Origin of the sequence: Legionella cardiaca, assembly GCF_029026145.1 — a bacterium.
Taxonomy (GTDB): Bacteria; Pseudomonadota; Gammaproteobacteria; order Legionellales; family Legionellaceae; genus Tatlockia; species Tatlockia cardiaca.
This window is the reverse complement of record NZ_CP119078.1, coordinates 2,523,771-2,581,441: the sequence shown is the minus strand read 5'-3', so window position 1 is coordinate 2,581,441 and position 57,671 is coordinate 2,523,771. Positions and strand designations below refer to the sequence as shown.

Genomic DNA, 57,671 nt, shown 5'->3' with positions numbered 1-57,671 from the left:
GTGCTGGCGCGTCTCGCCCACGAAGAAGGTTACTCCGTCGTTATCCATCAATATAAAACAGCAGAGAATTTACCTCCTGCAGCACGTCATGCAGCGTTAACTGCTATTGCTGCAGGTGTGGTTTGTCAATGTCTGGATGAGTCAATTGATAGTGAGGTAGAACTAATTGTTGATGCATTATTAGGGATAGGCTTACATGGTGATGTCAAGGGCCCTATTGCAACAGCAATTAATCAGATTAATGATAGTCAGCTTCCTGTGTTAGCTATTGATATTCCCTCTGGTTTAAATGCTGATACGGGATGCGTGTTGGGAGTAGCCGTACGTGCAACGACAACCACGACGTTTATAGGGCGAAAATTAGGTTTAATGACTGCCGATGGACCTGATCATTGTGGTAAGTTAATTTGTCATAGTTTAGGGCTAGAAAGCTGTCTATCATCAATCTCGCCTGCAGCTTATGTATTGGACGAACATTTGCGCAATATGCTGTTGCCCGCTCGACTAAAAAATTCTCACAAGGGTAATTTTGGTCATGTTTTGGTCATAGGTGGCGGTCATGGGATGCCAGGTTCTGTTTATTTAACAGCTAATGCTGCTTTACGCGTGGGAGCGGGGCTAGTGACAATTGCCACAAGGCCAGAACATGCTGGGCATGTATTGCCATTATTACCAGAAGCGATGATTTATGGCATTGAGGAAGTTGATGAGCTTTCACCGTTAATTAGTAGAGCGACAGTATGTGTGATTGGTCCTGGATTAGGCGAAGATGAATGGGCTAATGCATTATTTCTCAAAGCGATGACCTCCCAGCTACCAATGATTATTGATGCTTCTGCTTTACGTATTTTGGCTAATCACTCACAACAGGATGATAATTGGGTTTTAACTCCTCATCCTGGTGAAGCAGCGAGTTTATTAAATTGCTCGACTGTAGAAATCCAAAAAGATCGTTATCAAGCTGTGCGTAACCTCCAAAAGCAATATGGAGGCAATGTAATTCTCAAAGGTGTAGGTACTTTGATTGCGACAGACGAGTCCGACATGTATTTATGTGCAGCTGGAAATCCTGGCATGGCCAGTGCTGGGATGGGGGATGCCTTAAACGGTGTTATTGCTGGGCTTGTTGCACAGGGATTATCTCTTGCAGATGCAGCCAAATTAGGTGTCTGGATTCATGCTACAGCAGCTGATATCGCCGCTAATGCTTTGGGAGAGCGAGGTCTTTTGGCCAGTGACCTAATGCCTTATTTACGTTATCAAGTGAATAACGTGTCGGTTGGTAAATAAATGATAAAAGTCGATTTAATTCTCCCTGATGAATCAAGTAGTGAAAGGCAGGCTGCAAAGACAGCTACTTGTCTGTTTTCACCACTGGTGTTGAGCTTCAGTGGCGAAATTGGCGCCGGAAAAACAATGTTCATTAGAGCGATGTTACGAGCGTTAGGAATTAAAACTGCAGTGAAAAGTCCAACTTTTTCTCTGGTTGAAAGTTATCAATGTAGTGATTTTCAGGTGCATCACTTTGATCTTTATCGTATTCATGATGAAGTGGAGCTAGAATATATCGGCTTTAGAGATTATTTTCGAGAGGACTCAGTCTGTTGTATTGAATGGCCAGAGCGGGGTGGCCATTTTTTGGAAAAAGTTGATATCAACTTTGCATTTATTATCAATGGGAGCGGACGTTTGCTAACTATAAAGGCTGCAAGCACCGCAGGAGAAAAACTGTTGTCTTGCCTTGTGGGTAAACATGAATAGACGCACCTTTGTATTTTGTTTGTTGATGGCAAGCTGTTCGTTGGCAATGGCTGCAAAATTGCTCTCCATCGAAGTGAAACAACAAGCAGGTAACCCTTCGGTACTTTTTTCATTAGATAGGGCTGTTGCTCATAAAGTTTTTACATTAACCAATCCGAATCGAGTGGTAATTGATTTTCAGGATACCGATTTAGCAGTAAATTTAAACCAAGTAAATTTGGGTCGACAATTGATTCGCGATATTCGTAGTGGACGCCCTAATCCTCATACCCTGCGTTTGGTCTTTGAAGTTAATCAAGTTGTGATGACCCAGACAAAACCTCTACAGCAATCAGCAAAATCAAAACACAGTTTTTCGTTAAATTTATCGACAAATGGGGCATACAGATTAACAAGAAATGAGGCCACAAATTTAACGGTCAATGATCCTACGATTCCTCATTATTATGATGGTCCTTCTTCCGTTTCGAAAAGACAAGCTGTTACGCACGTTGCTAAGACACCTGTCTCTGTACGTCATGCCCCACAAAAAGCATTGCGTGATGTTATAGTTGTGTTAGATCCTGGTCATGGTGGGAAGGATCCAGGTGCCAGTGGACCAAGAAGAACACAAGAAAAAAATGTGACCTTGGCTATTGCCCAGAAATTAAAACAAATTATTGATAGACAACCAGGTATGAGAGCTGTATTGACACGCAATGGCGATTACTACATTGAATTACGTGAACGTCTAAGAATTGCCAGAAAATACAATGCTGATGTATTTATTTCTATCCATGCCGATGCGTTTATTAATCAGCATTCGAGTGGGGCTTCGGTTTTTGCATTATCACAATCTGGGGCAACAAGCGAAGCGGCACGTTGGCTTGCTGAAAAGGAAAACTATTCAGAGCTGGGTGGAGTGAATTTATCGGAATTGGATGATCAAAGTGGTTTGGTCCGGACAGTGTTAATTGATTTATCCCAGACTGCTACCATTGGTGCCAGTTTGCATATGGGTGAACGCGTGCTGCGGAATTTGGATAGAATTACTAATTTACATAATCATAAGGTGGAGCAAGCCCGATTCATGGTTCTTAAGTCTCCTGATATCCCCTCTATCTTAATTGAAACGGGGTTCATTTCTAATCCTCGTGAAGAAAGCAATCTGACCAGTCCTCGTTATCAGCAACATTTAACACAAGCAATTTTTGAAGGTTTAAAGCGTTATTTTTGGGATTATCCGCCACACGGAACGCGTATTGAAGCATTGGCGGGAGATGGAAATATTCATCTGGTTCGCCGTGGTGAATCGCTACCACAAATTGCATCCAGGTATCGTGTTTCAATTGCAGCAATTCAAACGGCTAATCATTTGCCAGGAAACCAAATTAAAGCGGGTCAACGACTTATTATTCCTGTCGCATGAGAATTCAACAGTTGCCTTTGGCTTTAGCCAATCAAATTGCAGCCGGTGAAGTTATTGAGCGTCCGGCTTCTATTGTTAAAGAGTTATTGGAAAACGCTCTGGATGCTAAAGCTAATCTCATTAACATCGATATTAGTTATGGTGGTTTAAACCAGGTTAAAATCAGTGACAATGGTACAGGTATTGTTGCTGAGGATCTGCCTTTAGCCATTGCCCCTCATGCTACCAGTAAGATTAACCAACTAAGTGATTTATACTCTATCGCCAGTATGGGTTTTCGTGGAGAAGCTCTGGCAAGTATTGCCTCTGTTTCTCGTTTAACGATTAGTTCTAAACCTAAAGAACAAGCTCATGCAATGAAATTAATCAGCGATGGACAAACTTTTCACCTAGAACCTTGTGCCCGAAGTGAAGGTACCACGGTTGAGGTGCGCGATGTCTTTTTTAATGCTCCAGTTAGGAAAAAATTCTTAAAATCGGAACGTAGCGAATTTCAAGCTATTGAGATGGTTGTCAAGCGTTTTGCTTTAAGTGCCCCGGAAATAACAATCAATCTAAATCATAATGAAAAAAAAATATTAAGTTTACCTGCGGCACAATGTGATAAAACGAGGTTAGCTCGTATTCGCAAAATATTAGGTAAGACTTTTGTCGAGCACGCCTGCTACCTTGATGTTGAGCATGCCAACATGCGACTTTGCGGCTGGTTAGCAAAAGGGGATTATCAGCGTAGTCAAAATGATAAGCAATGGATTTATATTAATAAGCGCATGGTCAAAGATAAATTATTACATCATGCGATTAAACAAGCCTATGAAAATTTTTTGCATCCAGGTCGTTACCCTTCTTGTCTGTTGTATTTGACTATTGCGCCCGAAGAAGTTGACGTGAATGTGCATCCCACAAAACATGAAGTTCGTTTTCAACAACCTCGTTTAGTTCACGATTTTATTAGTTCCCAACTTCATCAGATGTTACATGCCGCCCAACAATCCGAACCCTATAAATTGATAGGGGAAGAAAAGAGGACCAGATTACAAATTAATGAGCCTTTTATACCACCGCCTCTATTGATTACGGAAAACCAGATTTTAGTTGCTGAAAATTCTAAGCAATGGATTGTCTTGAATGATCATTTTGTGTTGGTCTTTTTGCATGAGCAACCGTATTTAGTCGATGCCAATTATCTGCAACAACATTGGTTAAGATCAGTCTTGCTTCAGCAAAGTTTGCCTCTTGCGAGTCGCCCACTTTTAGTGCCTGTAAGTCATACTCTTCATGAGATAAATTTAAAGCATTTTCAGCAAGTTAAGCAGGGTTTAGAACAAGTAGGGATTAATATTAATTTAATGGGTGAAAATGTCATATTTGTTCGTACTTTACCCACTGCGATTCCTCATTTGGACCTTAAGCAATTCTTAAATGCTATATTTAAAGAATCCATATCAAAAAATATGGAATTGATGGAGTTATTGATTAAACATCAAATTTTTAACCCGAGACATGCTTCGCAAGGAGAAAAAGAAGCGTTAATTACTTACATGCAAAGCTTGGAAATGAGTAAGAGCGATGAACGATACGAATGGCGAAAGCAGTTGTCTAAAGAGCTTTGCAGGGATTTATTAAATGGCTAAAACTATTTTTTGCTTGATGGGGCCCACGGCTTCAGGAAAAACAGCCTTAGCCTGTGAACTGTTAAGAGTCTTCCCTTTTGAAATCATTAGTGTTGATTCAGCAATGGTTTACAGGGAGATGAATATTGGTACCGCAAAACCTGAGCCTGAAGAACTTAAGAATGCTCCTCATCATTTAATTGATATTTTAGACCCCATCGAGAGTTATTCTGCTGCCCAATTTTGTGAAGATGCAGTGGAGTTGATTGAAGCCATCTATGAGCGAGGAAAAATTCCTTTGCTTGTAGGGGGAACAATGATGTATTTCAATGCATTACAGCAAGGCTTGTCTGCTTTGCCTCAAGCTGATGAAGCAATTCGCGCAGAGTTGTTGAAACAGGCAGAGCATCATGGCTGGTCCTTTTTGCATCGACAGTTAGAGGAAATTGATCCCCTATCAGCAGGGCGAATCCATCCTAATGATACGCAGCGTATTCAAAGAGCATTGGAAGTTTTTCAACTGACAGGTAAGCCGTTATCTTTCTTTTGGTCAGAGCAAAAGGGCGCTGCTAAATATGATTTTATAAATATTATCTTATTTCCTGAGCAACGAAATTGGTTGCATGAGCGTATTGCTTTGCGATTTGAACAAATGTTGCTTAAGGATTTTGTCGCAGAAGTTGCTGAACTTTTGCAAAAATGGCAATTACCGCCCACTTGTCCATCAATGCGTAGTGTTGGTTATCGTCAAGTGATTAATTATCTCGCTGGTGACTATGATTATGAAACTCTACGTCATAAAGGAATTGTTGCCACACGGCAGTTAGCCAAAAGGCAATTAACCTGGTTACGTAATTGGCCCGAAGGTATATTTTTTGATTGTGAAGATAGCGCAACGGCAAAAAGGGAAATCGTGGCACTTATCAAGGAAATAATGGATAATAGAATGCAAAATTTATGACTTCTGCGTTGTTGTCTATTGTTGCGTTTGTTAAAAACGAATTTTTCACCTAAAATCGGCAGCTTATTTGACTTAAACTACGTATGGAAGTTCACAATTTCTTGAGATTTCTAGAGGAATAGTAATGTCTGAAACAAAGAAGATACCGGCGAGCACGCAAAAAAATTACATTGTTCACTCCAGTGATTTACCTTTGAGCTGTCCAACAGACGAGATGGAATTATGGAATGCTCATCCGAAAGTTTACTTGCCAATTGAAAAAACTGGCTCAGAAGTTTGTCCCTATTGTGGTTCTCGCTTTGTTTTAAAAGATGAGTAACTATTCAGCACGTTCATCGAAAAGTCATATTTTGGCGCTTCTTGAACCAAAAGAGCGCTAAAATCTGATTTTTCCCCTAAAGCATTCAAAATTTGGTGAATAGATACAAAGATGATTAACTCAATCTGTATTGTACGTCTGTCGGCATTAGGTGATGTATTAATGTTAGTTCCATTAATTCGCACTTTACAAGCTAATATCCCGGATGCTTCTATTACTTGGGTAATTTCACGTCCTGCCTATGATTTGGTTGAAGGGATGGATGGCGTCGAGTTTATAGTAATCAATAAACCTAATAGCATTGCTGACTATTGGCGTTTTAAAAAGCAACTGAAGGGTCGCTTTTTTGATGTCCTGTTGGCCACTCAAGCAAGTTTTCGCGCTAATTTACTTTACCCTTTGATTCGTGCTTCGCGCAAAATTGGTTTTGATGCACATCGGGCCAAAGATGGGCATAAATGGGTTATCAATGAAACGATTCGCGCTGCAAAAGAGCACAACCTGGAGGGGTTTTTACAATTTGCCAAGGTCTTGGGTTTATTGAAAGAAGATTTGCGTTGGGATTTGCCCATTATGCAAGCAGATTATGAGTGGGCGCGAATGCATTTGCCTGCTGAAGGTCCGGTATTATTGGTGAATCCTGCGGCGAGTAAACCAGAAAGGAGTTGGCCGGTCGAACGCTATGTCGCTGTTATCAGAGAAGCGCAACAACGTTGGCATGCTCAGGTTGTTTTAACTGGTGGCCCCGGTGCTTTTGATAGAAAATTGGCAGATGCAATAATAAGTCAGGTGGATTGTATTGATTTAGTTGGTAAAACCAAACCAAAACAATTACTCGCGGTAATTAGCCAGGCAAAGGCAATGTTATGTCCTGATACAGGGCCTTCGCACATGGCCGCTGCAGTGGGTACTCCGGTGGTTGCTTTGCACGCCGTAACCAATTCACAAATTACAGGTCCCTACACTTTCAGGCATTTGGTTATTGATTGTTATCCACAGGCAGTCGAAACCATTTTGCAAAAAAAGGCTAAAAAAAATGCTTGGGGTACTAAGGTGCATGGCGAAGAAGCGATGAAACTGATTCAAGTCGATGCAGTATTGGCTAAACTAGACACTGTCATGCAATAGATGAGATTAAGGCGGTAAGATCCAATAATGTCCGCTTGGATGAAGTTTACTGCGATATAGTTGTCTTTTGTGGCTCGGTGAGTTATGAAGCAACCAATATATATCGGAGATAATCGCCCGGGATCGATAATAACGGTGTTTTAAGAACTCAGGTTTAACAATATAAGTCGCATCAATGATATCAAAACGCGGATTTTCATGAGGCATAATTGCTAATAATGCTTGTGTTTCATCGAGGTGGCTGTCGGATTTAAATTCCTTTGGTAATCCCAGCGGGTTATCACCATATTCTAAATGTGAGATTAACAGTGCTTGATCATCGGATGCAACATAGACAGTTAGTCGATTTACCATCGCTAAAATTTGTTTCTTGAATTCGTTATCAAAGTCTCCTTCATCGACATCGGGAGCTATCATAATCACATCTTGTATTTCACTCTCGGAATCAGCCCACCCACCGAAGTGATATAAAATATCAAAACTATCGCAAATCAAGCGTGTGCCTAAGCTATGACCAATGATAATTAATTTTGCTTCGGGAATTTCGTGGCGTAATTCTTTTAAAAATTGAGCAAAGTAGGGAGCAGTTTTCTTTTCTGTTTCCTCATCGATTGAATAGGAAAAAAGTTTATACTGGCTGGGCCAGGAAAAAAATAAATAAGTTGCCTCAGTATTAAGATCATAAGCACCTCTTGCTAAAACGGAGGCAGAGCCGGTAAAGCTATTGGCATAACCATGAACCCAGATTACCAAAAGTTTGGTTTTACTATCATCAACGGATTTCTTTAATACCTTATAAAATTTTTCTCTGTCAAATTGTTGTAGATCAAGGATACGTGTCGTGTCAAAAACACCACCAAGTCGATAGGCTTTAGGAATGGGAACATAAGTAACACCATAGGTTAATTGTTCTGACATTTTATTAGTGTAAAAAGGATTGGCCTTTAAATCAAAAATCCGATTGGTAGCAAAATAAGCTTTCATTGCAGGCTCTTTATTGACCAAATGGACTCCAGAGCGATTTTCAAGATTAGCAATGTCATAAGTAAATTGAGATTGGTATCGGTAATATAAATACCCAAGAATTCCTATTAGAAGAATGACGAGCAGGAGAAAAATTTTTAAGCTAATAGAAATTATTCGCTTCATTTTAGACTCAATGGATTTGATTTAATTTTAATTCTAATGCATCGTCAGAGTTTGATTTTTGTAAATTATTCTCTTTTTATAGTTTAGCTGGTAGTTGGGTTTTAACAACGCCAATATAAAATTTTTTCCTAATAATCAGAGTAAATATAAATTTGCAAATAATTAACAATTATGAAGTTGCCTTTAAGACGTTGTTAGCTTATTTTTAAACATAGGTAGTATTTCTTGTCCGGCTAACAGGATTTGTATAGGAGGCCAGACTGTAGGTGTGGTGAGCAAGCTTAATTTAATTAAGAAGCCTAAAGCATCTCAAGAGGTGTCCATCTTTGTAATATCGAACTGTGACAAGAATACTATCTATCCTAAACCCCTCCTTGATGTGTCTGATTGTTTGGCTTAATTTTTAGTTAATTATTTGCTGTTAATATTAAGTAAGCAATGTCCTGACCAAAGAATTCAATGATTTTAATTTTGACTCACAATCATCATAAAAAAATTTACATCAACAAAGAATTTGAATCTAACTTATCTATCCCAAATGAGTTGTTAGATACATTATCAGGGCTAAAACGAGACAATGAAGAACGATTTAATATGCTTGCAACTAGCCAGCGAGTTGTTGTTTTTAAGGATGTTGCAGAACTTCACGAGGAAATGAAGCGCTTTAAAATCTTAAAGCAATATGAAAAAGATTTCAGTACAAGTTTCTTAATGCAAATGTATACAATGAAATTGGCTAATTTATGGGGAAGTGATGAAGCCTTTGTTGCACAGCTAGAAATCCGAGATATGGTTTTAAAAATGAAAGAAGCTGACCCTCTTAAACAAGAAATAATTATCAAGCTTTGTCAGAGTTCTCGTCAATTCAAATCAATTGAACGACTTAAAGAAGAAATAGCATTTAGATTCAATGCTGTGAAATTAATGGATAATGATAAATTGCATTTGGCTGAGGGCGGCTATCAATATCCGACGCAAGAAAAAAATTATTTGCAATTAGACAGTGATTATTGGGTGATGCCAAATAAAAGCAGAGGATTTTTTAGATTAAAGACAGGAGTCAAACCCTCTGAGGCGATTCGATCTATTTTTGATGATACCAGGCTTGTTGTTCTCGAATGCCATAGTTTTATGCTTTGTATTCAATATAAAGCATTATTAGACACTATCGGTTCTAGAAGGTTTAATCTTCTTTTTACAAAAAAACCATTGATTATTGCCGATGGATTTAATCTGGCTGAACAGGATAAGGATAATTTGCAGGAAATTATTCCTTATATAGATCATGCAAGAAAAGAGGCGTTAATTCCTGGAGATTGGTTGTATCTTGCAAACTTTCCTGAATATCATACGGCCACTTTGTATGATTCCTCTAAGAATGGTAGCGGATTGCATTCTATGTTCATGGGAAATAATACATACCGTGGTTTTGGTACACCAAGTGCTATGACAGAAATCGAAATAAAGCGCCATTTTTTAGAAATTTATAATGAAGATTTTTGCGCCTATCCTCTAAAAATTAGCGCAGAAAATATTGATGATAAAACGATGGGACTTGATAAAGAAGAGCAGAATCTGACGTTGGGTGAAAAAGTAATCATACATGGTCATATCGACTGTCCTGAGTTGGAATGGAAGAGTGTTGAATGCACTTATCTGGGTAATGGCAAATTTAATTGTAATAAGCTAATGCTGCAGAATGCTTCAGAAGCAGACATTGTTCTTGCATTACTAGAAAAATTTAATTCATTATTGCCCACAAAAAAAACAGAGGATGATTTAATAAGTCTCAATATATTTAGAAGTTTATTGACGAATGTCAGAGGGATGGATTTTTCAGGTCAACGATTTGATGAGATATTCCCCAAACCCCCTTCAGGTTATGAAACTACGGGAGGGGCTACTTTATTTACCCAAAGAAATAAAGAGTTAGCTACCACCCTAAACTCTATGGAATATTCAGTCTAAAAGTTCTTTGTATAAATATTAATAGTCTAATAGTTGCCGTATTCTATGAGTATACTGTGTCAGCAGGGTCTTATTGATAATAAAATCCTTTAGTGGCGTTTGAATATCGAAATAAATAATATTCGCTAAAAATCCATAGCAGCAAGCATCAATAACATGCACTTCATTCCCAAAGAAAAATTTCTTGTCTGCAAGCAGAGAATTAATGATTGCTAAATCTTGAGTACCTGATTGATAGATTTCGTCTTCTGAGTAACGACTGATACCTTGATAGTAATAGCGTTGCAGATTGTATTTCCTACCCTTTTCCAGTGAGCTTTCAGTGAGTTCGGGAAGTTGTTGCAAAAACTCTGCTTTAAATAAAGGCCAAAAGCGTTCATCTTGCCAACGAGAATAAGACATTACCCAATACAAATGATTATCAAGCATTCTGGTAACAAGGAAATGAAGATTTTTTTGTATTTCGGTTAAGTCATCATCTAGACCAATATGATATTTATCCGAAAGAAAGTGAATAATATTATTGCTGTCGGTAACGATTTGACCATCATCTTCAATATAAGGCAGTTGACCTCGTGGAGCGTTTTTAGTATCTACGATAGGTTCAAGACGATAATTAATTTTAGCGAGTCTTAAAAAAGTATCGACTTTTAAGCCATAGGGATTATTGTCTGGAACACCAAAAAGTTGAGGGTAAGAGTATAGAATGAGCATCTGAAAATCCTTTTATATAAGCATAAATATTAACTCTTCGTAAACCTTTTTAAAACTAATTCCAGCCATGAGTGTTAAGCGCATCATATTCTTCGCTAAATTGCAATTCATACTTGGACTGAATGATTAAATAATATACAATATGGCGAATATTGTCATATTGGAATGATATGCGTGTCTTCTAGTGCATTAGCCAAACCACTACAGTGGGTATGCAGCCTCTATTTTTTTCAAAGTATACCTTTTGTTGTTGTCAATTTAATTGCCACCATTATTTATCAACAAGCAGGTTTACAGAATGCAACGGTAACTTTATTGTCAAGTCTATTGATGCTTCCTTGGGCTATTAAACCATTATTCGCGCCATTTTTAGAAACTCTGGCAACCAAAAAAAGGTTGACGCTATTAATGCAATGCTTCTTGTCACTTCTGTTTTTAGGATTGGCATTTAGTGCAGGTAACGCTAATTTTTTAATTGTTAGCGCCTGTATTTTTATAGGGGTGGCGTTTGTTTCTTCTGTTCACGATATTGTTTCTGACGGCGTTTATTTGCTTAATTTAAAAGAAGAAGAGCAAAGACGTTACATAGCAATTCGCAGTTTTTTTTATCAAATGGGCCGCCTGGTTGTGAAAGGAATTTTATTAGCAATAATAGGACAATTTGCCTGGCATTATATGCTTAATGTCTGGCAAGCTTTTTTTTATAGCTTGTTTATTCTGGGATTCATACTCACTGGTTATCATTTTTTTAAACTTCCAGAAAAAGAGGTTTACAGCCCGACAGAAAAGAAAAAAAAGTATCACCTGATCTTTAATGAGCTAATTTCCAATAAGGCATTATACATCCCATTGTTGTATATTTTTTTGTATAACTTTGCCGATGCCCAGTTGCAAAAAATAATTCCTTTATTTTTGCTTGATAAAGGCGGATTAAATTTAAATTTATCTGAGGTTGGTGAAATTTATGGTATTTTTGGCAGCTTGGCATTTATGTTTGGGGTTTTTGTTTCAGGTTTTTTAATTACGCGTTTCCCACTGTCATTCTGCATAAAAAATTTTAGTAGCCTATTGTTTCTGAGTCCTCTATTGTTTTTGTTAATCATGGCAAATGGCGTCCATCCATTCTTAATTTATATGGTTATTGCTATCTATCAATTTGCATTAGGCTTAGCTAATGGTGCCTATATGGGATATTTGCTATTTATTGCTAATAAGAGCATTTACTCTATGACGATGTATACTCTTTGTACCTCAGCAATGGCGTTAAGTTATGTTTTTTGGGGAGCTTTGAGTGGGATTTTAGAACAGCAACTTGGTTACTCCTCTTTTTTTATCTATCTACTAACTATTAATGTTCTCTTATTAATCATGACGTACAGGATGATGAATAATGATGTTTGAATTACTGGAGCAACTTGAGAGTCAACTTGCACGAGCGGGTATGCTACGTGATTGTGATACGGCACTAAGTGATTATTTAATAAAACGGGGGATTTCCACGTTTTCTTTTACCTATTATGCTTACCATCCAAATTCTGCCAATAAATTAAAATATGATATGTGTTCTACTAATTTTAAAGCTTGGCATCAACATTATCTCGAGGAACAATATAATAATATCGATAGCACTTTAAGCTTTGTCTATAACAACCATTTACCTATTTATTGGAATTTGCAACAGCAATTAATTCAAGCTGAGAATGAGGCTGAACGCAAAATGAGACAAGATTCGATTGCATTTGGAGCTGAAGCGGGTCTCTCAATTCCTATTCACGGACCTAAGAATAATTTTGCAATTTTATTATTGGTACAGATGCAACACGAGCGATGTCAGTTGCAAGAATCTAAATCCCAGTATGAGTTTTTTGTTGCAGCGCATCATTATTATCATTACATTCAAACTCATCTTTTAAATGAGATACCGGAGAAGGATTCTTTTTGTTTAACGCAACGAGAAATCCAATGTTTATTATTAATAGCCAAAGATTATTCTGTTAAACAAATGTCGCAGACACTTGAGGTGAGTGAAAGAACAATTAATTTTCATATACAAAAAATAAATAAAAAATTGGGAACCAAAAATAAATATCAATCTTTAGCCAAAGCGCTACAGTGTCAATTGCTTACTCTATGATCCCCTGTCAGAAATGACAGTGGTTAAATTGCTTTCTAAGAAATTAAAATTTACACACATTTTCTTTAACAGAGAGCATAATGAAAATTGTTAAAATCTCCTTATCTGTCATTTTCGCGGCCATGTTGCCATTTTCGGGGCATGCTTCACTGACTCTTTATACTACAAGCTGGTCAATGTATGGGGAAAACCCCTACGAATATGACGGTGCGTATAAAAACGGTCGGCCTTATGGTCAATTAACCTACGTATCTAATCCGGCGATGGTTGCTCAATTTAACAAGGCTGATATCGTTGCCTGGTCCTTTTTGCAGGTGTGGAATAGTCATGATCCGAATCAGGCACAATATCAAATACCTGGCGTCTGGGATGGTCTAATGCATTTTGATGATTTATGGGGCGAGTTGCCATTAGAGGGCTCCTGGATATCGACGTTACCGCCGGAGACTAAAGATTTTTTAACCTTTTGCCAGGGAAATACAGGCGCTTGTGCGGCTATACAAACGAATGGCAATACAGGTCAGAAAGAGTTATTTGTTTACACTGATCAAAAAGGAGTGGGGCAGCTAAATAGCTTTGGTGCTTTTATTCACTCTGACAAATATACAGCCAAGCGAATTATTGCTATTGGTGGTGCAAATACAGTCGATAATAAAGGGATAAGCACTTCGACATTTGAAGCTATTTTTGCTAATCAAGATAAATTTTTAAATCAATTCAAATCATGGATGAATCATTTTAAAAATTTAAAAGGAGTGGATTATGATTTTGAACCCCCCATTGATTTACAAACGGGTGCACAATTACCTCCCGACGAACGAACAATAGCAGACTATAAGCATCTTTTTGAATTAGTTAAAGCAAGTCGTAGCACCCTAGGTAAGGATGCTTACATCTCAGTAACCATCACGGTTAACAAAGATTATTTAGAAAAAATTAATCAATCAGTTGACGGAGGATGGTTTCAACAAATCGCCAATTTTGCTGATAGCGTGAATCTAATGACTTATGATTTGCATGGTCCTTGGAGTCAGAGTAGTGATCCTTACACGGCTGTTCATGCTTATTTAAAGCAGCCAGAGACCAATCGAAAAGACGAATTTGCTATTAATTACGGTACGGATGCCATTACTGCTCAAGTCTTGAGTTATGGCATGCCCAAAAACAAATTACAGGTAGGATTGGCAGCTTATGGACGAGGTTTTTCCGGGGTAGAGGCTGGAGGTGATAATAACTATCCAGGCTTTGAACAACCTTGGACAGGAGTTAGTCATTTCCCCAGTTCTTATTCGAAACAAGACGGTATGCTGCCTTATAGCGCGATTGATAAAGTGGTCAGAGAGTTAAACTATAAGATTTACCACGTTCAGGCGGTGGATGAAAATAATCAGCCCTTTATTACAGGCTCTTATCTCTATAATGCGGCAACAAAACAGTTTATTGGCTATCAATCTCCAGAGACTGTTAAGGCTGTTTGCGCTTTTATCAAAACACAACAGCTAAAAGGAGCCATTATGTGGAGTGCTGATACAGACCTGCCAGTCTCTAATCCCAATAGTTTAGTCGCTACTTACAAAACTTCATGTAATTAAAACATATACGTGGGGGTGAAATTCACGTCTTTCACTCCCCAAGCCATTTGGATGATCGGATGAAAAAGATTCTTCATTTTTTTATTATGACGGCTTTGTTTAGCGCCGCTGGTTTAGCTAAGGCTAATTGGAAACCTTACTGCGCGGCAGAAAGAAAAAATCAACAAATGATTATTGCTTATTTGGGAGCAGATTCTAACTGGGATCTTAGAAATACTGATTTGGTCAAACTTGAAGAGCAATTGTCGAAAATTACCGTAGTTAATTATGCTTTTGCTCGTTTTGGTAAAGATGCACAAGGAAATACTTTTTTTAATTTAAGCCAGCAAGATGTCGAAAATATTCGCTTACTACGCCAACTGAAACCTGATTTGCCAGTCATTATTGCTATAGGGGGGTGGGGAGATCGTGAAAGTTTTAAATCTTTTTTAGAAAATGAAGACCAGATGAAGATTTTTGTTGCCTCTGTCAAAAAAAATCTTAAGCAGTATCAGCTTGATGGGATCGATATTGATTGGGAAAATGAATTACTGGCCAGTCAAGAAGAAATAAAAGGCGTAGCAACATTGCTCAAGCGTTTGCACGATAGTATCCATACTGATGGCTACTGCATAAGCAATGCAGTGCCTGCAACGAAAGCTTATTGGTATCATTATCCTGATGCAAGGTTATGGCAGGCTTATATAAATTGGACTACTGTTATGGCCTATGATCATTACGGTACCTTTGGGCCACGCACAGAACATGCATCGGCATTATATGAAACCAATCGTAGGAAAGATGCTAGTTATCCTTATCCGAAAACATCAGGTAACAAAGCGATCAAACATTACTATAATCAAGGGCTGCCTGCGCAAAAACTTATCTTGGGTATTCCTTTTTATTGTCATTCTTATTTCATCAACAATGACGTAGTAAATGACAATCCCGAAGCACCCGGGCTTCATGTTCCTGTTCTTGATCCTAATATTAGTAGTCAAATGAGCTATAACGAGGCTTATACTCGCTATGGCGATAAGCTTTTTGCTTATCAATCTTCCTTTTTAGGTAAAGATGGACAGGCAGTAACCTTCTATGGTCTGATTCCCATAGAGAATACCACGATAAGTCGTTTTTTAAGTTGCGAAGGACCGCGAACTATTGTGGATAAAATTAACTACGTAGAAGGTAATAACCCAATGACTGTAAACTCACAAGAAATTGTTAAGTTAGGTGGCGTGTCATTTTGGAGCTTACAACAAGATTTATCTTTTTCAGATACAAACTCACTTCTGCGAGCGATTTATTATGGTTTTGCAGCGACTAAAAATAAATAGCGCTGCGGGTCAAGAGTAGTGTTAAAACAAGTAGACTGCTATTAGGGAGAGGCAAGGTGACAGGGAAGATTGAGTTAATCAAAGATTTCTTTAATCATTGGCGTCAAGACAATGCAAAAAAAGAAGAGGATATACTGCTTACGGCAATTGATTTTGTTATTTATCTCGAGGATGGGGTTGATTTAAAAAAAATTAACGAAGAGTTTATAGATACAAAATCGCCTAAATATAATGCCTTGGATCGATACAGGAAGCGAGGTTTTGGAGCATTAGTATATTGTAAATTTATTTTGCAGGAATACCTGAAAAATCTTACTACAGCGAACATGGATGAAATAGCCGTATTGGAGAAAATTGCCCAAAATCTTGAGGATTTATATCTTAGTAGTCGAACAGAAACGCAAAAAAAAATAAATAATCTTACTGATAGTTACCACTTGTGGTTAAGCAATTATGCAAGAGCAAAGCTTAATGATAGGCAAATACAACCATTATGCTATTCGTTATATATTCTTTTAAAAATACTCAATATTTCACTTAAAGGGCTCGACTCCTGGAGTAAAGGTTTAGCAAGACCCTTTATCGATTTAGGATGGTTAGACGCTGAAGTTGAGGGTTTGCTTACAGAGACGAGAGACACACTTAGTTTGTTAGAAATGGAAATGGAGAGAAATAAAAGGGCTGGTGATTCCCCTCCCGAAAATCTGACAGAATATTTTAATCAACGTTATTTACAGCTAATTAATCAGCATCCTATATACAGTTATGATTGCCTTGAGGAGAGTATTTCTTTGCTTGAGCATGCTTTAAGACAGGTTGAAAAATTAGGGCAATTACTTAAAAAAAGAGAGCTTATCAAAGCAAAGATTAAATCGACAGAATCATTGCTTGCTGTTTTAGAAGAAAATGAACGCCGAATTATTGGAAGAAAATATTTTTTAGAATTAATCGCGGAGAATAATGCTCTTTTTCAAGAGTTATTAAACAATACGATTGAAGGTACCAGCCTGCCCTTATTAAAAAAAATAGAGCAATTAAAAAATCCGGATAATTATCAAAAGTTATCTTCCTCGGTCCAATATGTAACAAGCTGGGCTACTATCCTCCCGACATCAGCATTACGTTTAGCTGTTCCTCAAACCTGGCAGGAATCAGTTGTAAACTCTGTTCCTGCCACCTTAGATAGTGAATGCAAGCAGGAGCTAAAAGTCGTGGCTGAAAGATGTTTAAAGGAGTTAAAGCATGAGTTACTTACAACAAAAGATAATCCTAAATTGACAGCTGAGGTGTCTGTTTCAGAGCAAGAACAATATGAAAAATTTATCCATACTGCTTCTTCTGAAACAGTTTCAGATCTTCTTACGACCAGTGAGTCGATGCTTAAAAGCCTCTCTGAATATAAAAAATTGCTGAAACTAACACGTATAACTCAACAAAAATTTACAGAAATTAAAGCCTTGGATGAGAGTACCCAAGAATTTCTGCAACAACATGATAGTTTGTGGACTAGATTGTTAAGTTTTTTAGCGAAACTATTTTCGTTTTTCAACACTGAAACGGTGAAATTGGTTGATAGAGTACGAAAAATTCAGTCTGAATTACCTGAATTAAAAGAAGAACATCACACTTCTTTTCAGAGCGAATGCGAAACAGCTAAAAAAAATATGATAATATTTCCTCCACTCAAGGAGTGCTTGATAGAGCGGGCAAAAGTTGTCGTTAAACTAACTGGAAACGAAAAAAGGGTAAAAAATAAAACCCAAGATATTCACCACTCATTTAATCTTATTGAGCAAGGTTTTTTCCGCTTAAAGCAAGATCTTTCGGAATTAACACCACAAAGTAAAAATGATGAGAAAAATAGCCTGGTGCCTCTATTGAGTAGCCAAAAAATATTATAGAAGGAAAGGAAGCAGTTGGAATCATTATTTTTTTCTGCAGGTTTGGTCGCATTAGCTGAATTTGGAGATAAAACGCAGCTATTGGCATTTATTTTGGCAGCTCGATTTAAAGAGCCATTCCCTATTATTTTGGGAATTTTAGTTGCGACATTAATTAATCATGGATTAGCCGGGATTATTGGCGTTTGGCTAATTTCAACTTTAAGTCCTCAAAGTTTGCGTTGGTTGTTAGGTCTCTCGTTTATTGCGATGGCAATTTGGATCTTAATTCCCGATAAATTAGAACAAGAAGAAACAAAAATAGCCCAGAATCTTGGTGTTTTTACTGCTACTCTCATTAGTTTTTTCTTAGCTGAAATGGGAGATAAGACTCAATTGGCGACAGTGGCCTTAACGGCACACTATAAAGCCCCCATCATGGTCATTATTGGAACAACATTAGGAATGTTAATTGCTGATATCCCTGCCGTATTTCTTGGAGAAAAATTAGGGGAAAAAATCCCCATAAAAATCATTCGATTCAGTGCTGCAGCTTTATTCGTGCTAATCGCTATTGTTTCAATTCTAGAGTTGGATAAATTTATTTTTGGTTAACTTTAATTTCTCGGGCATGGTATGCCTCCAGAATAGTAATCACTTCATTCATTTGCTCATCCGAAGTTACAGTAACCCAAAGCACAAACCCACCTTTTCTTTCCTGACGTCTATTTTGTTCTGTTTGACGATTACTGACAAATTTGGCAAGAAGAGTTCCTGCAATCGCACCAATAATTGCACCTAGAATGCCATAAAATAGATTGTCAGAAGGGGAACGCACGTCACCAATCAAAAAAACACCAATCACCACACAAATAAACACCGGGATAGAAAAAGAAAAAGCCACAATCCAACCTAGATCATCTTGTAAAAAGGATTCCTTTTTAGGCGGGTGTTTACTTTCTTGAATTTTGTCAGGTTTTACATAAGGGCTACCATATTTTTCTTGTATTTCCCCGGGTGAGCCCTGGACACTAATTGCATGACGAGCAACAGTTTTTTCAGTCAATTTAGTAATGATGACCTCCAAAACTGATTCGCTACTAACAATGGCGCTTATGTATTTTTGTGGTAAATCTGCCATGGTTAACTCCCTATACACCTTAAAAGTCCGTCTATATTAAGCATAGCTTCTTTACGCATAGAGAGGAAAATAGGAATGGGTTACTTTCCTCTGTTTTTGTAAATCCCCAACCCGTCATCCTCTACGCTGTTCAGGATGACAGGGTAAGAAGGTTACCTGATGACAGGTCGTTACCTGTTTTTTATGAATGGTTTTATAATAAAGATAATGTGTCTCAGAAGTTCAGGGAGAATATAATGGGTCACTATGAAGTAGCACGTATGACTAAGGATGAAGTTTACTATGCAATAGAATGGGCAGCGAGAGAGGGCTGGAATCCCGGATTGCATGATGCAGATTGCTTTTATCAAACTGATCCTCATGGATTTTTTGTAGGAAAACTAGACGGTAAAATTATTGCTGTTGGTTCTGCAGTAATTTACGACGATCAATTCGCTTTTTGTGGCTTTTATATTGTGGAGCAAGCGTATCGAGGCCAGGGATATGGCCTGGCTCTAACAAAAGCACGTTTAGACTATGTTGATGGGCGCAATGCGGGCATTGATGGTGTAATTCAAATGGTGGATAAGTATGCTCGCTTAGGCTATAAGATTGCACACAATAACGGTCGTTATGCCGGTAAATTGTTGTCTACTCGCGAAAAAAAAAATCAGCATATTATTTCCCTGGCTGACGTGGATTTTGACCAGTTGCTTAAATACGATCGAAAGCATTTCCCGGCATCGCGTGAAATTTTTTTAAAATGCTGGATTGAGCAACCAGAAGGGGCGAGTCTTGGTTATGTTAGTCAGGGTGAGCTTAAGGGTTTTGGCGTAATAAGGGCTTGTCAAACAGGGTTCAAAATTGGTCCTTTGTTTGCTGATACGCCAACGATTGCGGAAAACTTATTCTTAAACTTAGTAAATTATACTCAAGGTAAAGAATTTTATTTGGATATTCCCGAAAATAATCCTCATGCAAAAGCCTTAGTCCAGCATTATCAACTGGGGAAAGTATTTGAAACAGCACGAATGTATTTAAAAGAAGAGCCTCCACTGCCTATTGACCAAATCTATGGTATTACTTCTTTTGAATTAGGATAAATCATGACTCGGCAAATGGTAGGTTATGGACAAAATGTTCCCGTCGTTTGCTGGCCAAACCAGGCGAAGCTTGCTGTTAATTTTGTTATTAATTATGAAGAGGGAGCTGAGCTTACGCCTGTTAATCATGACAAATTTTCTGAAATCTACGGCGGGGAGTTTCCTCTGGTCTCTAAACCAGAGGGCATGCGCAATTTAAGCATGGAGTCTTTATTTGAATATGGCAGTCGGGTCGGTTTGTGGCGTGTGATTAGACTATTTAATATAGAAAATGTTCCTTTAACGTTTTTTATAACAGGGCTTGCTTTAACGTTAAATCCGGAGTTAAGTCATTATTTAAAAACGTCTGATCATGATGTTGCTGGGCATGGATGGCGATGGATAGATTATGCAAAGATTTCCAAAAATGAAGAAAAAAGGCATATTTTGCGATGTTGTAAAACAATAAGAGAATTAACAGGAAAAACAATTCAGGGCTGGTACACTGGTCGACGAAGTGAAAATACGCGTGAGTTATTGCGGGAAATAGGTGGATTTCTTTATGATTCTGATAGTTATGCAGATGATTTACCCTATTTTGAAGCGAATCATTTGATCATTCCTTATAATCTGGATTGCAATGATTTTCGCTTTAGCACCTCACCAGGTTTTGCCAAGGGCGAAGATTTTTTTATACACCTTAAAAATACCTTTGATTATTTATATGCGGAAAAGCAAGCTGCAATCATGACTATTGGTTTGCATCCTCGAATCAGTGGGCGGCCCGGTCGTTGTATGGCTATTAAGCAGTTTATTACTTATTTGAAACAATTTCCCGACGTATGGATAGCTCGACGTCTCGATATTGCCAATTATTGGTTGCAATTGCGGCAAGAAGGTAAAGTTTAAACGGATTTAAAATTACTGCATGGCAGAATACTCTTATCAGCGAATCATTCTTTTATAATCTATTGAATTCGCAAGCTACCTTGAATAAAGAAATCAGCTAATAGTATTAACAACGTTAATTTTCTCTTAAGTATAAAAAGATATATTAGTAACTTATCCAGCTAATTAAGTGAGCGATCATGACTAACCCTGTAGCTTTACTAGATGTTGATCATACCCTACTGTTTGATACTACTCTCAATGAAACTCTCTTGAATTCCCTTAAGAAAAAAGGGATTAAAGATGTTTATCTCTTTACTGATATGAAATACGGTAGAGGAAATGTTGAAGATCGAATGAAGCTGGTGCAGCAACTTGAAGCAAGAGGATTTACGGTTCATGGTGTCATTACACCGGTTGATCTAGTCTGGCAACAGTTTACTGAAGAAGACAGTATAAAAATGGATGAGTGGACTACTGATGGTTACAGAGGCAAATTATATGGACCTACATTTGAAGCGGAACTTAAAAAGCAAGAAACTGAGAGTGCGCTACCTTTTCTTAAGAAAGTAATTGAGTATATTCCAGAAAAAAATAAACCTGGAGCAAGCTATGCAGATGCTGTCAAAGCTTATCAATCAATGCCTACAACTGCTAAGGAAGATGAGCCCCTACCAGGTCATATGCTAGCAAGAAGTTCTTACGCTAAAGTATTTGCTGATCGTTTGGCCCAAGACTATGACAATACCAAAGGATTATTACTGGATTTCTTCATTCGCCATAAGCCTGATTGGGTTAGTAGTATTGTAGTTATGGATGATAGAGAGAAGGTAATTTCTGCTGTTAAGCAATACGTGGAAAGATCCAAGACGGATGTACCGATCACAACAATTCATGTGACCAGTGATAAATTGGAAGCCAGTTTCTATGATTCTCAACTCGATGAACATCTGAAAAAAGATCCCGCGGTGGTCTTGGCATCACTAAATGATAAAATTGATGTATTCATCGCTACTTTAAATAAATCACGATTTAATCCTTTTTTAAGCAGCCCAGAGGCAAAAATTGCAGCTTTGAAAATCTTAAAAAAGGAACTGGAAAATACTTTAAATAGTGGGGATGAGACGAGGATCGGGGATATTATTGATGCATGGAAAAGTTCACAGAAATTTACCAATACTCGCACTAACGAGACAGTATCTGTTGCCAAAGTGCTCGCTCAGCACCGCAATATATTTCGCCCAGAAACCCGTGAGGTAGAAACCAGCACGCAACTTTTTATTGAAAGCTTAAAAAGAGACTTTGCTGATATTACTTTTAATAAAGCTCAAGAAAGTGAACTTCAGCTTGAACTGCAGTAATACAACGTGAAAGAAAAAAAGAAGTCTGATGATCACCAGACTTCTTTTTTTACCCAAGATATTTAAAGTCCTGCGGAACTTTATCTTAATCAGTTTCAGCCGCCAACTCCATATTTGCAGTTATTTCCTCATGCTCTTTATTATTAATAAGAACGTGTTGTGAAAAATGAAGAATAATAATACTAAGTGGTAGAATGAGAGCAATATCTAATGGAAACTGTAAACGTCCGATGCCACCAAACGAGCCAAAATAGGAAACCAGCAGCATAGATGTCATATAAAAGGCAAACCAATAAAGACTCGGACTGCAATCAATTAAGCGTCGTTTTTGATAAAAAAGATTAATAATAAAACCTAGTAAAAGAGCAACATCCAATTTCCATAAAATATCAAAACCACACCAATACAGCATGAGATTACAAACATAAAAGGCGGTATGACAGAAAAACTGACTTGCCCAAAGTCTGAAGGGACGATCGCGATTAGGTTGAAGTCTGCGCATTGCCAGTAAACAAAGGGGACCAATTCCATAGGACAAAATGCTGCAAGAGGAAAGAAAGGCCACCATTTTTTGCCATCCTGGGAACGGAAGGAAGGATAAAATACCTACGAGAAAGTTTGCGTATAAAGTAATATAAGGAATCTTATGTCTATTTAACTTTAAGAAAATTTTAGGTAAATGCTTATTTAACGTCATTCCATATAAAATACGGGAAGTCGCTGCAGTATAAACCAGTGTTGTACCGAAGGGCGAAAAAGCTGCGTCAAACATAAGTAATAATGAAACAAAACCTAAACCAACGAGTAGCGTTAATCCTACTAATGGTCCGCTGTCTCCGGGGAAGCTTAGATGTTGCCAACCATTCGCTAAATAAGTGTGGGGAATAGCAACCAGAAAACTCAGTTGCAGCATAAAGTAAAGTACAAAGCCAACGAGCACTGCTCCTAGAATTGCAATGGGAATATTGCGTTGTGGGTTTTGTACCTCACCTGCAAGCATTAAACCATTTTGGAAACCTGTAAAAGCAAAAGCAATACCCCCTGCAGAAAGTGCCGTAAAAATTTGCACCCAGGCATTTTTACTCGCTAAATCAATGTTAATATTGCTTGTTGATGACGCGGTTGAGAGCAGCGCAATGATGGCAATACTTGGGACCAAGAATTTGATAATACTGGCAATTTTATTACATTCAGCCAACATTTTAATGCCATAAGAATTGAGTAGTACCACAAAAAGCATGATGCACATGGCTACTACGTAGCCTATTCCTGATAATGTAAAAGCTGTCGCTTCTTTAACTATCAATGAGGGAAAGAAATGACTGGAATATTGTAAAATAGCTTGTATCTCGATTGGTGTCATTACTACATAAGATAGCCAGGATGTCCAGGCAAATAGAAAACCAACGTCATTTCCATGCGTAAAACTTGGATAATTAGTCATGCCGCCAGAAATAGGAAACATTGCCCCAAGCTCACACAAAGGTAGAGCGATGAATAACATAAACAAGGCAGCAATTATCCAGCTAATTAAGGCATTACTCCCAGCCATTTGGGCACTAATGAAGGGGCTAAATAACCAACCGGAGCCAATCATTCCCCCAGCAGCAGCAATGAGGACGTTTGTTCGAGAAATGTCACGTTTCAGCATAGCTTTTCCTTATAGCTGATGCACCATAAAAATTCATTATATACTTTTTGAAAATAATTTTGCGACTCTATTTTAAGCGTGTGGAGGATTAAAAACGTCCAAACTAAGAACAGAATAACTCTGTTCTTAGTTTGGTTGTACAGATTATTGATTTGATGGATTATTTGCAGCTGCTGTATCACTTGTGGCACGTAATAATCCATTGAGTTGCATCATTCGCGCGTTTTGTAATAACAACATTGTATTAGTCAGCAAAATACGCTCATCCTGTTGACGGCTAAGGTAGAGTTGATAATTGATTTCTGCTAGTAGCAAAGCTATCTCTTTTTGTGTGGTCGCAGCAGAAGCTGAGTTTAACTTATTTATCCAATCGGTATTTTGTTGTTTGTTTTGTGGATTAATAAGCCGCCAGGTTGCCATCTGATACTCACTTAAAGCTTGGCTGGTAGTAATACTATTGGACTGCCCGGCACCTTGAGCGGCTGTACTAATGGGTTGTTGCATTCTACGTGATAAAATGTAATACAAGTTGCCAATTCCTACGGAAGTTTGTGCCGCATAAACACGGATATTAGTTAGAAAGTTGGCCAATGTGGCTGCTGCTTGGAATCGTTGCATTGCTGTAGCTGGAGTTGGAGTGAGCAATTGTTTATATAGGTTGTCATAAGATTGACGATCAGGGAGAGAAATTGGAGCAACCCCCGCAGTCGCATAGCGAATAAAATTGCTAGCTAATTGCTCTGGATTTTGTGCCTGTAAAGGACCTGATTGTTGGCCACTGAAAATTGGAGGTGTATTACTTTGATATTGAGTTTGAAGATTAAGCGCTTCATTAGAGTACATTAAAGGCGCGATTAAGTTATTGCTATTGAGTTGCGGTATGATGAGTTGATTGGCCTTGGGGGTAAAGTATTCCCACGTACTGGGTAAAGAACCGATAACATTTTGCATGACTTGGTCATCGGTCATAAGATTGTTACCTTCAAATACCAGGTTTCCTGCGGGACATATAGTGGTATTCCAGATGGGGGCATTGTTAGAATCTTTTGTTATACAGTAGGAGGAGTCAGGCGTTGTAAGCATATTTGCAACAGCTTGACTTACAGGATCCTGGAATTGAGAACCACTACTGCCTTGACCAGTAATATTGGCTGCTTGATCAATTAAATCAGAAGTAGTAATCCCACCGGAAGATTGAAAAGTGCTGTTTGCAAAATCATTCAAGCCTGCATAAAGGGTGACACTGCTTGGAACAAAATAAGGAGATGAACTTTGAGTATTTTGTCCTTCTGCCTGAGTTTGAGCGACAGACGGGAACATGGACGTATTAACAGGGAAAGCACCAAACACAGTTTGAAGTGCTGGCGATATTGTTAGGCCTACAGCATTCACTGTAACTTGAAGTAAGGCTTGACTCACATCATTGTTGTTAACGCCATTTTGCAGATTATAACCTAAATATTCACCTAAATTTCCTAGATATTCCTGAATTTGCTGCAACGAATCTCCCATTGTGTTCCAGGGAAAATCAGTACTCCCTCCTGAAGCGAAAGTAGTTGATGAGGCAAACAGCAAAACACCGGATAAGGCAGAGCGACTACAAAGTGATTTCATTTATTCTTCCCCTTCGAGAGCACGAGCAACAAGTTTTAAACGATACTCAGAAAAAACACGAGCAAGTAGGCGTAAACGTTCAAAAACAATATTTCTTTTTAGGAAGAACCCGGCAGGATCATGACTGCCTGTACTGGTTTCTTCGGCGTGAATTAAAATTCGGGAGGCACTTCCTGGATGCACTGTATCAATGGCCTGCAAAAGACGTAGACCTCGTCCTGATTTAATATTTCCTACTAAACGAATAAAAATATCTTCTTGAGAGAGTGTGCTCATATCAAGCTTTTCGATATCATCTAATTCTTGGCCAAGACGATTAATTGCTGCTTCTAAATCGGGACTGCCATCTAAAGTCCAATCCTCCACGCTTTCCATGAAAGTAATAACCCGATAAATCATCGGATCAACATATTCAAACCAATATTGCGATGAGGCTTCATGACTAAGATCGGGCATTTTTTACTCTTTTTTTACGGTATTAATTCATTGATGGACTGCGCATAATCTAACTACTATAGTATAGTATGAAGAGTAAAAGTCCATTATCTAAAAGTAAAATTTATGAAAATCAAAAAAGGCACCAGATTAAAAGGCATTATCAAGCGAATTTTGAATGTCCGCGCATGGGTTGATTTTGATAGAGTTAAAGCTTTTACCATTTATATCGCTACCGGTTTTCAAAAAATGTTTGTTCCTCAAAGTAAAACGAAGCAGGGAGAATCATTTGATGAGGCAGTAGCAAGAATGAATTTAAGTGAAGAAGATCTTCGCGCCAAACAATCTTCTTTGTATCGTTTAAGTATCCTCATGTGTGTTGCCGCTGTTTGTATTTTTATTTATGCCCTTTACCATTTATTTTATGGTACTTATAGGGCTTCTATAGTTAGTATCGTTTTGCTATTAATTGCTTTAGTCTTAGCCTTCCGCTATCACTTTTGGTATTTTCAAATTAAAGAACGAAAGTTAGGGTGCTCATTTAATGAGTGGTATAGACAAGGCTTGAAGGGTGATAAGCGATGAATAAGATTATCTTTATATTGCTAGGCTTAATATTCCCGGCATTGGCTTTGGCTTCTGATAATGGTTCCGCTTTGAGTTTTGCCCCACCTCCTCAAGACTATTCAGTGGTATTCTTGGGAAATATCTTTGGTATTGTCGATGGTGTTTTACATGGTACGGGCAGTCAGATCATGGGCGCCATGTTTGGAGTATTTAACTCTGCTGTCTTAGCGTTAGGTGGCATTGTAATTATGTACACGCTTATAGTGTCCACTATGAATACCGCACACGAAGGGCAAATGCTTGGCCAAAAATGGTCCTCTATATGGGTTCCCATGCGCTCAACGCTGGGTCTTGCTCTATTAATTCCCAAAGGTTCTGGCTACTGTCTAATGCAAATATTTGTGATGTGGATTGTTGTTCAGGGGGTAGGGGCTGCTGACAAAATTTGGTCTGCTGCGTTAAGCTATTTAAATCGCGGCGGGGTCATTATTCAAACCCAGATGAACCCTGTAACATCGCTAACTGCTGGAACGGGAAATGAAATAGCTTCCGGTGCTGGTGTTATTCTTTCAGGTCAGGTTTGTATGTTAGGTATCCAAACTGCACTGCAAACTCAGCGCCAGAATCTTCTTAATCAGGCACAAAGTAAGTCAGGGGATTGTTATAATGCCGTGGGTGATATGAAAAAATTCTGCGATACGCCGGTACCTGACTTTTTGGCTAGTGTGAATACGGTCACTACTGAAAATGATCTTACCAAAGGAAACCCAAACCAAACCGGCTTCAGTGTAATGATGCCTAACTTAAACGTTGATCCCTATTCGAAACTTAATGGAATTTGCGGTCTGCTTGTGTGGAATAGTTTTACTGCTGCTAATAACCTTACTTCGACTGATACAAATGTAAATAAAAGCGGTTTTACAATTACCCAAAATGAATTGCAAACTACTCAGATGTCAAGAGCGATTGGTATACAACAAATGTATCTTGACTTATCGAGTGTTGCCCAAATTATGGTTAATAATGACCCATTATTAAATCCAGAAAACAATAGCAGTGATAGTACGACCAATAATTTTTCGGCGAATGCTGTACAGCAATTTGGCGTCCCTCTTCAAGCAAATAATCAACAACAAGCCTGTACTGGAAGTACAGTAGCTATTTGTAAAATGTGGGGATCTGATCCAACCAGCTCTAGTAATTCTTCTCCACTTTTCAGTGGTACAGAGTTCCAGGGAGCCATTGCGGATTACAATGGTATTATGTTGCCAGCATTGAATTTGAAAGAACAAGCGAAAAAAGGGGAAGATGCTGCTTCGTCACGGGCTTTCATTCAAGATGCTAATAATTATGGCTGGATAATGGCTGGTAGTTATTTCTTTGATTTGGCCAAATTAAACTCTGCTTCCATTGAAGATGCGAATAGGACCGATTCTGGAACAGGTTTGAGTGATAGCCAATTCAGTTTAAAAAGCCTTCAAAGTGCTTTTGGTGACTCAGGAAAATGTTCAGCAGGGAATTTTGGATATTTATGTACCTGGATGGGGGGAGATCCAACACTTATTAACCAGGTTATTGGATTAATAAATGGTTCAAACATTGCTACAAGCAATCTGCCAACATTACCAAGTGGTCCTGAAATTACTAATATTCAGACAGGTGGGCCTAGTGGAAAGAGTGGCGTTGACGCTTATACAGGAGCATTCTCATCGACGGTTTATGGTTTCATTACTAACTCTCTGATGGTGCAAATAGCGGGACAGCCTGGCTTAAATCCGCCTAAGTTCACTATGAAGTTTAATATTAATATTGACCTGTCTAAATTCTCGTTACCAAGTCAGGATTTTCCCTGTGGTTCAATTTTGGGCTTATGCATTGGCAGATTAATGGGTAATATTTTTTACAATTTAATTATTAAACTTATATTTAACTTCTTCTTAAATCTTGTCGCTCAGGTTATCAATGCTGTCGTTATGTCGTTTCTTTCGGTGCCATTGATGGGAATGGGGGCTATTTTCCAGGCGGGGGTGGCAATTATCCAGCAACCCACGGTTAACCCGGTCATTGCCTTGGCTAATATGGGCGTCAACTATATTAACTTTGCCAATGAGTTATGGATCATTTTACTTACTATAGCAATCACTACCTCCTTAATTCCTATATTCGGTTTGTTTATCATGCCGTTGATAGCTATGGTGACGCCACTTTTGTTTGCCTGGTTAGGGGTGATGGTTTCCATCGGATTTATTACGGCTTATTATATTCCATTTTTACCGTATATGATTTTCACCTTTGGATCTATTGCCTGGCTAATGGTCGTGATTGAAGCAATGGTTGCAGCTCCTATTGTAGCGCTTGGAGTTACTCATCCTGAAGGTCATGATGCTTTTGGTAAAGGTGAACAGGCCATCATGATCTTGCTCAATGTTTTCCTGCGCCCGGCCATGATGATTATTGGTTACATTGCAGCAATTGCATTAAGTTATGTTTCGGTCTGGATTATTAATGCTGGTTTTTCCAATGCTATGGCCTTTATTCAAGGGAGCGCGAGTGGTTCAACATGGAATTTCTCAGGCTCAAACCAAAGCCTTATTGAACAAGCCAGCAATATAGACACCACCCAAGGTTATACGGGTTGGGCTGGTATTTATGGCTTCTTTTTCTCAATTCTTGTCTATACGACCTTGTATCTCACGGTGGTTCAGAAGGCATTTACCTTAATCGTTGTTTTACCTGATAAGGTGTTGCGTTGGATTGGTGGCCAACCAGAGAGCGCTGGACAAGAGGCTGCCCAATGGGGTGAGGAAGCAAAAGGACAAGTAAGTAAAGGCGAAGCTGGCACAACGAAAGCGCAGCAGCAGATAGATTCGCAATTGACTGGTTATGGAATGAAAGCCTTTAATAAAGCGAAAGATGCAATTACTAAGAAAGGACCATCTGTCAGCCTTGGCCCTAATTCTACCCCTCCAAATTCGTAATACCCAAACACAGATAGTAACGCATTACTATCTGTGTTTAGTTTAATGCTATTGTTTTTATAGTGTTTTTCCTCCAAGTCCGTAATAAATATTGGGTGTCTCCAGTTTTTTATCTTTAACCTCATTAAATAAATTAGCAACATCCTTTTTTGCCCAGTTAAAATTAAGAGTAGTGATAAATTCTTTGCTTTCGAGCCATATGTGACGGGCAATAGAGAAATTGGAGTTAGCTATAAACTCGCCTTCAAATGTAAATGCGCGGTCATAAGATTTTTTCCCTTGTTCTGAAATATAATCACAACTAATTACGCATTCATTTTTCAGCGGGCTTCTTATACATTTTATTCCGCCAACAATGGCTGCGGAGGGAACTTGATATGCTATTGCCTCATAGGCGTACAGAGGCCAGGCAGCATAGGCTGATAGCGTATCAGTTTCAATTTCTGCCTCAGCAAAAAAACTGTAAATGTTTCTTGCTTGTTTCGCTTGAAAATTATGTAAATCAAGCACCAGGTCTTTACAATAAAAAGGTGAATTTTCATCTTTTACCAAAACTGGTTTATCCCCTAAATAATCAATCTGAGTGGCATCTGGTAAAACAATTGCATAAATATAAGTATCTTTGTCATTTAGTGGAAAAATGGGGGCGCTTTCAAGTTTGGTAGTTAAACAGATACAGGCTTCGGCATTCGCATCAATGGCTTCATTTCCAATGCCACGATTATTTTTATATCCGCGAGCTTTAATTGCCTCTTGCCACCATAGGTCACCGTAATCAATTCTTGGGGTAAACCCTTTTTTGAATATTTCTTCAGGCGAACGGCTGTCGGAACGAAAATAAATTCTACCCATCTTGCTCCCCTATTTAACGATGTAGTAAACATATACTGCACAATTAGGGCGACTTGATCAACTAATGATCTTTCTTATAGTGTCCTATGTTAGCTAGTTGATAACTAAAAATAAATAACTGATTTTAATATTGACTTAAGCAAAGTCGCTTAAAATGGTTCGAATTTTGTTCACTGTGGTATTTATATGCCAAAATATGCTAAAAAAAAGCACACAGAGCGTGCAGTTTATGAAAGTCATTACTATCGCGAAACAAAATCAAAGCTTACAGAAATTCTAGATGTGAGAGAAAAACGCAGAATAGATAGTTACATGGCTTCTCACAACAATTTTCCTCCTACGGGAACAGCGCGTGAATCAGGCTACTCCAGCCTGGTTTTTGAGGGTACGCAACTGGAAGCTAATACAAGTATGGTCGATATAGAAAGAACAGATGACGATACAACATTTATTCTGTCTAGATTAGCGGAGGCTCCAAAATTACCTGTCTCTTGTATAGCATCAACTGAGCATGTAGTTGCCCAGGAAATGGTTGAGGATTTTGTATCGGAATATATTCCTGAAAGTAAAATGAAAGTCATGTATCAAATTTTGGTAAGGATAGATGGCGTATCACTCATTTCTCTGGAAAAGAGAAAATTGGCAAAAGAAATTTGTAAGGATGATGACATACTAACCCTAGAAGATGTCATTGTTAGTTATGATAACGCCAGAGGTTTGTTTGTGGTGGAGCTTGGAACACAAGTCACTGATATTCAAGAAGTTATTCGCACATTACAGAAACAGTCGCGTTATCATATTGAAAGTTGCAACTTTGAGGAAATTAATATAAATGATGGGGTATGTTTATTGAAAGCTGATGCTTCAAATCCAATTCATGCCTTAGCAAATATCGCTCAAGGGATAGATCAAGGTGGAATGCAGACAAAATTTTTCCTGGAGCGAGATGCTGGTAGCACCACAGGGAAGAAAACGGCAGAATTTCAAGATAGCCGCTGGACATTTAATGGCTTCCAATCTCTCGACGATTTAAGAAAAAGTACAGGCTATCCCGCAGATGCTTATGCATTTAAAATTTCAAAAAGACCTTAGTGCAAAAACAATGTCCGGCCTATTAAAAAATTATCGTTGATACTCTTTGGTACCAGCAATAATTAGTTTGTAAGTGCGCTCGCTAATCAGGCCTTGCTCAAATTTGCTTCGTGCATCGACTGTCATTAATTGGCCTCGCTGACGTACAAGTTTACGAGTCATTGAAGTCACTTCGTTGGGATCGCCTTCTAATAAAATATCTCGAACCTCTTCATCAAACACAAGATATTCACGTAAGGCAACACGCTTGCCATCAACCGTAGGAACTAATTTTTGCCATATACAAAGACGAATAGTTTCCAAGATATCAATGGTGCGGCCTAAGCGCTCTTCCCCAGCGAAGGAAGTAACCAAGCGTCTCATTGTTTCTGCAACACCTGAAGTATGTAATGTCGTATATACAGGATGTCCTGTTAATGCTGCTTCTAGTGCAGCACTAATGGTTTCTGCATCGCGACATTCTCCAACCATAATTAAGCGTGGTTTACGTCGAAGTGCATTACGTACCCCGTCGGCAAAATCTGGCAAATGACGAGGAATTTCAGATTGACTTACAACAGCTGAAATGGTTTCAATCTCATCATAAACAAATTCAATGGGTGATTCGTAAGTTAATACTTTGCGATGTGATTCTTCTTTTTCAATGAGTTCCCGGATAATAGAGGCAAGGAGCGTTGATTTACCTGAGCCGGTTGCTCCCGTGATAAATACAATACCCTCTTGAGGAGCAATAGCTTCAAGAATATTGTCTGGTAATTCCATGGTTTCCAATTTGGGAGGGGTCGTTGGAATCGTTCTTAACGTAATCTGTATTGCGTCGTGTCCTTCTACCAAACAAGACGTTGCATTAACCCGGTATCGATAACGAACGCCACGGTTGGGGCGAAATTCATAGTGGGTATCAATGTCTTTCCCAGATAATAGTTGTGTGGTGGCGTTAGGACCGTAAATCGAGTTGATTAAATCACCGAGCTCTGTATTAGACAGGCGGCGATTGGTAATTTTATATAGTCGACCGTAAACTTCGGCATAAATTGCTTCGCCCGTTTGAATTGTAATATCAGAAGCATTAAGTCTTTCAGCATGCTCTAACATTTTATCCATGAACACCGGCGTAAAACGAGTGGGCTCATCGGGCATTAAATGAATGTTATTACTACTACTCATATTTTTTAAACTTATTTGTCGTTAATGGGAGCGATGACAGGTTGCCACGCCTTGCTAGTAATAGTAATTTTAGTGTTTTGTGCCAATTTTTCCATATTTCTAAATTGCTCTAAGGCATCCTCATCTTTAGCAACTGCAGCAATCCATTCTTTGCTATTGACATTAAGGCCTGGTAACGCCGTTATACGTAAGACGCGATCATCTATATGAATTTCAGAAGCATCCCCTGTAACACCCAGATCAGTGTGGGAAACAAAAGGAGGTGAGACCATATTCATAGCAAGCAATTTACGATATAAAATCATACCAGCAAAATCTTCTTTGATGCGCGCTACACTTTCCTCAAGAATAATACTGGCCTGTTCAATACCATTTTTCCAGCCTTTCTCAACATAGAAACACCAAAGAAGTCTTTCTTGTTTAGTTTTCGGTAAAAGTGTGACATTAGGACAATCAGGCTTTTTATAATCCATCCACAAATACTGGCGCCAGTTAGGTGGTGTCGTGATGAATCGAGCCTGTTTTGCAACTTTATAAGTGCGGTCAGAAATGCGAATGGTTTGAGTATCCGCTAAATTCAAGGTATTGCGTCCCTCAAGCAATACTGGCGGTAAAACATTATGCTCGAGTACCAGGGAATTAAAGTCAAAAATAGCATCTAGATTACGAGCTTGTTTAGTCAGCTGATCATCAATGATTTTAGCACGCCATGCGAGTCCTGCTTGTGCACCCAGGCTTAGAGCTGTCTCTCTAAGAGCCATTTCTCTAATTTTTCCCATAGACGATTTACTACGGGTTTTGGCACTTTTGGTATTTGCCAGTGCCTTTAAACCAGCAAGAGAACTGGTGTCAGCTATCACCACATGGTGGCGACACCCGCTTAATAACATCATGCTTATAATACAAATACTAGGAATAAATTTTCGCATAGCGCAATTCAACAACTTGACTGTTAGGGTAGACATAGATAGTCGCTTTCTTTCCAGCTTGATAATCAATATCACGAAGGATTTCAGCTAAGCTCATATCTTTAGAGTTAAGACTAATTAAAACAGGAACAGCGGGTTCCTTCCCTAGTACACGTAAACGGAAATGTGCTGCTCTGGCAACACGTAAGGTTACTTCTTCAATAGGTCCAGACCAATCAACGGTGGCTCGACTCTGTAAATTGTAAGCATTGGGTATAGTCAACGTATTGTCTTTATTTTTCGGGAGAATTACTTTTTCTATACGTTGCATCTCCAACATCGAGTCACTGACAGAAGAGGCCGCTTGCGCAAGTTTAATTGTTGCATCATCACTCGGAGCGTTAACAGGAGGCTTCATGAAAACAACACCTCCTCGACATCCTACTAGCAAAATGGAAGTAATAATAAACACAACAAACTTGTTGATCATCTTTTTGACTTTATAAACGATAGGTACTGCAATGATTGAAACAGGAGCATGACCCCTTGTCAAGGAAAAGAAAGGTCGTTTCAGGATGTTAGTTCTTTTCATAAAGACCATAAGTTACTTGTCCTGCCTGTTTAGATTTTTTTTCGTTCCAGAATGCTGGGTCTAGTGGGAGTTTATCAGGTGATTCAAGATAAACCAAGCCACCAGGCACCAAGAGATTGGAGTGAGACAAAAGATGTAAACATTCTGGTAGATAATTCTTGGCAAAAGGAGGATCTAAAAAAATAATGTCAAAGCATTCGGAACTTTTTAGAAGATACTCTTGAGCATCGCTATGAATTACGGTAAGTGCAGCAGGTGAATTAAAGGAAGATGCTATTTGCTTGAGATTGAGAAACACTTTAAGTGAAGATTCCACCAGTACAACGCGTTCAGCACCACGAGAATACGCTTCAAAACCTAGCGCGCCGCTGCCTGCAAAAGCATCAAGGCAATGTGCGCCTCGGATATCGTGCATTAGCCAATTAAACAGTGTCTCTTTCACTCTATCAGGAGTAGGGCGTAATCCTTCGATATCGGGAAAAGAGAGTTTCTTTCCGCGATACCGCCCACCAATAATACGAACAGTCTGCTTCACATTTTCCCCACAGAAACGAGAAGCATTTTGTTAACGTTAACTTGTTTTTGAAATGCTTGTTTGATTTGCTCTGTGCTGACAGCATTAATTTTTGCTATATAAGTGTCCAGATAATTATCTGGCAAATGAAAGAAAGCGATGCGAAGTAGCATGCTGGCGATACTACTGTTACTACCTAAAGAGAGAGGGAAGCTACCTGTTAGATATTGTTTAGCTGCTTTCAATTCCTCTTCATTAGGACCCTCGGTAATAAATTTGGTTACCGTATCTTCTGTAACTTTGAGTGCTGTGGCTGCTTGTTTATTTTGCGTTGACAAGCTAATTAAAAAAGGGCCATCTCCTGGCATCGGCATGAATTGACTGAGAACACCATAAGTTAAACCGCGCTTTTCACGAACTTCATTGGCCAGGCGTGAAACCAGAGCGCCTCCTCCCAAAATATAATTACCTACAGTCAGAGGAAAATAATCAGGCGAGTGATGATCAATTCCGATTTGTCCCCAGCGAATTACTGTTTGTGAAGAGGGAAAGTTGACTGTTACTTTTTCACTGGCAGCTAGTTGTGGAGCAATGGGTATTCTTGGAGCAGCCTGCCCTTTCGGCAATTGTTGGACTAATTGTTCGGCTAACTGGTGTGCTTTTTCGGTATCAATTGCGCCAACCATGACAATGATTGCGTTAGCACCTACAAAGTATCGATTATAAAACTCTTTAACATGTTTTGGTTCAATCGCATTAACGCTTTCCTCCGTACCGATGACGGGGTGAGCATAGGGATGATTTTGGTATAACTTTTTAAAAAAAATGAGGTTGGCAACATCATCAGGTGATTCTTGTGTCTGTGCTATAGACATAAGTTGCTGACCTTTTTCGCGTTGGAATGCCTCTTGGGGAAAATCAGGCTTCGAAATAATTAAGGTAAATGCTTCTATAGCTTGTTTCATGGCCTCTTGAGTCGTCAAGGTTTTTAAACTTAACACCACCATATCACGACTGCTTTCGCCATTATATTGAGCACCTATGTTAGCTAATTTTTCGGCGATAGCAGTGGCATCCAGACCCGCATTTCCTTGGTTTAGAAGATCAGTGGTTAAAGCACTTAAACCATATTGCTGACCATCAAACGCTGAACCCGCGGCAAACGCGATATTAATATCCAGCATAGGCACTTCAAGGGCCTGGTAAAAAATAACTTGAGCTCCATTGGCTGTTTGCCATTTTTGTGTTCTAAAAGAATCTGCATGAATGGTCTGTGTTAATAAACAAATGCAGCTAAAGACTAAGGCAGCTAATATTTTCATGCTTGTTCCTCTTGAGGTACAGGAATTAAAAGAGTTTCCGTTTCAGCAATATCTTTAAAATAATGTCGAGCGACTTCTTGTATTTGTTCTGGAGTAATTTGGTTGATTCTATCAGTATAAGCATCAGCAAGTTGCCAACCTAATCCCACTGTTTCGAGCAAACCCAATTCCATTGCTTGGCCAAAAATTGAATCTTTTTCGAAGGTTTTCTGAGCAATAATTTGCGTTTTAATTCTTTGTAATTCAGCAGGGGGAACCAGTTCATTTTTTAAACGATCGATTTCCTTTACCATAGCTGTTTTCAATTCACTGACGGTATGAGTTTGAGAAGGGGTACCGAAAACAATAAATTGTGTCTGATAGCGAGCATAGAGATTATAATAAGTATCAAGACCACTGGCGACATGTTGCCCGCGAATAAGATTCTTGGAAAATCTTGCGCTCTCTCCTGCATCTAAAATTCCACCAATTAGTTCAAGTGCATAAGGTTCCCAGGTATTTTTTGCTGTTTTGACACTGGGGACTGTATAGCCAAACATGAGTAAAGGCAGTTTTGCCGGGGCAAAAACTTCAACTGATTTTTGGCCGTAGGAGGGTGGCTCGATTTGCGGACGACGCATATAATCACTATGCTTTGTTATTTGGCCAAAATATTGGATGGCTAATTGATGCACTTTTTCTGCATCCACGTCCCCGACAACAACTAAAGTAGCATTATCGGGGGCATAAAAATGCTGATACCAACTTTTAAGGTCATCGATACTCATCTGATGCAAATCACTCATCCAACCAATGACCGGATGATGATAAGGATCAGTTAAATGAGCTGCTGCCATATATCGTTCAAAAGCCAGTGCTTGAGGATTATCGTCAGTCCGTAACCGTCGCTCTTCCCGAATGACTTTAATCTCTTTAGCGAACTCTTCTTTATCAAGCAGCAAATTTTGCATACGGTCAGCTTCTAATTCAAAAGCGATAGGTAATTGTGATGTGGCGACTTTGACGAAATAAGCCGTATAGTCAAAATTAGTAAAGGCATTTTCTTGACCACCAACACTGGCGATGGTTTTTGAAAAAATTCCCAAAGGAAATTTAGGGGTGCCTTTAAACATGACATGTTCTAAAGCATGAGAAACGCCAGTTAACCCTCCAGGCTCATCAGCAGAACCTACATTGTACCAGATCATTGAGACTGCGATCGGTGCACGGTGATCTTCTTTCACCAATACTTTCAAACCATTGTTTAGAGTGAATTCTCGTACTTGACTAACAGCTTGGTAGGAAAGCGCAGTTAGAAAAATCATTAAAGCGATGCGCATGGATTAACTCCGCAGCAAAAAAAGTGATAGAATTTCACATTTCCTTTGTTTTGTACACTTATGATTAAATGGTTTAAGCGAAATCAAAATGAAACGGAGTCAGTTTCTTCCACGACTGATGCCCCACTAATACCGCAGCAAGAGACGCAAAAATCTCAAGTCACTGCGAATGACTCTTTTAAAGAAGGCTTTTTTGCTCGTTTCAAAAAAGGCTTAAGTAAGACACGACAGCAGCTGGGGGATGGCATCGGTCGGTTGCTGTTGGGTAAAAAACAAATTGACACTGCCATGCTTGAAGAGCTGGAAACACTCTTGCTAAGTGCGGATTTAGGTATCGAAACTTCACAAACCATCTTAAAACAACTGATAGACGGATTAGCTAGAAACCAGTTAGCTGATGGCGATGCGGTTTTCCAGGCTCTTAAAACACGTTTGGAAAGTATGCTCGTAGTTTGTGAAAAACCTCTTAATGTAGAAACAGCGGATAAGTCCCCCTTTGTCATTCTAACGGTAGGGGTAAATGGTGCAGGGAAAACCACATCCATTGGCAAAATGGCTAAACAATTTCAACAACAAGGTAAGAAAGTCATGCTCGCTGCAGGGGATACTTTCCGAGCAGCAGCCGTTGAGCAATTGCAGGTTTGGGGTGAACGCAACCAAATTCCTGTGATTGCGCAACACACCGGTGCAGATAGTGCTTCTGTTATTTACGATGCCTTACAGGCAGCGAAGGCGCGAGGAATCGACATCTTAATAGCAGACACAGCAGGACGGTTACACACTCAAGGCAACTTAATGGAGGAGCTAAAAAAGGTCAAACGAGTTATGCAAAAACTCGATCCACAAGCTCCCCACGAAGTGATGTTAGTTTTAGATGCAAGCATAGGACAAAATGCCTTGAATCAGGCACGTCAATTCCATGAAGCCGTTGGTTTAACAGGTATTATGATGACGAAGCTTGATGGGACGGCAAAAGGAGGGATATTGTTTGCAATTGCCAATGAATTAAGAATACCATTCCGTTATTTGGGGATAGGAGAAAGTATTGATGATCTTCGTCCCTTCAACGCATCACAATTTGTTAGAGCAATTTTTAATGATGATCAAGTTTGACCAAGTTACTAAACGTTACCCAGGTGGCTTTGAGGCATTAAGCCAGGTAAATTTTTCTTTGCAAAAGGGTGAAATGGCTTTTCTTACGGGCCATTCTGGTGCCGGGAAAAGCACTTTGTTAAAATTAATTGCGATGCTTGAGATACCTTCTTCAGGGCAGATTGTCGTTAATGACGTTCGCTTAAATCAACTTAAGAAAAACGATATCGCAGCTTTTCGCAGTAGTTTAGGAATTACCTTTCAATCACCAAATTTATTAAGCGATAGAACAGTTTTTGATAATGTTGCTTTACCGCTCCAAATTCAAGGATTAGCTCCCCCTATGATTACAAAAAGAGTGCATGCTGCTTTGGATATGGTCGGATTATTGAATAAAGAGCGAATGTTACCCATTCACTTGTCAGGCGGTGAACAGCAACGTGTAGGAATTGCTCGCGCTGTGGTTCATAAACCTGCGTTATTGCTTGCTGATGAGCCTACCGGAAACTTAGATCCCAGTCTTTCGTCTGAAATTATGAAGTTATTTGCTCAGTTTAATCAGGTAGGTGTCAGTATTCTTATTGCGACCCATGATCTTGCTTTAATAGCTGGAATGAAGCATCGCATCGTCATGCTGAAAGGAGGTAGGGTGTGTTAAAAAATATTCGCTCACTCGCTTCATATCATTTGCAGGCTGCCAGCAGCAGTCTAAATTTGCTTTGTCGTAAACCACTACCCACGATGATGACGGTCATTGTGATTGCCATCACGCTAACACTACCAGCATTATTTTGGGTTTTTAGTGATAATCTGGAAAAAATAAGTAAAAACTGGCAAAAAGGAGGGCATATCTCGCTGTATTTAAAACCTTCTTTATCTTCTGCGGAGGAAAGGGTAGTTCTTGAGCATGTACAGACGACGGAAGGAGTTGGCAAAGCCACACTGAAGTCTCCTGCAGAAGGATTGGCCGAGCTGCAACAACAAGAGGGTATGCACGATATTATGCGTTATCTTCCAGAAAACCCTTTGCCGGCCGTGATTGAAGTTGTCCCCGCACTTGCTGTTAGCCAACCTTTTCAAGTTGAACAATTGTTTACTCGTCTGCAAACCATGCCTCAAGTGGAGCAGGCAAAATTAGACATGGAGTGGATAACGCGCCTGCATGCAATTCTTGGATTTGCTAATAAAGCGGCACATGCAGTAATGGCTCTCCTGGCTTCGGCAGTTGTTTTGATTATTGGTAATACGCTGCGTTTAGCAATTCATAATCGTCATGAAGAAATCCAGGTTCTGAAATTAATTGGTGCCACAGATCCTTTTATTGCACGACCTTTTCTGTACTCTGGTATATGGTATAGTTTAGCCGGAGCAATACTGGCAGTGCTATTTGTAAATATATTTATGCTAAGCTTTGCTGTAGCCATCAAACAATTGGCTTCCGCTTATCAAATGAACTACCCTATTATGGGCTTATCCGTAAAACAGGCCTATTTGCTTGTTTTAACAGCAACGATTCTAGGATGGTTGGGGGCTAGATTGTCAGTAAATCGACAGCTTGCTTCAATTGAGCCCTATAATTAGTTATAATGAGGGAGTTTTTACCAAACGTTATTTTGATACATTTTATCGAGCATGATATTGGTAATGGAGGATGTTTATGAACCAGCAGTTACGGTTAGCGTCATTAAATTTACCTATAGGTAGTCTTGATGCTTATATTCATCGTGTAAATCAAATTCCGATGCTATCTGCTGAAGAAGAATACGATTGTGCCGAACGTTTCCAAACAGCAGGTGATTTGGAGGCTGCTCGTCGCTTGGTACTGGCTCATTTGCGCTATGTGGTCCGCGTTGCACGCGGTTATTTAGGCTATGGCTTACCGCTCAATGATTTAATTCAGGAGGGTAATATTGGCTTAATGAAAGCAGTTAAACGCTTTGATCCTAAAATGGGTGTTCGTCTTGTCTCTTTTGCTGTTCATTGGATTAAAGCAGAAATCCATGAGTTTGTTCTGCGTAATTGGCGTATCGTTAAAATTGCCACGACTAAAGCCCAACGCAAATTATTTTTTAATCTTCGCCAAATGAAAAATCGCTTAGGTTGGTTTAGCCGGGAAGAGGTTGATGCCGTTGCTAAAGATCTGGGCGTTAGTCGTGAAGATGTATTGATAATGGAACAACGTCTTAATGCGATGGATACACCTTATGATGCCCCCGTTTCTGATGATGAAGATGAGGCATTTAAATCACCAGCTTATTATTTACATGGTTCAAATGATGATCCGGCTCAATTAATTGAAAAAGAAGTGAGTGGTGAACATGGAAGAGAGCAGTTGCATCTGGCTTTAGAGCAGCTAGATGAGCGCAGCCAAGATATTCTACAACAACGTTGGTTGGCAGAGGATAAAGCAACATTACACGATTTAGCGGATAAATATGGTGTTTCTGCTGAACGAGTTCGTCAGCTTGAAAAAAATGCCATGAAAAAGCTTCGTCAATACATGGAAGAAGTCGCCTAAGAATATTCGTGAAATTAAATTAATTATAATCAACATAGCCGGGTCATTACAGCTTAGCTATGTTGAGCCTTATCTTTTTAAATGTATTTAAAATCAGAAGGTTACCTCATAATTTCTTTTTGTCCCCAGCAGGAAAGAAATTTATGTTTAGAGTATTTCATTTTTTCTTAAGATTGAGAGTCTAAACTAATAATCAAGCTCCCCTGTTTATATAGGAAATACAGAAATTTTACTTCAACATAAAATTTCTTTTGGTTTCACAAAATCTAAAGGTAATGCGCTAATTTTAAGTTTAGAGAAGATTTGAGAAAGCAACATCAAATAAAATTTAACAAACAAACTCTGTTGTAATAGAAGTAAGAGGTGATGCAATGGATGAAAAAAGGATATTGATGGCGGAGCAAAAAATTTATAATGCAATAGATCGTTTTTCACATCAAGTCAGCCATCTCAGAGATGATCATATCGCAGATCTTAGTTCCAGTAGCAAATTGGAATTGTATAACGCAGCGCAACAATTATTGGAACTGACAAAAGATATGATAGTAGATTTTCTAAAAGATCCATTAAACATAAAAAATCAGAAAACATTTAAAGAATTAAATGAGCAATTAGTGACACAGGCCCTTACTGGGGAGGTAGCCCGGGAATCAACGACATTAAAGACCTTTGTAAATTGTATAAAAACACTGGATGATGTGGTTATTGGCCTTGTGGCTAGCGACAAAAATAGATTATTCTCTACGGACACGCCGGTAATAGCTGAACTTAAAGAATTACGCGATAAATTAGCTAAAGAGGACTTGCTTGCACCTCGTCCTGATGCTCCCACGGCATAGATACAAGCTGAATTGCTTTAATACACGATAAACTGTTATCTTCTTCCAATAAGATTTGTAAGTCATTCACGCCCAGCAGAATCTCTGTCATCCTAGGGCTACCGGCATACCCACGTCATCCTGAGAAGTTTACGACGAAGGATCTCCTAAAGCTGGTATTTGGCAAAATACCTACATCACTTTCAGGAGATCTACGCTTCGCTCTGGATGACGTGAATAGTGAACGTTACGAAGATTTAAATAGATTTTTCGTCGTTAGAATGCTGTAGCTCCTTTTGAAGCTTTAATTTCGTTTTTTCATCTGCAAAAGAAGATTCAATAGCCATGGCTGTAAATCGTTTCATTTGCTCATCAGAATATTGATAATTTTTTTGTACAAGCTCATATTCTCTAGCCAAATTAGTTCTGAAAAAGGGAGGATCATCTGAACCTAGACTGATTGTGACCCCTGCCTCAACAAACCGTGGTAGTGGATGATGCAATAAATCTTGAAAAAGACCCAAAGCCACATTGCTGGACGGACAAATTTCTAACGCGATATTCTTGTCTTTAAGTTGAGCTAAGGTTTCTGGTGAGTGAATACCTTGTACACCGTGACCAATACGTTTAATAGGTAAGTATTTGATGGCCTCCAGCATGCCACTTGCTGGGGCAAATTCTCCCGCATGAACAGTGCAGCTTAAGCCCCCTTCAGCGGCAATCTTATAGGCTTCACTGAATAACCTGGGGGGAAAATTTATTTCATCGCCTCCTAAGCCAAAACCAACAATGCAGGGCACATTTTCTTTGATCGCCTGAGTTGCTACTTTAACGGCTGATTCGGCGCCAAAATGGCGAACGGCTGTAATGATAATTCGCCCAATGATCCTATATTTTTCCTCTGCATCATTGATAGCTTGTTGAATGGCTTGTAAATGTTCAATGGAAGGTATGTTGCTTGATTTCTCAGCATGATCAGGAGAATACATCATTTCGATATAAATAGTACCGCTTTGAGCATTGGCTTTTAGATACTCAAAAGTAATGTCGAAATAATCTTCAGGACATTTGATAACTGCAGCGACGGAGTCATATGCTTTTAAAAAATCGAGAAAATCCCGATATTGATAACTTTCTCCGTCTTTAGCAATCAGCGTTTGCGGTAAAGAAAGTTTATTTCTCCTGGCAAGTTTTATTGCCAAGTCAGGGGCTATTGTTCCTTCAAGATGAGTGTGTAATTCAGCTTTTTTTATTGTCATTAGGCATTCTCCCTGCTTGCTATAATAATCTTAGATGGTAACTTATCGAAAAACCCGATAAAATCGCTATCTACGATTTATTATATGCTAAACAGGATTATTCATGAGCACACAAGATATCGATAAAGCTTATGTAAGCCCTTACGATAAGTTCTTATATGAATTTGACACCAAACATGAGAAGTCAAAATCACAGCTAAAAGAAATTAAGAAGCATGAGCGCATTGCTTATCTTCGCGATAACCCAAATCCTGAGGGTAATCAAGGTGAGATTTGGGAAGACTTCTAATTATATCTCAACTCCCTTCAATACTTTACAGTACTGTAGTATCGAGGTTTCAACATTTCGAGAAACCTCGAAAACGCAATTAATCAAACTAACATCCAAGATTAGCCAATAATGGCATGTAATCCTTTGTAAGCAAGTATGGTTAGGATCGATGCAGCAGGCAGAGTTAATATCCAGGATGTAAAGATATTACGGATAACAATTAAATTTAATGCACCGATACCGCGTGCCAAACCGACACCCAGTACGGCCCCAACCAGGGTTTGTGTGGCAGAGACAGGGATACCCGTGCTGGTTGCAACGACTACCGTTGTTGCTGCTGCAAGGGTTGCTGCAAAAGCACGGCTGGGTGTTAGAGCTGTAATAGAGCTGCCTACGGTTTCAATAACTTTTCGGCCATACATTAGAAAACCGATAACAACGCCGGCACAGCCAAGAAAAATAATCCATGCGGGATAATTAGCCACGCCGAGAGACTGATCGGCACTCATAATTAAACTGTAAATAATAGTTAGAGGTCCGACTGCTAACGCAACGTCATTAGAGCCATGAGCGAAGACCATCGCGCAAGCTGTCAATCCCATTAATACTGCAAAGTACTTTTCTACTTGAAGGAAACGTTCTCGCCGTCTAATGCGTGGCATTTCGGGAATATGTTTGATAATAATCATACCAATAATCGTTATACTGATACTGGTAGCAAGCGTTACTGCCAAGTCTTGTTTCAGATTAAGGTGAATATCAAAATGGTTTAATCCTTTAAAAACGGTAATAAACGATAAAATCGAACCAACTAAAAACAGGTAAATGGGAACATACCATTTAGCTTTTTCAAGCGGATCACTCTTAATAAAGATAGTTTGCTGGATACTTAAGAACAGTGCATAACCTGTGATCCCGGCGATAAGTGGAGAAGTAAACCAACCAATTGCAATGTGATAAACCTGTTGCCAATGAATGGCATTAGTCCCTAAAACGACTGAACCAAAACCCACCATGGAACCAACGAGTGCGTTAGTAATCGAGACGGGAACTCCCAAATAACTGGCAAGATTCATCCACACCGTACAGGCTACTAGAACTCCCAACATACCCTCGATAAGAATTAAAGGCTGATTGGATAATTGACTACTATTGATAATACCATCACGCATTGTTTCTGTGACGCCACTTCCCCCAAGGAAGGCCCCGGCAAACTCAAAAACAATAGCAATAATCATTGCTTGACGTACGGTGATTGCCTTAGAACCCATAGTAGTACTCATGACGTTAGCAAGATCATTCGCACCAACGCCCCAAGTCATTAAGAAACAAAAGACAACAGCTAGAATAAATAAAAATAAAGAATAATCCATAGGAATTTACTACCGGGCAATGAGAATTTGTAGACGACCACCCACTGTTTGGGCATGGTCTGCTAAATCGCCAATCCATTGAACTAATTTATAGAGAAAGACTACTTCAATGGCCGGTAAATCCTTTTCCAACTCAAAAATACGATGTCGCATATCAGCAAGTTTATCATCGCTGTCATGTTCAATTTCATCGAGAGTCACGATCATTTCTTCAACAATTTTCACTTCGCTGCCGCGAAAGCCACTTTCAAGCAATTCATCTAATTCATTAATTGCTTTACAGGCTTGTCTGGAAGCATCTAGACAGCGATCTAAGAAAGGCATAAACACAGCGGAAAGTGCATCAGGGATAACCATTCTTCTACTAACAATCAGGCCAGCAATATCTTGCGCTTTATTAGCAATACGGTCCTGAGCACTTAATAATTCAAGTAAATCAGTGCGGGATACAGGTAGAAATAACCCGGTTGGCAAGTGCAGACGGAGATCGCGCTTAATAAGATCAGCTTCTTTTTCAATACTGGAAATTTTTTCCTGGATATTTTCAGCTACTTGCCAGTCTTGCTGTAAGACAGCTTCAAAAAAAGGATGCAATTGCTTGGCGCAATGGTGTACTTTACGCATATGCTGTTCAATAGGCCTAATTGGTGAGGGCCCAAACATGTTAAATATGCTACCCATATCATCTATCATCTTTAAAAAGATTATGGCGATTATAAACCAAACTGAAGTTTGTACAACTAGAAGTTTTGTTTACTAGAGTTGAATTTTTCAAGTCTCAGTTTTAAGAAATGCAACCCTCCTGCTACACTGTAAATTATTAACAAGGAGCGTTGATATGAAAACATGGTTTCTGAGTTTATTCTTTGTGGTTACAAGTGCTTTGGCGCAGCCGTTAATGACTAAAGTTATTGAACTTCATTATCAAAATGCCGACACGGTTATTCAATTACTGCAGCCATTACTACAGGATGGCGAGCAAATCACGGGAACGGGTCAGACACTGATTGTTAAAGTATCGCCGCAGACACTTACTCAGTTGCGTACTATTTTACAAAAAATTGATCAGCCCCCTGTAACCTTTGAAATTACTGTTTTCCAAGGCGATCCGGATTGGTTAAGTACACAAAATGACAATACGATAGTGATTAGTACTTCCTCTCAACAAAATCAACAGCGTCGCCAATCTATACAAGTTATGAATGGTGAATCAGCTTTTGTCAGTACAGGCCAGGACCAGCCTGTTATAAGTTCTGTGGGTATCGGTTGGTGGGGGCCTGGTGTTAGCTATGATCGCCGTTTAGTACAAAATGGATTATTGGTAGAGCCCGTTTTACAAGGACAAAAAGTAAAATTAACCGTGCGTCGAGTTCGTGAGCAGGATAGTCGTGCTAGTAATCAGGCATTTGATCAACAACAAGTTGTAACTACAGTGTTAGTCCCCCTTAATCAATGGGTTTCTTTGGCTAGTCCACAAGGCGATGCACCTGCTGATTCAACAACTGAAGTCATCCGTGCAGGTGATCAGTTTTCGCAAAATTCAACGTTATACATTAAGGTTAGAATTATTAAAAAAGAAAGCTCAGGGATTCAAAAATAATGAATTGATGCCTCTCTTGCTACAGAGAGACATCAACAAAGCAGTCTGTAGAAAATTAATAAATTACTTTCGCCTAACTTGACAATAGATTTCTCTAGCAAAACAATAACTACTCATTATTCTTAGGTTAGCTAAATTTTCCAGAGGGCAATTATGCAAATAGCCAGTATCAAAGGACGTGAAATTCTTGATTCGCGTGGCAATCCAACTGTTGAAGCAGAAGTAGTTTTAACCAGTGGTGATATAGGGCGCGCCAGTGTGCCTTCGGGAGCATCAACCGGAAGCCGGGAGGCGTACGAGCTTCGCGACGGAGATAAAACACGTTATGCTGGTAAAGGTGTACGAAAAGCTGTAACGCATGTTAATGAAGAAATTAATCAAGCTTTGAAGGGATTTTCAGTAGCTGACCAGGAAAAACTCGATTCACGCCTTTGTGAGGTGGATGGTAGCGTTAATAAGGCTCATTTAGGAGCAAATGCTTTATTAGCAGTATCTCTGGCGAGTGCACGAGCCTACGCTTATGCCATAAAAAAACCTTTGTATATGGCATTAAATCAAGGTCAAACAATGTCTATGCCTGTACCTATGATGAATGTACTCAATGGCGGAGCTCACGCTGATAATAATGTGGATATTCAAGAATTCATGCTGATGCCTGTAGGTGCAGCCGATTTCCCTTCAGCCTTGCAAATGGGAACGGAAATTTTTCATGTGCTTAAATCAGTATTAAAAAAGCAAGGCTTAAATACAGCAGTTGGTGATGAAGGAGGATTTGCTCCGGATCTTAAGTCCAATCGCCAAGCTCTCGATATTTTATCACAGGCAGTAGAACAAGCAGGTTATAAACTGGGTGCTGATATCGTTTTTGCCTTAGATGTTGCGGCATCCGAATTATTTCATGAAGGTTATTATCATTTGTCTTCAGAAAACAAGAAATTAAACAATGCCGAAATGATTGCTTATTACAGTGACTTATTGGCTTATTATCCGATTGTCAGTATTGAGGATGGGTTAGATGAAAATGACTGGGATGGGTGGCGGCAATTAACTGCGACCTTAGGCAGCAAATTGCAGTTGGTTGGGGATGATTTATTCGTTACCAACACTCACATATTACAGGAAGGTATCACTCAAAAAATGGCAAATGCCATTTTGATTAAACTGAATCAAATTGGCACTTTAAGTGAAACAAGACATGCCATCCATTTAGCTCAGACAAATGGCTATCGTTGTGTCATGTCGCACCGCTCAGGAGAAACCGAAGATACCTTCATTGCCGATTTGGCTGTTGCTACAGGATGCGGTCAAATTAAAACGGGTTCTTTATGTCGCACAGATAGAGTCGCTAAATATAATCAGTTATTGCGAATTAATGAGGGACTTTTACCTTATGCAGGCAAAAATGTTTTAGCATTAAATTTAAAATAATCTGTACTGATATGAGCTTGGGACATCTCCTTAATTTATAAAGCATAGGGGCATGTCCTAACCCAACGATAGAAGTTCATATCAGTTAAAATAAATTCAACTTCCTTAATGGATTCCCAGGTAAGGACATGTATATAATGAAAGAAATTTCTCTGAACTATTCCCCATGCGTACAGTGATCCTCATTTTGCTTTTAGCATTAATTGGTCTGCAATATAAATTGTGGTTAGGCGATGGTAGTGTCTCACAATGGATTAATTTGGAAAAAAAATTAGAAGTTCAGGCAGAGGAAAATGATAAACTACTGGCGCGTAATCGTGCAATGGAAGCGGATATTCTTGAGTTAAAAAGTGGTGATCAAGCTTTAGAAGAACAAGCGCGCTACGAGTTAGGTATGGTGAAAGAGGGCGAGATTTATTATCAATTTATTGATTCAAAGTAATTTTTCTAATGATATTCTATATTTATCCCTGGGATGATAGTAGTTCATCTAGTCCCGTTCAAATACACGCTAAACTTTTGCTTGTTTTCTCTATTCATGAAAATTTAGAATATCCTATCGCTAAAAACCTTTCCATTTTTATCCATACAAAAGAAAACTAATGTCCTTCATAAGTAATCTTTATTTTTGCAAATAATTTAATTCTGAAATGTATTTTATCAACGATGTTAGCAGAGTAATATGTGTATAAATACGTTGGTAAAAATAATAACTAAGCAGGGATTAAAATAATTTATGAAAATAAAATTATTCTCGCTATATCACAACCTTTTAGGGATAAAGAATAAATTCCAGGTTGTCTTTTTCTGTTTACTATTTTCGCTTAATTGTTTTGCTAATAGTGATGCAGAACTTGCTAAAAAAATTCAGCAAATTGAAAAAAAATTGAATACAGTCATGGGAATTACGGCTATTCACATCGAGAAGAATAAGATTGTTGATCACAATGGTCACAAGCGTTTTTTTATGGCTAGCACAATTAAACTGCCTATTGCACTCGCTTTTCTACATCGAGTTGATGAAAAAAAAGACTCCTTGAATCGCATTGTTAAACTGGATTCGAAAAATTCTGTTCCAGGCTCAGGTGCTTTATATCATCTGTTTGAAAAAAAGAAACTCAATATGTCACTACGCCAGATACTCATCCATATGCTAAGCAATAGCGACAACAGTGCTAGTGATGTCATACTGGGGGCAGTTAATGGACCTAAGTATGTTGCAAGGCATATGTACGCATTAGGATTTAAAAATATTTCAATCAATCGCTCCATTCTTGAAATACTTCTGGATACGAATCATGTGGATCATTCCTATTTAAACAAACCTCGTCCGGTATTTTCCTGGGTAAGAATATTTAATAGCATTCCGCTCAAACAAAAAACTTTAGCCTGGCAACGCTTTCAAAATGATATGCGTGACACAACTACACCGGATGACATGGCAAAATTGCTTGTGAAGGTATATAAAAAGCAGGTGCTTTCAGAAGCGAATACTCAATTACTAATGGGTATTATGGAAAAATGTAGAACGGGGAGGGGTAAAATAAGAGGTTTATTACCTGCCAGTGTAAAAGTCGCTCACAAAACGGGAACATGGGCGATATATGAACAAGATTATTTAAGATATCCTGGTTCTAAAAAACTCTATCGTTTTGCCAGTGACGTTGGAATTATTACTTTGCCTAACAATAAGGGACATATTGCAATTGCTGTTTATGTTAAATCCAAGGCCGCTAGTGATTATGGACGTAGCCGCGCCATCGCATTGGCAAGCAGAGCAATTTATGATCATTTTATGAAGCAATAAATATTCTCCTAACGGTATTTATTAATTTCTAAACTCTTTAGAACTCTAAAATTACTCGTTAGCGGATAACTAGTAATTTTATCTATACAAGCATTTTGATTACAAGGATGTGCAGATGAATTTGCAAACTAAGAGTGGTCTAATTCGATCCCTTAGCTTGGGAGCTTTAACTATTTATGGCGTGGGTGACATTCTTGGTGCAGGAATTTATGCGGTAGTTGGCAAAATTGCAGGTCATGCAGGTCCCTTAACATGGGTTTCATTCCTAATTGCGATGAGCGTTGTATTTCTAACGGCGTTAAGTTATAGCGAGCTTTGCAGCCGTTTCCCCAAAAGCGGCGGTGTTTCCATTTTTATTCAAGAGGCTTTTGGGCAACAGTGGTTTTCAATATTAGTTGGTTTTCTCTTATTTTGTGCAACTATTTTTTCAATGTCCACCTTGTCTCAAGCCTTTATAGGCTATCTTAGGGCGTTGGGATTTAAATTTCCAAATTGGATTGGTATCGCTGGATTTTTAAGTGTTTTGCTTTTAATTAATGTACGAGGAATTAAGCAGTCATCAATAACGAATATTGTAAGTACAGTCATAGAGGTCAGTGGCTTATTGATTGTATTAGCTTGTGGCTGTTGGTATTTACTAAAAACAAATAGCCTGCCCATTGTAGTTACACCTGAAAACCTACCCACCATCAAAGAAGTGTTTCAAGGAGCAGCATTAGCTTTTTTTGCATTCATAGGTTTTGAGGATCTCGCTAATATTGCAGAGGAAGTAAAAAATCCTGAGAGAAATTTACCGCGTGGGATACTTTATTCATTAGGAGTTGCTGGAATTCTATATTTGAGCGTAAGTTGGATGGCTACGGCTATTATTCCTGGAGATGAACTTGGTCAATCTGATTCGCCGTTATTAGATGTGGTTAGTAAAACTTATCCTCCTATGCCCATTTACCTTTTTTCGGTGATTGCTATTTTTGCTGTTTCTAACAGCACACTGGTAAATTATATCACTGCTTCTCGGTTACTCTATGGTATGTCTACAATTAATCTCCTACCAAAATTTTTACAAACCGTTCATCATCGTTATCATACACCCTACGTTGCTATTTTATTGGTATTCCCCATCGTGTTAGCGCTGTCCGTAACAGGTACATTAAAAACACTTGCTGGCTCGACAAGTGCAATTATTTTAACTGTATTTTCCTTGAGTAGCCTTGCCTTAATAAAAATCAAACGAAAGGAAAGGAATAAAAATACACGGATCAGTGTATTTCATATTCCCATATGGGTACCGTGGATAGCAATGATACTAAACATTACAGTTATTGGCTTCTTGCCGTTGCGAAGTATTGTCCCAGCCGTTCTGCTTTTCGGAATCGGGTTTCTGTTTATTGCATGTTTCTATATTGTACGAATGAAGTGGTCAGAGCGTCCATGAAATTAATTTTTGTAATCAAGAAACGTTACCCATGTAGATACTGATATGTAGGTTGGGTCATTTTGACCCAACTGCTAAATATCAACATTGTCTGATGGTAGCAGGTATAAGGTCAAATAACATAATAGTTGAAAGCCTCCTTGCACCATATGATTTTCTTCCAACTCAAAATTCATAATCATTTGATCGGCAAGAAAAAATAAAAGCCAATAGCAGATTGAAATAATGAAGGCTATATCTGCTCGCCGCATCCAAACTGCATTTTTTTTGTTCAGCCCCATGCATGCCCAAATAAAAGCCAATGTTGATAATAGTGATATGAATAGAATGCCTGCAAACAGAATAGGATGCAGCCAATCCGGTGGAGAATACATTTTTAAGGACTCCACTAAAAAAGGGTAGTTTGTATCTTTTGCCCAACTTTTTATAAGTAATCCTGTATGCGCTAGTGCACCTACAATGTCTGTCCATAAGGCAATGAGCCACCATAGCATCCAAAAAACAATAATACCTTTTTTAAAATTTTCTTTATGATTTAGCATGAAAGTAAAGTGGATAAACAAGATTCTTTACTATAACAAATTTTATATTCTTTTGTATGGTTATGAAATCACGATGAGAAGGTAATATGCAACAACATGGTTGCATTTAATGAGTTGGTGCTCTATTATGCAACCATAGTGTTGCTTATTTTATGCAACATAAATTGGAGCTTATAGTGAATAATACAATCGAAAAATCAATTGAATTAAAAGCGCCCTTGAACAAAGTATGGGATGCACTAACTGATTATCGTAAATTTGGGCAGTGGTTTCGTGTGAACGTTGAAACTCCATTTATAGAGGGGAAGATAGCACATGGGTCGATTACCTATCCAGGTTATGAACATATTATATGGCAAGTAGTTATTCAAAAATTAGAACCTCAGCATTATTTTTCTTTTACATGGCATCCTTTTGCGGTAGATATGGAAAGAGATTATTCAAATGAAACCCCCACTCTTGTTGAATTTAGATTGCAGGAAATCTCAAAGGGTACCTTACTTACAGTGACTGAATCCGGTTTTGAAAAGCTTCCTAAAGATCGATTCATGGAGGCTTTCCGAATGAACAATGAAGGTTGGGATGAGCAATTAAAAAATATAAGTAATTATGTTAGCAACTAAGTTATTATCTGCCAAAGAGAAAAAATATACGAAGATATTTGCTGCTTTAGGTGACCAAATAAGGTGGTCTTTGGTATTGAGACTCGGTAAAGGCACACCTCAGTCGATTTCACAGTTGACTCAGGGCTCAAATCTGACGCGTCAAGCAATTACCAAGCATCTTAAGATATTGCAAAACGCAAATATTGTGCATTGTACACGTGCAGGCAGAGAAAGCCTTTTCACATTGGAGGCGCAAACATTTAATGATATGAAAAACTATCTGGATTTTGTTGCCAGACAATGGGATCAAGCTTTATCTAGATTAAAAGCCTTTGTTGAAAACGATAATTGACGCAGTCTGATATAAAAATTAAATTGGCTTGCATAAACATCTTATTCAAGCCAATTTTGCTATAGTCCAATCAATTAAGGGTTTCCACCAGGAGAAGCAAGCCCATTAGAATTCAACTTGATCGTACAAGCATAACGACAGGGAGAGTAGGGTGGAATATTTTTACCGTGTTTAGTGATATCTGCATTCGTATAACGACAAAGAATACTGACGCCTGTCTATATAAATGCCCTGCAGCGCCATCTTCCTGCACTTTAGGGCCTGTTAATGAGTTGTATAAAGTTTTCGCTTGTTTTCCCTGAATAAGTATCTGATTATTGGCTGCCTGAATGCTGAATGTGGAAAAAATGCCTGTAGCGAGCGCGAATAGCGGTAAGTAGCGTTTCATACTTTTGCCTCCCTGCATTAAGTATTTACATGAAGTTATAGCCTATTGGGGACAAATGGACTCATTATTTGCCATATTTGCTGAAGCTAATTGCTATTGGCGTAAGTGAAATAATAGAGTTTGTAATGCTTGCAACGGTATGTTAATTATAGTTGAGGCGAGGCTTGCACTAAGTAAAATTCACCGGTTATGCAAGAACTCCTCAATATCTACTATTAATTAGCAGGGAAGGTATAACCTATGGATTGGTTCTTTGGAAAATACATAATTACAGCCTTATTAACAGTTTTTTCCGGCGCAATTTTCGCTGTAAATGGACAGTTAATTCTCGTAAATTCACTTGGGGTCGTGGTGAATGGAAATTTAGGTGGTTCGGCCTCAAACATATTAGTCAGAGTAAATGATTCCGTAGGAGTGTGTTCAACAACCGTGTCATTAGCTTACGGTGGTGTTATTACGGTACCGTGGAATAGTGCAAATACACACTCTGCAACCAAATGCATTAATATTGTTAGTGTCGATGTTTCTGCCCTAAAGACAGCAAGTGGCCTTGTGCAATACGACAGTACTGCCAATCCAACACCTCCAGCAATAGCCACAGCACCGACAACATTTATTGCGCCAACTACCCCCATTGCAAATATTGCACTTATAGTCACCGGCAATGCTTCTCCCGCAATGAATAATAGTGCTACATCGTGGGGTTCTGCTATAGGTGTTCCTCCAGTCTACTTAACTTCTAACGGAAGTATCTCTGTGACTGGCATCATGGGAGGAGTTGGAATGGTAGGTTTGAAGGCTGAGTCGCTTATGCTTCGCTATGGGATATTACCAAAAAAATTAGAAGCCTAATTAAATCTGACTCATCGAGTCACTCCTATGGTAGACATAGCCAAAGAATGCTTAGTGCAGCGATGAGTCCTAGTGACCAAATAGTAGTTCGAAGAGTGGACCAATTAAGTAAATAAAAAATGTGATATACCCCTCTGCTGATTAAATAAAAGATTGCCAAACCTTGTATCAAATAGCTCGTGTTGTGAGTGGCTAATGCAGTTAAAGCTGCAGTTGAAAAAATAATTAATGATTCAAAACTATTTTGGTGTGCCGCGACTGCTCTTGCACCAAAACCTTTCAGTGCTGCCTGCTGTTCTCTAGGATGGCTATTATCGTAACCACCTGGCTCCCTTTTCATGGCTATTACCACTGGAATTTTTGCAAGATAAGGAAAAAGACAGGCAATGAATAGGCACAGTATTAGCGTAGACATAATGGCTCTTATTTAAGAAGTTATTTTCTTATAGTAGAGGATTTGTGCGTCTTAAAGAATAGCCATAAAGATAAATTTAAATTGTTGCTCTATATCGCAATAAAATCAGTCACCGTTATCGGTGGTACCTTTTCCCATAAACTTAAGACATAACCACCACCGCCGGAGCCTGTGGGTTTAACGGCCAAAGCACCCGCATTTAATAATTTTTGCATATGATGTTGTAAGTTATCGCTTATCAGTCCCCATGACTTGAAGCAATTAGCAGCTTCTTGTATTGCCTCGGTTAAAATGGGTAAAGAAGAGGATTGATTTTGTTCAAGGGCTAAACGTGCCTTAAGGACGCTATCACTCATTTCCTTGTCAATTTGTCTCGCTCTTACTGGATCGGAATCCCACAAGGTTTGGACTCGATTAATACAGTGAGAGGTAATTCCAATTTGACCACATGAAGACAGATGCCATTGCGGTTGCCAGGCTTGTTGGATAGGAGTGACTGTACCTTGTGTAAAATGCATGCCCGCATTCGCGGATACCCCAGCGATGTCTAAACCACTACTTTTACCATGAAATAAATTTTCCAGTTTTTTGGCAAAGGTATAAATTGATTGATTATCCAGCATTTGTTGTGCTGCAAACCAGCGAGCCATAGCGACACAAAGTGCTGCAGAAGCTCCCATACCAACACCAATAGGAATATCATTATATAAATGAAAATGCCCACTTAAGCTGTTAAGTGATTTCCCAAGTAATTGTTGCGCTTGTTCTAAAACGCTCCAAAATAGCAAATGAATATCGGCGCTATTTTGTCCTTCGTAATCTGCACTTAGCTTGGAGTTAACTTTTTTATAACTCAAGGTCAATTTTTTTCCGGGGATAGGAAACACCAGCGCACTATGTCCCCGAAGAACAGCATGTTCACCTGCAAGAATCCATTTTCCATGAGTAGTTGTTTGAAAATCATAGGACATCGTAATTACCAACTAAATAATCGCGTCTAAATTGCATTGCCATTTCAGCTTGCTCAGGTCTATAAAGTAAATGAATGTTAGGTCCGGCATCCATAGTTATCAAAGGTCCGTCACCTTCGCGATTCCACAAATCTTGTAGGCTACGTAAAGCTTGATGCGTACTTTCTGTCATGTAAGAAAAAGGTTCGGAACAATTCATAAACAATTGATGCATGTCTTGAAACTCACGCCAACAGATTTGATAAGCGCTCTGCCAATCTTGGGCTTCAAGCGCCCCTAATAAAACTTTCAGATTTTCGTTTGCCCGCTGACTGCGAGTTGGATAATGACTACTTGTTTTAACGCGACGATGAGCCTCTTTAGAGGAAATTTTTTTCTCATCATGACTAATGATAATCACTTGATGTTCTAAATGTTTGTAAGGTAAATCAATCACACTGACTTCATCTTCTTGCCAAAGAGCCCAGGGCGAGAAAAAAGAACGGCAAGACGAGCCAGAGCCTAAACGACTCAATTGTGCTTGCACCTCTATGGGCGCTAATGGTTTATTAGTTAGTTCACTTAAAGCCAGAAAAGCACATTTAGTTAATGCGGCAAAACTTGATGCCGAGCTAGCCAGGCCACTGCTGTGAGGAAAGTTATTGGTGGAGCGAACTATAAATGCCCCGTGATAATTAAAATAGTCCTTAAGACGCATTAGATGTTCTAAAAAACGTTTTTGTGCCGTGAGAGATAGGTTAAAGTTCTCACCTCCAGGTATATCTAATGGTTCCCAAAAATCTTTCTTCCCACTGGTTGTTTCCAGCACAACACTACTTAAAAGATTGTTTAGTGTATACGAGAAGGAGGGATTATCTGGTATGTTATTGGCTTCATCTTTTTTGCCCATATATTTAATCAGAGCAATATTCGATGGTGCTTGAGAGAACCATTGCATAATCTATCTCCTCTTACTGTTCTCTTGGTCAATCAATTCTGCTTATACCTAAATCTGTTATCGGTGCTTGAACAAGGGTAATTTAGTATTCAAATTTAATTGAATTTTATCAGGATTTACCATCAATTTCTTAATCTTTTTGATTTCTTGCATAACTTGCACTTTTTACTCTTATGCAAAGCTTCTGTGTCATTAATGGCCTGGAGCATCATTCCACAAGATTTTGTGAAGTTGCAATTGAAATCTGACTTGTAAATTGTCTGCAACTATCCAGTCGGCAAGTGCAGTAGGATTTAATTGATTCCAACTGGGAGAAAATAAGACTTGAACTCGTTGCGGCAAATTATATTCCATCATGATTTGGCAAGCCCATTCATAATCTTTTCGGCTGCATAAGACGAATTTAATTTGATCAGTCGCTTTAAGATAAGCCAGATTGTCAAATAAATTCTTATGACATTCACCTGAATCAGGCGTTTTTAAATCCATGACAATCATGACTCGTTTATCAACCTGACTTAAATCTCTTGCCCCACTTGTTTCTAAGGAGACGTTGTATCCTGCATTGCATAATTCAGATAGAAGAGTAATACAGCCAGGTTGGGCTAAAGGTTCCCCGCCCGTAACACAAACGTATTGACATCGATAAGAAGCAACTTTCTCTAAAATAGTAGCCATCTCAGTCATTATTCCACCGCTAAACGCATAGGCGGTATCGCAGTATTGACAGCGTAATGGGCAACCAGTCAGGCGAACAAATACGGTGGGCAAGCCCACAGTATTTGATTCACCTTGTAGAGAGTGGAAGATTTCCGTGATGCGTAATTGGGTACTGCTTTGTTTCATGAAACGCCTAAAGACTCCAATTTTATCGTTGCTAATTGCGCAGTTGGAGTATCAGGATAGTTTCTGAGTACTTCTTGCAGGCGCAACCTTGCATCGTCAATTTTGCCTGATGCAGCTAAAGCATAGCCTATTTTTAAAGTACAGGCGGCTGCTTTGCTAGAGGAAGGGAATTGTTTCAATACAACCTCAAAATGTTCAATGGCTTTAGGATAGTTACTTTTAACCATGTAAAGTTCTCCAAGCCAGTAATGAGCATTCGCTGTATAGCCACCTTGAGGATATTGAGTGGCGAAGGTTTGCATTGCTTTTAGTGCGTCATCAAAGCGCTTATTTTTAACTAGATCATAGGCTGCGAGATAACTAATTTGTTCGTCGGCAGGGTTTCCACGAGAGCTATTACTACTAACTGGCTGAACGTTAGTATTTACCTCTGGTTTACCAGTAATAGGTTTTGTTGAGGTTTCAACAGGTGTAGATGGTGTTTTAGGCGTGGCTGAATCAATAGATAATTCTGTAGGCTTATCTTGAGGTGCTGTTGGTATTGATTGAGCTGATTTGCCAGGATTGCTACGCAATCGAGCATCGAGGTCTTTATAAAAGGCCAATTGCTGTTGTTGCAATAGTTTTAAATCATGAGCTTGTACTTCTAACTGTCCTCGTAATTCTTGAAGCTCCTGCTGCATCCCTTGCAATTTATCAAGTAACCCTGCATTTGCATCGTTACTATTGCGATTATCTTGCGCGAGAGCTATCTCTT

At 38.8% G+C, this 57,671-nt stretch carries 57 protein-coding genes (2 of these 57 cut by a window edge); 34 read left to right on the top strand and 23 right to left on the bottom strand.

The window, feature by feature from the left end:
• From PXX05_RS11125 to PXX05_RS11095, 7 genes are all read left to right on the top strand, one after another.
• A protein-coding gene (locus PXX05_RS11125; RefSeq protein WP_275088287.1) for an NAD(P)H-hydrate dehydratase crosses the window boundary here: on the top strand, positions 1-1,290 show its 3' portion. The gene continues 204 nt to the left of window position 1, outside the view; 1,290 of the gene's 1,494 nt are visible here — the last part of the coding sequence; the start codon falls outside the window, past its left edge; it ends in the stop codon at positions 1,288-1,290.
• Positions 1,291-1,761, top strand: coding sequence for a tRNA (adenosine(37)-N6)-threonylcarbamoyltransferase complex ATPase subunit type 1 TsaE (gene tsaE, locus PXX05_RS11120; protein WP_275088286.1), 471 nt, complete (start codon positions 1,291-1,293; stop codon positions 1,759-1,761). It abuts the gene before it with no gap.
• Complete coding sequence (locus PXX05_RS11115) at positions 1,754-3,169, top strand: N-acetylmuramoyl-L-alanine amidase (protein WP_275088285.1); 1,416 nt, start codon at positions 1,754-1,756, stop codon at positions 3,167-3,169. Before tsaE ends, PXX05_RS11115 begins: the two co-directional genes overlap by 8 nt.
• Positions 3,166-4,803 carry a DNA mismatch repair endonuclease MutL gene (mutL, locus tag PXX05_RS11110; protein WP_275088284.1) on the top strand — a complete coding sequence of 546 codons (1,638 nt, stop codon included), beginning with the start codon at positions 3,166-3,168 and terminating at the stop codon, positions 4,801-4,803. The genes PXX05_RS11115 and mutL overlap by 4 nt, the downstream gene beginning before the upstream one ends.
• Positions 4,796-5,743 (top strand): tRNA (adenosine(37)-N6)-dimethylallyltransferase MiaA, encoded by a 948-nt coding sequence (miaA, locus tag PXX05_RS11105; protein ID WP_275088283.1) that lies wholly within the window; start codon positions 4,796-4,798, stop codon positions 5,741-5,743. Before mutL ends, miaA begins: the two co-directional genes overlap by 8 nt.
• A gap of 124 nt (positions 5,744-5,867) precedes the next feature.
• On the top strand, positions 5,868-6,062 hold the full coding sequence (locus PXX05_RS11100; protein WP_275088282.1) for a zinc-finger domain-containing protein: 195 nt from the start codon (positions 5,868-5,870) through the stop codon (positions 6,060-6,062).
• Between the two features lie 111 nt (positions 6,063-6,173).
• Entirely contained in the window at positions 6,174-7,190 is a 1,017-nt protein-coding gene (locus PXX05_RS11095) for a glycosyltransferase family 9 protein (protein WP_275088281.1), read from the top strand.
• Between the two features lie 6 nt (positions 7,191-7,196).
• Here the strand turns inward: PXX05_RS11095 and PXX05_RS11090 are convergent, their stop codons facing one another.
• The gene (locus PXX05_RS11090) at positions 7,197-8,339 is read right to left on the bottom strand and encodes an alpha/beta hydrolase (protein ID WP_275088280.1); all 1,143 of its coding nucleotides are present in this window, start codon (positions 8,337-8,339) and stop codon (positions 7,197-7,199) included.
• 459 nt (positions 8,340-8,798) lie between these two features.
• Between PXX05_RS11090 and PXX05_RS11085 the strand changes: the two genes are divergently transcribed.
• Positions 8,799-10,307, top strand: a complete 1,509-nt coding sequence (locus tag PXX05_RS11085) for a transglutaminase (RefSeq protein WP_275088279.1) — start codon at positions 8,799-8,801, stop codon at positions 10,305-10,307.
• A gap of 18 nt (positions 10,308-10,325) precedes the next feature.
• Here PXX05_RS11085 and PXX05_RS11080 read toward each other — a convergent pair whose 3' ends face one another.
• Positions 10,326-11,021: a glutathione S-transferase family protein gene (locus PXX05_RS11080; RefSeq protein WP_275088278.1), complete on the bottom strand. Its 696-nt coding sequence runs from the start codon at positions 11,019-11,021 to the stop codon at positions 10,326-10,328.
• A gap of 174 nt (positions 11,022-11,195) precedes the next feature.
• Between PXX05_RS11080 and PXX05_RS11075 the strand changes: the two genes are divergently transcribed.
• The 6 genes from PXX05_RS11075 to PXX05_RS11050 all read left to right on the top strand — a co-directional run bounded on the left by PXX05_RS11075 (position 11,196) and on the right by PXX05_RS11050 (position 18,558).
• On the top strand, positions 11,196-12,422 hold the full coding sequence (locus PXX05_RS11075; RefSeq protein WP_275088277.1) for an MFS transporter: 1,227 nt from the start codon (positions 11,196-11,198) through the stop codon (positions 12,420-12,422).
• Complete coding sequence (locus PXX05_RS11070; RefSeq protein ID WP_275088276.1) at positions 12,412-13,155, top strand: helix-turn-helix transcriptional regulator; 744 nt, start codon at positions 12,412-12,414, stop codon at positions 13,153-13,155. The genes PXX05_RS11075 and PXX05_RS11070 overlap by 11 nt, the downstream gene beginning before the upstream one ends.
• An 80-nt stretch (positions 13,156-13,235) precedes the next feature.
• Entirely contained in the window at positions 13,236-14,747 is a 1,512-nt protein-coding gene (locus PXX05_RS11065) for a glycosyl hydrolase family 18 protein (RefSeq protein ID WP_275088275.1), read from the top strand.
• 59 nt (positions 14,748-14,806) lie between these two features.
• Complete coding sequence (locus PXX05_RS11060; RefSeq protein WP_275088274.1) at positions 14,807-16,063, top strand: glycosyl hydrolase family 18 protein; 1,257 nt, start codon at positions 14,807-14,809, stop codon at positions 16,061-16,063.
• Positions 16,064-16,119: 56 nt separating this feature from the next.
• Positions 16,120-17,964, top strand: a complete 1,845-nt coding sequence (locus PXX05_RS11055) for a hypothetical protein (RefSeq protein WP_275088273.1) — start codon at positions 16,120-16,122, stop codon at positions 17,962-17,964.
• Between the two features lie 15 nt (positions 17,965-17,979).
• Positions 17,980-18,558 (top strand): TMEM165/GDT1 family protein, encoded by a 579-nt coding sequence (locus PXX05_RS11050; protein WP_275088272.1) that lies wholly within the window; start codon positions 17,980-17,982, stop codon positions 18,556-18,558.
• Here the strand turns inward: PXX05_RS11050 and PXX05_RS11045 are convergent.
• The gene (locus PXX05_RS11045) at positions 18,545-19,084 is read right to left on the bottom strand and encodes a hypothetical protein (protein WP_275088271.1); all 540 of its coding nucleotides are present in this window, start codon (positions 19,082-19,084) and stop codon (positions 18,545-18,547) included. The two genes, PXX05_RS11050 and PXX05_RS11045, sit on opposite strands and share 14 nt — an antisense overlap.
• Positions 19,085-19,317: 233 nt before the next feature.
• Here PXX05_RS11045 and PXX05_RS11040 point away from each other — a divergent pair, with 233 nt between their 5' ends.
• From PXX05_RS11040 to PXX05_RS11030, 3 genes are all read left to right on the top strand, one after another.
• Positions 19,318-20,166 (top strand): GNAT family N-acetyltransferase, encoded by an 849-nt coding sequence (locus PXX05_RS11040; RefSeq protein WP_420844649.1) that lies wholly within the window; start codon positions 19,318-19,320, stop codon positions 20,164-20,166.
• Positions 20,167-20,169: 3 nt separating this feature from the next.
• Positions 20,170-21,054, top strand: coding sequence for a polysaccharide deacetylase family protein (locus PXX05_RS11035; RefSeq protein ID WP_275088269.1), 885 nt, complete (start codon positions 20,170-20,172; stop codon positions 21,052-21,054).
• Between the two features lie 179 nt (positions 21,055-21,233).
• Entirely contained in the window at positions 21,234-22,394 is a 1,161-nt protein-coding gene (locus tag PXX05_RS11030; RefSeq protein ID WP_275088268.1) for a hypothetical protein, read from the top strand.
• An 85-nt stretch (positions 22,395-22,479) separates the two neighbouring features.
• Here PXX05_RS11030 and PXX05_RS11025 read toward each other — a convergent pair whose 3' ends face one another.
• The 3 genes from PXX05_RS11025 to icmW all read right to left on the bottom strand — a co-directional run bounded on the left by PXX05_RS11025 (position 22,480) and on the right by icmW (position 26,115).
• Positions 22,480-24,045: an APC family permease gene (locus PXX05_RS11025; RefSeq protein ID WP_275088267.1), complete on the bottom strand. Its 1,566-nt coding sequence runs from the start codon at positions 24,043-24,045 to the stop codon at positions 22,480-22,482.
• Between the two features lie 144 nt (positions 24,046-24,189).
• Entirely contained in the window at positions 24,190-25,659 is a 1,470-nt protein-coding gene (locus PXX05_RS11020; RefSeq protein ID WP_275088266.1) for a hypothetical protein, read from the bottom strand.
• Complete coding sequence (icmW, locus tag PXX05_RS11015; protein WP_275088265.1) at positions 25,660-26,115, bottom strand: type IVB secretion system protein IcmW; 456 nt, start codon at positions 26,113-26,115, stop codon at positions 25,660-25,662.
• A gap of 105 nt (positions 26,116-26,220) precedes the next feature.
• On the opposite strand from icmW, the gene icmV reads away from it, so the two are divergent.
• On the top strand, positions 26,221-26,679 hold the full coding sequence (gene icmV / locus PXX05_RS11010) for a type IVB secretion system protein IcmV (protein ID WP_275088264.1): 459 nt from the start codon (positions 26,221-26,223) through the stop codon (positions 26,677-26,679).
• A complete protein-coding gene (dotA, locus tag PXX05_RS11005) occupies positions 26,676-29,639 on the top strand; it encodes a type IVB secretion system protein DotA (RefSeq protein ID WP_275088263.1) in 2,964 nt (987 codons plus the stop codon). The genes icmV and dotA overlap by 4 nt, the downstream gene beginning before the upstream one ends.
• A gap of 57 nt (positions 29,640-29,696) precedes the next feature.
• Here dotA and PXX05_RS11000 read toward each other — a convergent pair whose 3' ends face one another.
• Positions 29,697-30,491: a hypothetical protein gene (locus PXX05_RS11000; protein ID WP_275088262.1), complete on the bottom strand. Its 795-nt coding sequence runs from the start codon at positions 30,489-30,491 to the stop codon at positions 29,697-29,699.
• A gap of 186 nt (positions 30,492-30,677) precedes the next feature.
• On the opposite strand from PXX05_RS11000, the gene PXX05_RS10995 reads away from it, so the two are divergent.
• On the top strand, positions 30,678-31,583 hold the full coding sequence (locus PXX05_RS10995) for a hypothetical protein (RefSeq protein WP_275088261.1): 906 nt from the start codon (positions 30,678-30,680) through the stop codon (positions 31,581-31,583).
• A gap of 30 nt (positions 31,584-31,613) precedes the next feature.
• Here the strand turns inward: PXX05_RS10995 and dotB are convergent, their stop codons facing one another.
• The 6 genes from dotB to PXX05_RS10965 form a co-directional block, all read right to left on the bottom strand.
• Positions 31,614-32,723 carry a Dot/Icm type IV secretion system ATPase DotB gene (dotB, locus tag PXX05_RS10990; RefSeq protein ID WP_275090501.1) on the bottom strand — a complete coding sequence of 370 codons (1,110 nt, stop codon included), beginning with the start codon at positions 32,721-32,723 and terminating at the stop codon, positions 31,614-31,616.
• A gap of 38 nt (positions 32,724-32,761) precedes the next feature.
• The gene (locus tag PXX05_RS10985) at positions 32,762-33,679 is read right to left on the bottom strand and encodes a type IV secretion system DotC family protein (protein WP_275088260.1); all 918 of its coding nucleotides are present in this window, start codon (positions 33,677-33,679) and stop codon (positions 32,762-32,764) included.
• Positions 33,660-34,076, bottom strand: a complete 417-nt coding sequence (dotD, locus tag PXX05_RS10980; protein ID WP_275088259.1) for a type IVB secretion system lipoprotein DotD — start codon at positions 34,074-34,076, stop codon at positions 33,660-33,662. The genes PXX05_RS10985 and dotD overlap by 20 nt, the downstream gene beginning before the upstream one ends.
• 160 nt (positions 34,077-34,236) lie before the next feature.
• Entirely contained in the window at positions 34,237-34,785 is a 549-nt protein-coding gene (gene rsmD, locus PXX05_RS10975; RefSeq protein ID WP_275088258.1) for a 16S rRNA (guanine(966)-N(2))-methyltransferase RsmD, read from the bottom strand.
• Positions 34,782-36,086 (bottom strand): M16 family metallopeptidase, encoded by a 1,305-nt coding sequence (locus tag PXX05_RS10970; RefSeq protein ID WP_275088257.1) that lies wholly within the window; start codon positions 36,084-36,086, stop codon positions 34,782-34,784. Before PXX05_RS10970 ends, rsmD begins: the two co-directional genes overlap by 4 nt.
• Positions 36,083-37,405 (bottom strand): M16 family metallopeptidase, encoded by a 1,323-nt coding sequence (locus PXX05_RS10965; protein WP_275088256.1) that lies wholly within the window; start codon positions 37,403-37,405, stop codon positions 36,083-36,085. The genes PXX05_RS10970 and PXX05_RS10965 overlap by 4 nt, the downstream gene beginning before the upstream one ends.
• A gap of 60 nt (positions 37,406-37,465) precedes the next feature.
• Here PXX05_RS10965 and ftsY point away from each other — a divergent pair, with 60 nt between their 5' ends.
• The 5 genes from ftsY (at position 37,466) to PXX05_RS10940 (ending at position 41,854) form a co-directional block, all read left to right on the top strand.
• Complete coding sequence (ftsY, locus tag PXX05_RS10960; protein WP_275088255.1) at positions 37,466-38,518, top strand: signal recognition particle-docking protein FtsY; 1,053 nt, start codon at positions 37,466-37,468, stop codon at positions 38,516-38,518.
• Positions 38,505-39,155: a cell division ATP-binding protein FtsE gene (gene ftsE, locus PXX05_RS10955; protein WP_275090500.1), complete on the top strand. Its 651-nt coding sequence runs from the start codon at positions 38,505-38,507 to the stop codon at positions 39,153-39,155. The genes ftsY and ftsE overlap by 14 nt, the downstream gene beginning before the upstream one ends.
• Positions 39,149-40,078 carry a permease-like cell division protein FtsX gene (ftsX, locus tag PXX05_RS10950; RefSeq protein ID WP_275088254.1) on the top strand — a complete coding sequence of 310 codons (930 nt, stop codon included), beginning with the start codon at positions 39,149-39,151 and terminating at the stop codon, positions 40,076-40,078. The genes ftsE and ftsX overlap by 7 nt, the downstream gene beginning before the upstream one ends.
• Before the next feature lie 76 nt (positions 40,079-40,154).
• On the top strand, positions 40,155-41,015 hold the full coding sequence (gene rpoH / locus PXX05_RS10945; RefSeq protein WP_275088253.1) for an RNA polymerase sigma factor RpoH: 861 nt from the start codon (positions 40,155-40,157) through the stop codon (positions 41,013-41,015).
• A gap of 371 nt (positions 41,016-41,386) precedes the next feature.
• The gene (locus PXX05_RS10940; protein WP_275088252.1) at positions 41,387-41,854 is read left to right on the top strand and encodes a hypothetical protein; all 468 of its coding nucleotides are present in this window, start codon (positions 41,387-41,389) and stop codon (positions 41,852-41,854) included.
• 236 nt (positions 41,855-42,090) lie between these two features.
• On the opposite strand, the gene PXX05_RS10935 is transcribed toward PXX05_RS10940, so the two are convergent.
• Complete coding sequence (locus PXX05_RS10935) at positions 42,091-43,092, bottom strand: adenosine deaminase (protein ID WP_275088251.1); 1,002 nt, start codon at positions 43,090-43,092, stop codon at positions 42,091-42,093.
• A gap of 103 nt (positions 43,093-43,195) precedes the next feature.
• Here PXX05_RS10935 and PXX05_RS10930 point away from each other — a divergent pair, with 103 nt between their 5' ends.
• The gene (locus PXX05_RS10930; RefSeq protein WP_275088250.1) at positions 43,196-43,381 is read left to right on the top strand and encodes a CBU_0585 family protein; all 186 of its coding nucleotides are present in this window, start codon (positions 43,196-43,198) and stop codon (positions 43,379-43,381) included.
• Between the two features lie 101 nt (positions 43,382-43,482).
• Here PXX05_RS10930 and PXX05_RS10925 read toward each other — a convergent pair whose 3' ends face one another.
• The gene (locus tag PXX05_RS10925; protein ID WP_275088249.1) at positions 43,483-44,736 is read right to left on the bottom strand and encodes an inorganic phosphate transporter; all 1,254 of its coding nucleotides are present in this window, start codon (positions 44,734-44,736) and stop codon (positions 43,483-43,485) included.
• 9 nt (positions 44,737-44,745) lie between these two features.
• Entirely contained in the window at positions 44,746-45,417 is a 672-nt protein-coding gene (locus tag PXX05_RS10920; protein WP_275088248.1) for a TIGR00153 family protein, read from the bottom strand.
• A 157-nt stretch (positions 45,418-45,574) separates the two neighbouring features.
• On the opposite strand from PXX05_RS10920, the gene PXX05_RS10915 reads away from it, so the two are divergent.
• From PXX05_RS10915 to PXX05_RS10895, 5 genes are all read left to right on the top strand, one after another.
• On the top strand, positions 45,575-46,336 hold the full coding sequence (locus tag PXX05_RS10915) for a secretin N-terminal domain-containing protein (protein WP_275088247.1): 762 nt from the start codon (positions 45,575-45,577) through the stop codon (positions 46,334-46,336).
• 153 nt (positions 46,337-46,489) lie between these two features.
• The gene (eno, locus tag PXX05_RS10910; RefSeq protein ID WP_275088246.1) at positions 46,490-47,764 is read left to right on the top strand and encodes a phosphopyruvate hydratase; all 1,275 of its coding nucleotides are present in this window, start codon (positions 46,490-46,492) and stop codon (positions 47,762-47,764) included.
• Positions 47,765-47,930: 166 nt separating this feature from the next.
• The gene (ftsB, locus tag PXX05_RS10905) at positions 47,931-48,206 is read left to right on the top strand and encodes a cell division protein FtsB (protein ID WP_275088245.1); all 276 of its coding nucleotides are present in this window, start codon (positions 47,931-47,933) and stop codon (positions 48,204-48,206) included.
• 294 nt (positions 48,207-48,500) lie between these two features.
• Complete coding sequence (gene bla, locus PXX05_RS10900) at positions 48,501-49,571, top strand: class A beta-lactamase (protein ID WP_275088244.1); 1,071 nt, start codon at positions 48,501-48,503, stop codon at positions 49,569-49,571.
• Between the two features lie 115 nt (positions 49,572-49,686).
• Positions 49,687-51,006 carry an APC family permease gene (locus PXX05_RS10895; protein WP_275088243.1) on the top strand — a complete coding sequence of 440 codons (1,320 nt, stop codon included), beginning with the start codon at positions 49,687-49,689 and terminating at the stop codon, positions 51,004-51,006.
• Between the two features lie 74 nt (positions 51,007-51,080).
• On the opposite strand, the gene PXX05_RS10890 is transcribed toward PXX05_RS10895, so the two are convergent.
• Positions 51,081-51,548 carry a hypothetical protein gene (locus PXX05_RS10890; protein ID WP_275088242.1) on the bottom strand — a complete coding sequence of 156 codons (468 nt, stop codon included), beginning with the start codon at positions 51,546-51,548 and terminating at the stop codon, positions 51,081-51,083.
• Between the two features lie 176 nt (positions 51,549-51,724).
• Between PXX05_RS10890 and PXX05_RS10885 the strand changes: the two genes are divergently transcribed.
• Entirely contained in the window at positions 51,725-52,171 is a 447-nt protein-coding gene (locus PXX05_RS10885) for an SRPBCC family protein (protein ID WP_275088241.1), read from the top strand.
• The gene (locus PXX05_RS10880) at positions 52,158-52,505 is read left to right on the top strand and encodes an ArsR/SmtB family transcription factor (RefSeq protein ID WP_275088240.1); all 348 of its coding nucleotides are present in this window, start codon (positions 52,158-52,160) and stop codon (positions 52,503-52,505) included. The genes PXX05_RS10885 and PXX05_RS10880 overlap by 14 nt, the downstream gene beginning before the upstream one ends.
• Positions 52,506-52,617: 112 nt before the next feature.
• Here PXX05_RS10880 and PXX05_RS10875 read toward each other — a convergent pair whose 3' ends face one another.
• On the bottom strand, positions 52,618-52,893 hold the full coding sequence (locus tag PXX05_RS10875) for a hypothetical protein (protein WP_275088239.1): 276 nt from the start codon (positions 52,891-52,893) through the stop codon (positions 52,618-52,620).
• Between the two features lie 240 nt (positions 52,894-53,133).
• Between PXX05_RS10875 and PXX05_RS10870 the strand changes: the two genes are divergently transcribed.
• The gene (locus PXX05_RS10870) at positions 53,134-53,745 is read left to right on the top strand and encodes a hypothetical protein (RefSeq protein WP_275088238.1); all 612 of its coding nucleotides are present in this window, start codon (positions 53,134-53,136) and stop codon (positions 53,743-53,745) included.
• A gap of 25 nt (positions 53,746-53,770) precedes the next feature.
• On the opposite strand, the gene PXX05_RS10865 is transcribed toward PXX05_RS10870, so the two are convergent.
• From PXX05_RS10865 to ybgF, 5 genes are all read right to left on the bottom strand, one after another.
• Positions 53,771-54,160 (bottom strand): MAPEG family protein, encoded by a 390-nt coding sequence (locus tag PXX05_RS10865; RefSeq protein WP_275088237.1) that lies wholly within the window; start codon positions 54,158-54,160, stop codon positions 53,771-53,773.
• Positions 54,161-54,249: 89 nt separating this feature from the next.
• Positions 54,250-55,131 carry a mevalonate kinase family protein gene (locus tag PXX05_RS10860; protein WP_275088236.1) on the bottom strand — a complete coding sequence of 294 codons (882 nt, stop codon included), beginning with the start codon at positions 55,129-55,131 and terminating at the stop codon, positions 54,250-54,252.
• Entirely contained in the window at positions 55,121-56,068 is a 948-nt protein-coding gene (locus tag PXX05_RS10855) for a diphosphomevalonate decarboxylase (protein ID WP_275088235.1), read from the bottom strand. Before PXX05_RS10855 ends, PXX05_RS10860 begins: the two co-directional genes overlap by 11 nt.
• A gap of 192 nt (positions 56,069-56,260) precedes the next feature.
• Positions 56,261-56,914, bottom strand: a complete 654-nt coding sequence (gene queE / locus PXX05_RS10850; protein WP_275088234.1) for a 7-carboxy-7-deazaguanine synthase QueE — start codon at positions 56,912-56,914, stop codon at positions 56,261-56,263.
• Positions 56,911-57,671, bottom strand: the 3' portion of a protein-coding gene (gene ybgF, locus PXX05_RS10845; protein ID WP_275088233.1) for a tol-pal system protein YbgF. 178 nt of this gene lie beyond the right edge of the window; the window shows 761 of its 939 coding nt (coding positions 179-939); the start codon falls outside the window, past its right edge; it ends in the stop codon at positions 56,911-56,913. Before ybgF ends, queE begins: the two co-directional genes overlap by 4 nt.

Excerpts from the sequence above, each read along its gene's own strand:
- dotA (WP_275088263.1), top strand. The coding sequence starts at position 26,676 with ATGAATAAGATTATCTTTATATTGCTAGGCTTAATATTCCCGGCATTG.
- PXX05_RS11115 (WP_275088285.1), top strand. The coding sequence starts at position 1,754 with ATGAATAGACGCACCTTTGTATTTTGTTTGTTGATGGCAAGCTGTTCG.
- bla (WP_275088244.1), top strand. The coding sequence starts at position 48,501 with ATGAAAATAAAATTATTCTCGCTATATCACAACCTTTTAGGGATAAAG.
- mutL (WP_275088284.1), top strand. The coding sequence starts at position 3,166 with ATGAGAATTCAACAGTTGCCTTTGGCTTTAGCCAATCAAATTGCAGCC.
- PXX05_RS10855 (WP_275088235.1), bottom strand. The coding sequence starts at position 56,068 with ATGCAATGGTTCTCTCAAGCACCATCGAATATTGCTCTGATTAAATAT.
- dotB (WP_275090501.1), bottom strand. The coding sequence starts at position 32,723 with ATGCCCGATGAGCCCACTCGTTTTACGCCGGTGTTCATGGATAAAATG.
- ftsB (WP_275088245.1), top strand. The coding sequence starts at position 47,931 with ATGCGTACAGTGATCCTCATTTTGCTTTTAGCATTAATTGGTCTGCAA.
- PXX05_RS11030 (WP_275088268.1), top strand. The coding sequence starts at position 21,234 with ATGACTAACCCTGTAGCTTTACTAGATGTTGATCATACCCTACTGTTT.
- PXX05_RS11020 (WP_275088266.1), bottom strand. The coding sequence starts at position 25,659 with ATGAAATCACTTTGTAGTCGCTCTGCCTTATCCGGTGTTTTGCTGTTT.
- PXX05_RS11090 (WP_275088280.1), bottom strand. The coding sequence starts at position 8,339 with ATGAAGCGAATAATTTCTATTAGCTTAAAAATTTTTCTCCTGCTCGTC.
- PXX05_RS10940 (WP_275088252.1), top strand. The coding sequence starts at position 41,387 with ATGGATGAAAAAAGGATATTGATGGCGGAGCAAAAAATTTATAATGCA.
- PXX05_RS11060 (WP_275088274.1), top strand. The coding sequence starts at position 14,807 with ATGAAAAAGATTCTTCATTTTTTTATTATGACGGCTTTGTTTAGCGCC.
- PXX05_RS11070 (WP_275088276.1), top strand. The coding sequence starts at position 12,412 with ATGATGTTTGAATTACTGGAGCAACTTGAGAGTCAACTTGCACGAGCG.
- PXX05_RS10915 (WP_275088247.1), top strand. The coding sequence starts at position 45,575 with ATGAAAACATGGTTTCTGAGTTTATTCTTTGTGGTTACAAGTGCTTTG.
- PXX05_RS10865 (WP_275088237.1), bottom strand. The coding sequence starts at position 54,160 with ATGTCTACGCTAATACTGTGCCTATTCATTGCCTGTCTTTTTCCTTAT.
- PXX05_RS11000 (WP_275088262.1), bottom strand. The coding sequence starts at position 30,491 with ATGGGTAGAATTTATTTTCGTTCCGACAGCCGTTCGCCTGAAGAAATA.
- PXX05_RS10985 (WP_275088260.1), bottom strand. The coding sequence starts at position 33,679 with ATGCGAAAATTTATTCCTAGTATTTGTATTATAAGCATGATGTTATTA.
- eno (WP_275088246.1), top strand. The coding sequence starts at position 46,490 with ATGCAAATAGCCAGTATCAAAGGACGTGAAATTCTTGATTCGCGTGGC.
- PXX05_RS11100 (WP_275088282.1), top strand. The coding sequence starts at position 5,868 with ATGTCTGAAACAAAGAAGATACCGGCGAGCACGCAAAAAAATTACATT.
- PXX05_RS10930 (WP_275088250.1), top strand. The coding sequence starts at position 43,196 with ATGAGCACACAAGATATCGATAAAGCTTATGTAAGCCCTTACGATAAG.
- PXX05_RS11045 (WP_275088271.1), bottom strand. The coding sequence starts at position 19,084 with ATGGCAGATTTACCACAAAAATACATAAGCGCCATTGTTAGTAGCGAA.
- PXX05_RS11035 (WP_275088269.1), top strand. The coding sequence starts at position 20,170 with ATGACTCGGCAAATGGTAGGTTATGGACAAAATGTTCCCGTCGTTTGC.
- ftsE (WP_275090500.1), top strand. The coding sequence starts at position 38,505 with ATGATCAAGTTTGACCAAGTTACTAAACGTTACCCAGGTGGCTTTGAG.
- icmW (WP_275088265.1), bottom strand. The coding sequence starts at position 26,115 with ATGCCCGATCTTAGTCATGAAGCCTCATCGCAATATTGGTTTGAATAT.
- PXX05_RS10870 (WP_275088238.1), top strand. The coding sequence starts at position 53,134 with ATGGATTGGTTCTTTGGAAAATACATAATTACAGCCTTATTAACAGTT.
- PXX05_RS10890 (WP_275088242.1), bottom strand. The coding sequence starts at position 51,548 with ATGCTAAATCATAAAGAAAATTTTAAAAAAGGTATTATTGTTTTTTGG.
- PXX05_RS10995 (WP_275088261.1), top strand. The coding sequence starts at position 30,678 with ATGCCAAAATATGCTAAAAAAAAGCACACAGAGCGTGCAGTTTATGAA.
- PXX05_RS10860 (WP_275088236.1), bottom strand. The coding sequence starts at position 55,131 with ATGTCCTATGATTTTCAAACAACTACTCATGGAAAATGGATTCTTGCA.
- rpoH (WP_275088253.1), top strand. The coding sequence starts at position 40,155 with ATGAACCAGCAGTTACGGTTAGCGTCATTAAATTTACCTATAGGTAGT.
- PXX05_RS10935 (WP_275088251.1), bottom strand. The coding sequence starts at position 43,092 with ATGACAATAAAAAAAGCTGAATTACACACTCATCTTGAAGGAACAATA.
- PXX05_RS11080 (WP_275088278.1), bottom strand. The coding sequence starts at position 11,021 with ATGCTCATTCTATACTCTTACCCTCAACTTTTTGGTGTTCCAGACAAT.
- PXX05_RS10970 (WP_275088257.1), bottom strand. The coding sequence starts at position 36,086 with ATGAAAATATTAGCTGCCTTAGTCTTTAGCTGCATTTGTTTATTAACA.
- PXX05_RS11025 (WP_275088267.1), bottom strand. The coding sequence starts at position 24,045 with ATGCTGAAACGTGACATTTCTCGAACAAACGTCCTCATTGCTGCTGCT.
- icmV (WP_275088264.1), top strand. The coding sequence starts at position 26,221 with ATGAAAATCAAAAAAGGCACCAGATTAAAAGGCATTATCAAGCGAATT.
- ftsY (WP_275088255.1), top strand. The coding sequence starts at position 37,466 with ATGATTAAATGGTTTAAGCGAAATCAAAATGAAACGGAGTCAGTTTCT.
- miaA (WP_275088283.1), top strand. The coding sequence starts at position 4,796 with ATGGCTAAAACTATTTTTTGCTTGATGGGGCCCACGGCTTCAGGAAAA.
- PXX05_RS10880 (WP_275088240.1), top strand. The coding sequence starts at position 52,158 with ATGTTAGCAACTAAGTTATTATCTGCCAAAGAGAAAAAATATACGAAG.
- PXX05_RS10895 (WP_275088243.1), top strand. The coding sequence starts at position 49,687 with ATGAATTTGCAAACTAAGAGTGGTCTAATTCGATCCCTTAGCTTGGGA.
- PXX05_RS10925 (WP_275088249.1), bottom strand. The coding sequence starts at position 44,736 with ATGGATTATTCTTTATTTTTATTTATTCTAGCTGTTGTCTTTTGTTTC.
- PXX05_RS10875 (WP_275088239.1), bottom strand. The coding sequence starts at position 52,893 with ATGAAACGCTACTTACCGCTATTCGCGCTCGCTACAGGCATTTTTTCC.
- PXX05_RS10920 (WP_275088248.1), bottom strand. The coding sequence starts at position 45,417 with ATGGGTAGCATATTTAACATGTTTGGGCCCTCACCAATTAGGCCTATT.
- dotD (WP_275088259.1), bottom strand. The coding sequence starts at position 34,076 with ATGAAGCCTCCTGTTAACGCTCCGAGTGATGATGCAACAATTAAACTT.
- PXX05_RS11085 (WP_275088279.1), top strand. The coding sequence starts at position 8,799 with ATGATTTTAATTTTGACTCACAATCATCATAAAAAAATTTACATCAAC.
- PXX05_RS10965 (WP_275088256.1), bottom strand. The coding sequence starts at position 37,405 with ATGCGCATCGCTTTAATGATTTTTCTAACTGCGCTTTCCTACCAAGCT.
- tsaE (WP_275088286.1), top strand. The coding sequence starts at position 1,291 with ATGATAAAAGTCGATTTAATTCTCCCTGATGAATCAAGTAGTGAAAGG.
- queE (WP_275088234.1), bottom strand. The coding sequence starts at position 56,914 with ATGAAACAAAGCAGTACCCAATTACGCATCACGGAAATCTTCCACTCT.
- PXX05_RS11065 (WP_275088275.1), top strand. The coding sequence starts at position 13,236 with ATGAAAATTGTTAAAATCTCCTTATCTGTCATTTTCGCGGCCATGTTG.
- PXX05_RS11095 (WP_275088281.1), top strand. The coding sequence starts at position 6,174 with ATGATTAACTCAATCTGTATTGTACGTCTGTCGGCATTAGGTGATGTA.